We start from the raw sequence: 44,726 nt of genomic DNA on the forward strand, positions 1-44,726 counted from the left end.
TTGGTCTTGGGATTTTTCAGGTCGATTTCTTCGTGGGCAACGTTCAGGTCACCGCAGAGGATGACTGGCTTTTTCTCATTGAGTCCGGCCAGGTAGGCCCGGAAATCGTCTTCCCACTTCATGCGGTAATTGAGGCGGGCCAGTTCGCTCTGACTGTTGGGGGTATAGCAGGTGACGAAGTAGAACGTGTCGAATTCGAGGGTGATGAGCCGCCCTTCATGGTCATGTTCGTCCATGCCCATGCCGTAGTGGACCGACAGGGGATGGAGGCGGCTGAAGACGGCCGTACCGCTGTAGCCCTTGCGGTCGGCGTAATTCCAGTACTGTTCATACCCGGGCAGGTCCATGTCTATCTGGCCGGCCTGCAGCTTCGTTTCCTGCAGGGCGAAGATATCGGCGTCGAGCTGGTAGAATACATCCATAAATCCTTTTTTCATGACAGCGCGCAGACCGTTTACATTCCAGGAAATACATTTCATGAGATTTTGTCCTTTCTTTGCAATGAAGCTATAATATTTGTTCATTCTTTGTTATAATGGATTCATACAGTAAACAATAGGGTATTATCTATTATATGACGTTATTGTATAGAAATTTATAGGGATTGTCAAAATTAAGGAATCAGGTGATTGGTATGGCAGTACATGAATTAGCAGGTACGAAAGTCAGAAAAGAAGATTACATCGATTTGAAGGCAATTGCTGATGCCTACGCCCACATTATTCCGGATGTAGCGAATCCGGAATGCCAGGTGCGGTTTGGGACATCCGGTCACCGGGGGCAGGCCGGAAACGGCAGCTTCACGGCTGCTCATGTTGCCGCTATTACCCAGGCGGTATGCAATCTGCGGAAGACCTTTGGTGCCGATGGACCGCTGTTTGTCGGGGAAGATACGCATTATCTTTCTAAGCTTGCCTTTGAAACGGTACTGGGTGTACTGGCAGCTAATGACGTAGCTGCTTATATCGACAGTGAAGACGATTTTGTGCCGACGCCATCTGTTTCCCGTGCTATTTTACGGTATAACAAAGGGCGCCGGGACCATCTGGCAGACGGCATTATTATTACGCCATCCCACAATCCTCCGGAACACGGCGGCATCAAATACAATCCCACGAGCGGCGGACCGGCGCCTTCGGATATTACGAAAGCCATCGAAACGGAAGCCAACCGCCTGCTGGCAGGGAAGAACTGCGAAGTACGGCAGATTCCCTATGAACAGGCACGGGAAAGTTCCCTGGTGACGGGCTATGATTACAAAGGCCTGTACGTATCGGAATTATCATCTATCATTGATTTTGAAGCAATCAAAGGTGCCCATCTTCATATTCTTGTCAACGCACTGGGCGGGTCCGGGATGAATTACTGGCATGCTATTGCTGAACAGTATAGCCTTGATATGGATTTCGTCAACGATACGTATGATCCCCAGTTTACCTTCATGAATTACGACCATGACGGCAAGGTCCGCATGGACTGCTCTTCAGCCTATGTCATGTCATCCGTGACAAAGCAGAGCGGGGACTATGATCTCATCTTGGCCAACGATCCCGATTACGACCGTTTTGGCATTGTTTCCGGCAGTCAGGGGATGATTACGGCCAATGCCTATCTGACCGTAGCGTCCCACTATCTCATGACTCACCGTCAGTTTGACGGACTGGGGATTGCCAAGACTGTAGTGACGACAGACCTTCTGGCCCGTTCGGCTGCCTCCCTGGGCGTGCCGCTCTATGAAGTCCCCGTAGGATTTAAGTATTTTGGTTCCCTCTACAGTGATGGGAAGATTGCCTTTTCCGGTGAAGAAAGTGCCGGTGGTTCCTTTATCGCCAAAGACCGCAGCCTGTGGACGACCGACAAGGACGGCATGATCATGTGCCTCCTGGCAGCAGAAATCAGGGCCGTGACGGGTAAGCTGCCCCTTGCCTATTATGATGAGTTATGCCAGAAGCTGGGCCGGCCGTATGCCATGCGCAGTGATGCGCCGGCAACGCTTGCCGAAAAGGCCAAGATCAGCAGTCTCACCGAAGCCGATGTAGCCGAAAAGACGCTCTGCGGCAGTCCAATTACCGCCGTATTATCACATTCCCCCTATGGAAATTATGCCATAGGCGGCGTCAAAATCTGCAGTCCCGATGGCTGGATTGCGGCACGGCCATCCGGTACGGAAGACATGTACAAACTGTACGCCGAAAGTTTCGTATCTGAAGACCATGCGCGGAACCTGTTGGACGAAGGACGGGCGCTTATCAGCCGGGCATTAAAAAAATAATCAATAGTAATTTATCGCAGATTTATGCTATAATAGGGAAGAATGATCAAGAGGGGCATTCTATCTTGTCTCCGCATATAGAAAAGGAGTGGGCATCAGAATGAAAGTTGTCATTACAGTAGTCGGTGTAGACCGCACCGGCATCATTGCCGCTGTCAGCCAGATTATGGCAGAACATCAGGTAAATATTCTCACTATCAATCAGGTAATCCTCGACGGTATTTTCAATATGGCCATGATTGTAGATATGGATCAGGCGTCGGTGGATCTGGGTACGCTGCAGCAGCTGCTGAAGGAAAAAGGCGATACCCTGGGGGTAGAAATCCGGGCGCAGAATATGGAAATCTTTAACGCGATGCACCGTGTAGGATAGGAGGAAGAGAGAATGCTGACTATCCATGACGTGTTAGAAACAAATCAGATGATTCAGAAGCATAACCTGGACGTCCGCACCATTACGATGGGCATTAGTCTCCTCGACTGCTGCAGCAGTGACGGCAGGACACTCTGCAAAAATATTTATGATAAAGTGACCCGCTATGGGGAACATCTAGTACAGACCGGGGAAGATATTGCCAGAGAATTTGGCGTGCCCATCATCAACAAGCGTGTTTCCGTTACTCCCATCGCTCTGGTAGCCGGATGCAGTGATCTCGATAATTACGTCGAAATCGCCCGTACCCTGGATAAAGCGGCCAAGACGATCGGCATCGATTTTATCGGCGGATTCTCCGCTCTGGTAGAACGTGGCTATGCTGAAGGAGATAAGAAGCTCATCGCTTCTATCCCGGAAGCACTGGCCTGCACCGATCTTGTCTGCAGTTCTGTTGCCGTTGGCTCGACTAAGGCCGGCATTAATATGGATGCCGTCGCTGAAATGGGCCGGGTATTCAAGGAACTGGGGGAACTGACCAAAGATCAGGATGCTCTGGGCTGTGCCAAATTAGTCGTCTTTTCCAATGCCGTAGAAGATAATCCGTTCATGGCTGGCGCCTTTCATGGTGTTACCCAGGGTGACAGCTGTGTCAGCGTCGGCGTCAGCGGCCCTGGCGTCGTCAAACGGGCTTTGGAAAACGTCAAGGGCGAGCCTTTCGATGTCGTAGCGGAAACCATCAAGAAGACTGCATTCAAGATTACCCGTGTCGGTCAACTCGTAGCTCAGGAAGCATCGCGCCGGCTCCACGTTCCCTTTGGTATCATCGACTTGTCACTGGCACCGACGCCGGCCGTTGGTGATAGTGTGGCGGCAATCCTGGAAGAAATGGGACTGGAAAGCTGTGGTGCCTGTGGTACGACGGCAGCTCTGGCTCTCCTCAACGACGCCGTCAAGAAAGGCGGTCTTATGGCATCAAGCCGTGTCGGTGGCCTGTCGGGTGCATTCATTCCTGTCAGTGAAGATAAAGGCATGCTGGAAGCCGTAGGCCGGGGCAGCCTGAGTTTGGAAAAACTGGAAGCCATGACCTGTGTATGCTCCGTCGGTCTGGATATGATTGCCATTCCCGGCAGCACGACGGCTTCTACTATTTCGGCACTCATTGCCGATGAAGCTGCCATCGGTATGATTAACAACAAGACGACGGCCGTTCGTGTCATCCCTGTACCGGGCAAAGATGTGGGCGATACGGTCGAATTCGGCGGCCTTTTAGGTCATTGTCCTATTATTGATATTAATAAATATAAGTCTGATGCGTTTATTGCCCGTGGCGGCCGCATTCCGGCCCCGATGCGCAGCCTGACGAACTGACGGGCGGCATCGAGAATCCCTTTGAAAGTAGGCGTGTGTTGTGCTTGTATATTTTGTACCCTTTTTTATAGCATTGATTGTAGCGTATGCCCTGACGCCAAGCGTCAAGAAACTGGCTATCAAAGTGGGTGCTGTTGACAGACCCAATGCGAGGAAAGTTCATACTCATGTCATTCCCCGTCTGGGCGGTCTGGCTATTTATATCGGTTTTCTGGCCGGCGTCCTGTATTCCATGCCCATGAATCATGAAATGCTGGGATTATTGTTGGGATGTACGGCCATCGTCTGTGTCGGTATCTGGGATGATATCTGCAACATTCCGGCAAAAGTCAAACTGGTCGGACAGATTTTGTCGGCGGCGATTCCCGTCGTCTTTGGCATCCAGATTGAATGGCTGACCAATCCGTTTGGCGATTTAATCATCCTGCCGGAAGTCGTTGCCATTCCCCTGACCATATTCTGGATCATTGGTTTTACTAATACAGTCAACCTCATCGACGGCCTTGACGGCCTGGCTGCCGGCGTGTCCTTTATTGCGTCCATTTCGATGTTTCTCATGGCTGTCAGTATGAACCAGTACCTGCCGGCTATGATTATTATTTCTATGGCCGGGGCAGCTCTGGGGTTTTTGCAGTATAATTTCAATCCTGCCAAGATTTTTATGGGAGATACGGGTAGTATGCTCCTGGGGTATACCATGGCTGTAACGGCCGTGCTGGGACTGGTGAAGACGGCTGCGACGATTGCCCTGGTCGTACCGGTCATCGCCCTGGGCCTGCCTATCCTGGATACACTGTTTGCCATCATCCGCCGCAAGATGAGCGGCGTGCCTATTTTTACACCGGACAAGGGTCATCTCCATCACCGTCTGCTGGCACTGGGGATGTCCCAGAAGCAGGCCGTGCTCATCATGTATTGTGTCAGTATCGTATTGGGAATTGTGGCTATTTTTGTAGCTAATGTCAATTACAAAACCGGTATTTTGACCGTGGTAGTGGTTCTGGCGGTGATTATATATTCAGCAAAACGAATAGGAATACTGCATAAAACGACAAATTCTACTCATAAAGATTGATTTATGAGTAGAATTTGTTTAGTTCAAGGAGGTTTTTATATGCTTAAGGTAATGACTGTATTCGGAACGCGTCCGGAGGCCATCAAAATGGCGCCGGTCGTCCTGGAACTCAAAAAACATCCGGATCAGATTCAGACGGTCGTGGCCGTTACGGCCCAGCACCGGCAGATGCTGGATCAGGTACTGGATTTGTTCCAGATCCGTCCGGATTACGATCTGGATATTATGAGTCAGGGACAGACACTGTATGACATAACGACTCGTTCCCTGCAAGGGCTGAAGTCCGTTATGGAAGTGGAAAAACCGGATTTGGTTTTGGTACATGGTGACACGACGACGACTTTTGCCGGAGCACTGGCTGCGTATTATCAGCAGATTCCCGTAGGTCATGTCGAAGCCGGTCTGCGTACAGGAAATATTTATTCACCATTTCCGGAAGAAATGAACCGTAAGCTCACCGGAGCCATTGCGGCCATTCATTTTTCACCGACCATGACCGCCCGGGGTAATCTGCTGCGGGAAGGAATCGACAAAGATGCCATTTTTGTTACCGGCAATACAGTCATTGACGCCCTCATGACAACCGTCGATGAAGGATATGATTTTGAAGACGAAGAATTACAGTCGGTTGATTTCCAGAATCACCGTATTATTCTTCTTACGACGCATCGCCGTGAAAATCTTGGCGAACCCATGCGGCATATTTATAAAGCACTACGCCAGATCATTGAAGAAATCCCTGATACGGAAATCGTCTTCCCCGTTCACCGCAATCCGCTGGTGCGCAAGGTCGTAGAAGAAGAACTGTCCGGCGTAGATCGTATCCATCTCATCGAGCCGATGGAATACGAACCCTTTGCCAATCTGATGCATCACAGCTGTCTCGTACTGACCGATTCCGGCGGTATCCAGGAAGAAGCGCCGTCTTTGGGCAAGCCTGTCCTGGTCCTGCGCAATACGACAGAACGGCCGGAAGCAGTGGAAGCCGGTACGGTCCGCCTCATTGGAACTGACAGGGACCGCGTCTATGAAGAAACGAAACGGCTCCTTACGGATAAAGCGGCCTATGATGCCATGAGTAATGCTGTTAATCCCTATGGGGACGGACAAGCGTCGCGCCGCATTGTACAGGCTATCCTGTATACCTTTGGAAATAGTACTGAAAAACCAAATGAATTTACATTGTAACTTTACATACTTTTGCAGTAATTTTTATAAAACAGATTTTTTTTTAGTTTTATGACTAATATCTAAAAATTTATTGATTTTATGTAAGCCCCGTGATACAATAACTGTATTGCGGGACATGAATCCTATGCATGAAATATTGTAATGCAATGTATGCCGGGGTAAAGACTATGCAGAAAAAAGGCGAAAAGGAACCGGTGCGACTCCGGGATATCCTGGTCAGTGCCGCGTCTATGGGGCTGACACTCTGCGTCAGCCTGTGCATCGGCATTGCCTGCGGGTACTGGGTGGATACACAGCTGGGAACGATTCCCTGGGGGCTGCTCCTGGGAGGTATTCTCGGCGCAGTCAGTGGCTTCTGGTCTATTTTTAAAAAAGCCGTGCGCTTTATGAATGATCATCCGTCCCGTTAGAAAGAGAATAGGGCAGAGGACTCTTATGGAAGAATTTACGCGATATGTAAAAGTGACACTGCTCAGACTGCTGAGCCTGGCTCTAATGGTTACAGGACTGCTCCTTCTTTTGGGAAAAGCAGAATACCTCAGTGGCTGGCTGATCGGCTGTGCCATCAATGGCGTGTACTTTCTCATGTTGTGCAGCCGCTCTTTCCGGGCCATGAAGATGGACCCTGCTAAGGCATTCACCGTTCTCCGCGGTGGCGCGCTGATGCGCATACTTACCATCGTTCTGATACTTATTGTGGTGCTGCAGTTTCCCTCTGTCCGCATATGGGCAGTCGTTGCGGGCATCCTGACGTATCGGGTTCTCATATACTTCGAAGCGGCGTATCACGCCTGTATCCGAAGACATCTTTAAGGAAAGGAGGCGCTTATCATGGAGCTGCATACGGGTCATCATTTGATTTATCAACTGTTTGGCATGAATGTCAATATGGATACGCTGTACATGACCTGGCTCACGGCGGCTATCGTCATCATTATTACGCTGGCTGCGACGCGGGGCCGGTCACTGGTTCCTTCCGGTATCCAGAATGCAGTTGAAATTGTCGTTGAGGCACTCCTGGCACAGTTTAAGGAAACACTGGGGCCAAAGTGGGGACAGGTCGTATCAGTCCTTCTGACTATGTTCCTGTTTATCCTCGTCGGCAATGAATTAGGGCTGCTGCCCAGTCCGCACATCCTGACGTCGCCGACGAATGATCTCAATACGACGCTGGGCCTGGCCCTGGTATCATCTTTTATGGTACATTTTGTTGCTCTGCGCAACCAAGGTCTGAAAAAACACGTCAAACATTATTTTCAACCGTTCGCTGTATTTTTTGTCATCAACCTGCTGGAAGAATTTACAAAGCCTATTACGCTGGCCTTCCGTCTATTCGGCAATATCCTTGCCGGGGAAATCCTGATGGAAGTGCTGTACAAACTGGTCCCCGTCGGGGTACCTATCATCTGGTTGATATTCAGTCTGGTCATCGGCCTGATTCAGGCCTTTATCTTCACTATACTGACCACATCGTATCTGGCAGATTCCCTTAGAGAAGAGTAAGTGAAGACAAGTAACTCATACATCAAGGAGGATTATAATTATGGAATTAGTATTAGCATTATCCGCAATGGGCGCAGCTATTGGTATTGGTCTGGCAGCAATGGGTGCTGCTATCGGTGATGGTCACGCTGCATCGAAGATGCTCGAAGGTCTGGCACGTCAGCCGGAAATGGGTGGCAAGCTTCTGGTCAACTTCCTGATTTCTGTAGGTCTGATCGAATCTATGCCTATTATTGCAGCTGTTATCGCTATCGTGCTCGTATTTGCCAACCCTCTGGCAGGCTAAACTGTACCGGCACAGTTCGGTAAAAGGAGGAGAAAGTTTTGGTAGATATTAATTTTACACTGGTAATCCAGTTCATCAACTTCTTTGTCCTCGTCGCTATTTTAGCCAAGTTTGCATACAAGCCCATTTTAAAAGTGCTTGAAGACCGCAAGAACAAGATTGCTTCTGACCTTAGCAGTGCCGAAGAAGCCCGGCTTTCAGCGGAAAAACTGAAAGCCGATTATGAAGCACAGTTGCAGAAAGCCCATGCGGAAGCCCAGGCCATTGTGGACAAGGCTGTAAAACAAGCCGACAAGGAAGCGCAGGCTCAGCTCGATGCTATCCGTTCCCAGATTGCACGGGAAAAGGAAATCGCTCAGGCTGAAATTGCCAATGAACGGGAAGCAGCTATTCGCGAAATGAGAAATGAAGTAGTGACGCTGTCTATGGCTGTGGCAGAAAAACTGCTGAAAAAGAACATGGATACGGATATGAATCAAAAACTGGTAGCAGAATGCCTGAAGCAGTTTGACGGGCAGCATCCGGCAGGTAAGAAATCATGATTCCTGAAGCCGTGTACAGCAAATACAGCCAGGCTATGTTTGACATAGCAAAGGAACAGCACAAGATGGACGTGTACGGTGATGAACTGAAAGCCGTCCGCGATACGATACAGCTAAATCCGGAGCTGAAAAAGTTCATCCATCATCCGCTGGTTCCGCCCCAGTCGAAGAAAGAAACACTCCACGCTATTTTTGCTGATGACGTGTCCCCTGTTGTCCTGCAGTTTCTCTACGTCATGATAGACCGGCGCAGGGAAGCGGCCATCATCGCAGCTATCGACGGGTTTATCGATTTGGCCCGTGCGGCTCAGAATATCGAAGTTGCGAAGATCCGCCTCGTAAAACCGCTGTCAGCAGAAGAGGAAAAACAATTGGTCGCATCTCTGGAAAAGATGACTGGCAAACATATCGAACCGCTGTATTATATGGATCCTTCCATTATCGGCGGTATGATTGTCCAGATAGGCGACCGGCTAATAGACGGCAGCCTGAAGCGGCAGCTTACAGATATGCAGCATTCCCTGCTTCAGTCTGACGTAATGAATGAGGTGACGGACGAAAAATGAAAATGAAGCCAGAAGAAATAACGGCTATAATCAAAAAACAAATCGAAGACTACAACGTCGAAATGAACGTCGATGACGTAGGCACCGTCCTGGAAGTCGGGGACGGCATAGCGCATATATACGGTTTGGATAAGTGCATGTCCGGGGAACTCCTGGAATTGCCTCATAATGTGTATGGCCTGGCCATGAACCTGGAAGAAGACAACGTAGGTGCCGTCCTTCTCGGGGATGACGAACTCATTAAAGAAGGCGATACGGTACGCCGGACGGGCAAGGTTATGAGTGTTCCTGTCGGTGATGCCATGATAGGCCGCGTCGTCAATCCCCTGGGAGCTCCTATTGATGGCAAGGGCGCCATCAAGGCGACGGAATACCGCCGCGTCGAAGTCGTTGCTCATGGTATTGCTGAACGTCAGCCGGTCAAGCAGCCGCTCCAGACAGGGTTGAAAGCTATCGACTCTATGGTTCCTATCGGACGGGGCCAGCGTGAATTGATCATCGGTGACCGCGGTACCGGTAAGACGGCCATTGCCATCGATACGATCATCAATCAGAAAGATACAGGCGTCATCTGTGTCTATGTCGCCATCGGACAGAAAGCTTCTACTGTTGCCCGCGTTGTACGGACATTGGAAGAACACGGAGCCATGGCATATACTATCGTCGTTGCCGCTACGGCTTCTGACGGCTCGCCGCTTCAGTACCTGGCACCGTATTCCGGCGTATCCATGGCTGAATACTTCATGCATCAGGGCAAGGACTGCCTCTGTGTATATGATGATTTGTCCAAGCATGCCCAGGCGTATCGAGCCATGAGTCTGCTGCTCCGTCGTCCGCCAGGACGTGAAGCTTATCCGGGCGATGTATTTTACTTACATTCCCGTCTGCTCGAACGAGCTGCCAAATTGTCTGATGAACTGGGTGGCGGTTCTATTACAGCCCTGCCAATCATTGAAACACTGGCAGGCGACTTATCCGCTTATATCCCGACCAACGTCATTTCAATCACCGACGGCCAGATTTTCCTGGAAACGGAATTATTCAACTCCGGTGTACGGCCTGCTATCAACGTCGGCCTCTCCGTATCCCGTGTCGGCGGGTCTGCTCAGATCAAGGCCATGAAGAAAATTGCCGGCACACTCCGTCTGAGCCTGGCACAGTACCGCGAACTGGCAGCTTTTGCCCAGTTTGGATCGGACCTCGATAAGAGCACCAAAGCCCAGATTGACGCCGGTGAACGGACGATGCAGATGCTGATCCAGCCACAGTATCAGCCGATGCCCGTCGAAGACCAGGTCATTCAGATTTATGCAGCCGTCAAAGGATATCTCATGCCTGTAGAAGTAGAAGATGTGCAGGCATTTGAAGACCAGCTCATCAAATTCATGCATGCCAACTATCCCGAAGTCGGTGCAGATATCAAAAAGACAAAAGAACTCGGTGCAGATAATGAAAAAGTTCTCAAAAAGGCAATTGTGGAATTTACCAAGCAGTTCGGTACGAGCCATAAGCTGATTAAAGAGGAGGAATAGTCTATGCCGAGTGCACGCGAAATAAACCGTCGGATTAAATCCGTAACGAATACGCAGCAGATTACAAAGGCTATGAAGATGGTATCCTCCGTTCGTCTGCGCCGTGCACAGGAACGCGCTCTGGCAACTGCTCCTTTTACTGAAAAAATGGAAGGGATGCTGCAGCGTCTGTCGGCAGCTATACCGGGAGAAAATAATCCGTTATTTATCCAGCGTGATGTAAAGCGTACGTGCTACATCATCATCGGCTCCGATAAAGGCCTGGCAGGAGCTTTCAATTCCAACATCAATAAGGAAATGGTAAGCCTACTGAAAGACAAGCCCCGCTCTGCGTCATATCTCATCGTGACGGGACGCAAGCCGGTGGATTATCTGAAGCATCTTCGCATTACGCCCGATTATAAACGGACGGGCTTTTCTGACAAGCCGAATTTCGGCCATGCCCAGAATCTGGCGCGGAAAGCGACGGAAGAGTTCCTCGCCGGTAACGTTGATGAAGTGTACCTGGTGTATACGAAGTTCAAGTCTGCCCTGTCACAGGTCGTGACACAGACGAAGCTGCTGCCCATCGAACCTTCCGTATCGGAAAAAAGCGGTCCTTCGGAAGAATACCTCTTTGCCCCCGATGCTGGTCAGGTTTTATCGACTCTGCTGCCGCAGTATATCGATATGGTCATTTATAATGGCCTCCTGCAGTCTGCAGCCAGCGAATTGGGAGCACGTATGACGGCCATGACCGGTGCGACCGATAATGCCGGTGAATTGATTGAAAAACTGACCGTTCATTATAATAAAGTCCGTCAGGCCGGTATTACCAACGAACTGACGGAAATCGTCAGCGGTGCCAATGCACTGCAGTAAGGACGAAGGAAAATCTAAATAAGGAGGAGAGCCTCTTCATGAGCAATACAATTGGGAAAGTAATTCAGGTCATCGGCCCTGTCGTTGACGTCCGCTTTGCGAGCGAAGAAGACCTGCCGGCTATATATAACGCCATCCATATTACCGGCGGTACGGGCGATCAGGCGATTGACCTGGTAGCAGAAGTCATGCAGCATCTGGGCGACGATGTTGTCCGCTGTGTAGCCATGAGCTCCACAGATGGTCTGGTGCGTGGCATGAAAGCAGAAAATACAGGCGGCCCGATCAAGGTACCTGTCGGAGAAGGCGTGCTGGGCCGGATTTTCAATGTCCTGGGCCAGACAGTCGATAAAGTAGATAAGAAGGTTGAAGCTGACGATTACTGGCCTATCCACCGCCCGGTACCAAAATTTGAAGACCAGGCTACGGGTACGGAAATTTTTGAAACAGGGATCAAAGTCGTTGACCTCATCTGCCCCTATGCCAAAGGCGGCAAAATTGGCCTCTTCGGCGGTGCCGGCGTCGGCAAGACCGTCCTCATCATGGAACTGATCCACAATGTAGCTACCGGCCACGGCGGCTATTCTGTATTCACCGGCGTTGGTGAACGGACTCGTGAAGGCAACGACTTGTGGAATGAAATGAAGGAATCGGGCGTCATCGATAAGACGGCGCTGGTATACGGCCAGATGAATGAACCGCCAGGAGCCCGTATGCGTGTTGGCCTGACGGGACTTACGATGGCGGAATATTTCCGCGATAAGGAACACAAAGATGTACTGCTCTTTATTGATAACATTTTCCGTTTCATCCAGGCCGGTTCGGAAGTATCGGCTCTGTTAGGCCGGATTCCTTCGGCTGTTGGCTATCAGCCGACACTGGCAACCGATGTCGGTGCCCTGCAGGAACGGATTACATCGACGAAGAACGGATCTATTACGTCTGTACAGGCCGTATACGTTCCTGCCGATGATTTGACAGACCCGGCTCCGGCAGCTACTTTTGCCCATCTGGATGCGACGACCGTCCTGTCCCGCCAGATTGCCGAACTCGGTATTTATCCTGCCGTGGATCCCCTGGATTCGACATCCCGTATCCTCGACCCCCACGTATTAGGGGAAGACCATTACAATACGGCCCGTGCCGTACAGGCTATCCTGCAGAAATACAACGATCTGCAGGACATCATCGCTATCCTGGGTATCGACGAACTGTCAGAAGAAGATAAGCTGACCGTAGCCCGTGCCCGTAAAATCCAGCGTTTCCTGAGCCAGCCTTTTGCCGTTGCCGAACAGTTTACAGGACAGCCGGGCCGGTATGTTCCGCTGAAGGAAACAATTGAAGGGTTCAAGGAAATCCTGTCGGGCAAATGCGATGATATGCCGGAACAGGCCTTCTATATGGTCGGTAACATCGAAGAAGCATATGAAAAAGCCAAAACTCTGAAAGGAGAATAAGGCATGGCAGAAACAGGCAAAACAATCCACCTGGAAATTATCACGCCTGATGCTGCTGTCCTGAACACGGATGTCAGTTTTGTTCTCGTCCGTGCCCTCGATGGCGACCTGGGTATCATGCCCGGTCATGCTCCGCTCATTGCTTCTTTGCGTATCTGGCCGCTGGTTTACGAAAAAGATGGCAAGCGTAATTGTGTCTGCGTTGCTTCCGGTTTCCTGGAAGTCAATGGCAATACCATAACGGTCATTACACCGGCGGCAGAACTGCCGGCAGCTATTGATCTGGACCGGGCAGAACGATCCCGGGCCAGAGCGGAAAAACGCCTGCAGGAAAAGAAAGAAAACCTCGATGAAGCCAGAGCGCAAGCTTCTTTGAAACGAGCGCTGCTGCGTATCGACGTGGCTCATAAATATGGTGGAAAATAAGACAAAGGGGACTGCCGCAGGTGCGACAGCCCCTTTTCAAATTTTCATGATAAAAAAGAAAGGGATGGCTTGAATCTCATGATTACGATCCGTACTGCCACGCTTCAGGACCTGGACGCCGTAACTGCTGTAGAAGCAGCATGTTTTCCTCCGGCTGAAGCGGCATCGAAAGATGAATTTTACGACCGCCTGACCTATTATGCCAATCATTTCTGGCTCCTCTTTGAAGGAGATACGCTCATATCTTTTGTCGATGGCATGGTCACCGATGACAAAGACCTGACCGACGACATGTACGCCCGGGCCGCACTGCACAATGAACAGGGGGCATGGCAGATGATCTTTGGTGTCAATACTATGCCTTCGTATCGTAAAAAGGGCTATGCCGGACGGCTTCTCCAGGCTGCAATTGCCGATGCCCGCCGTCAGAAAAGACGCGGCTTAGTTCTGACCTGCAAAGACCGGCTCATCTCTTATTATGGAGAATTTGGATTTCTCGATGAAGGGGTGACCAGCAAATCGGTCCATGGCGGGGCCATTTGGCATCAGATGCGTCTGACCTTTTGAGGATGATTCCTGTTGCGCCATGCACGGTATTTTTGATCATCTGCCATAGCGGGCAGACAGTTTTCTTACAATAGAGGTTGAACCTGCAGAGATTATAGTGTATCATGGATAACTGAATATACATAGGTTTATAATCATGCAGAATCTATACGATACTATGATACACAGAGAGTTGGGATATAGGGATGTTAGAATTTCCAATTAAACGAACGATTGTCATTGACGATAAGAAAAAGAAAGGCCGGGGCCGTAAAAAAAAGGGCAGCGATGAAAAAATGGTCATAAAGGGTACGGTCCATCTGCCGGAAAAGCAGCCTTTGAAGAAAATGGATCCCCTGCCTAAAAATGCCAAAAACCTGGTTATCGTGGAATCACCGGCCAAGGCGAAGACAATTGAACGCTTCCTGGGAAGTGACTACAAAGTCATGGCCAGCCGGGGCCATCTTCGCGACCTGCCACGCAATCAGTTCGGTGTTAATATTGAAGATAATTTTACGCCGACCTATACCAATATGTTCGATAAGCGTAAACTCATCGAAGACCTGCAGAATGAATACGTCCGCTCCAAAACCGTTTATCTGGCAACTGACCCGGACCGAGAAGGGGAGGCTATTTCCTGGCATCTGGCTCACTTGCTCGATATGGACCCCCAGACTTCGTGTCGTGTCATGTTCCATGAAATCACCAAGAAAGCTGTTCTGGCAGGAATGGAACATCCTCAGCCCATCGACCTGAAAAAAGTGGATGCCCAGCAGGCACGGCGCGTCCTCGACCGCATCGTAGGGTATAAGCTGAGCCCGCTCCTCTGGAAAAAGGTCTGTAAGGGACTCAGTGCCGGCCGTGTCCAGTCTGTAGCCGTACGGCTTATCTGCGAACGGGAAGAAGAAATCAAGGCCTTCGTACCAGAAGAATATTGGACTGTAGAAGGCACATACAAAACAGAAGACGGGCTGGAACTCCATACAGAACTGGCAAAGATTGACGGGAAAAAGGCGGCCATAGAAACGGGGGACCAGGCAGCTGCCATCGCTTCTGCCCTGCAATGGGAAAAAGGGAAAGCTGACGGTCATGAACCGGACCGTATTGAAAAGGTAGAGAAACGGAAACGCAAACGTCAGCCTCAGCCGCCGTTTACGACGTCTACGATGCAGCAGGAATGTGTCAGCAAGCTCAATTTCGGTGCCAAGAAGACGATGATGCTGGCCCAGCAGCTTTATGAAGGCCTCGATATCGGCGAACACGGTCATGTGGGGCTCATTACCTACATGCGTACCGATTCTGTCCGTATTAATGATGATATGGTGCAGAATGCCCGTGATTTTATTACGGCAACCTATGGGAAAGAGTATATTCCGGCTAAACCACATGTTTACAAAGCCAAACAGTCCAGCCAGGATGCTCACGAAGCTATCCGGCCGACGTCGCTGGAACTGACGCCGGACAAAGTAGCGCCGTATCTGTCGCGGGACCAGCTGCGCCTGTATACTCTTGTCTGGAACCGTTTCCTGGCCAGTCAGATGGCTCCTGTAGAAACGGAACATATGACTATCGTCATCATGAGCGGATCTTATGAACTGCGGGCTGCTGGGTATACCGTCCTGTTCAAAGGATTTACGGAACTGTATGAAGATGCAAAGAAAGATAAGACTCTATCGGTGCTGCCGGCTATTGAGGCGGGTACGATAGTACATAATCAGACCATTGATACGATTCAGCATTTTACTCAGCCGCCTGCCCGCTATACCGAAGCCAGCCTGATTAAAACGCTGGAAGAAAAAGGTATCGGCCGTCCGAGTACGTATGCGCCGATTATGGATACCATCCAGAACCGCAATTATGTCGAAAAGAAGGATAAACAGTTCGTTCCGACTGAGTTGGGCGTCATTATCGTCGATCTGTTGAAAAAATTCTTTGAACGGATTATCAACGTCAGCTTCACGGCTCACATGGAAGAAGAACTGGATGCCATCGAACAGGGAAAGGACACCTATGTCCACGTTTTGAAAGAATTTTATGATGTCTTTGAACCGGAAATGGAAGCGGCCGAAGAAGGAATGGAAAAAGTCACCATTGCCGGACAGGATTCAGGTGAAGTATGTGAACTTTGCGGAGCTCCTATGGTGTATAAATTCGGCAGATTTGGCAAATTCCTGGCCTGTTCTAATTTCCCTGAATGTCACAATACAAAGGCTATCGTCGATGATCTGGGCATTACCTGCCCCAAGTGCGGCAAGGGGACGCTCATCCGGCGCAAGTCCAAGAGGGGCCGCGTCTTTTATGGATGCAGCCAGTATCCGGAATGTGATTTTGTCTTATGGAACCAGCCGGTAGACAAACGCTGCAAGCTTTGTGGCAGCATCATGACTATCAAACATTATAAAAAAGGTCCGGATAAGCTCTTTTGCAGTAATCCGGAATGTGAAAATCATAAAAAGGGTGAAGAAGTGAATGAAGAATAGTGTACTCGTCATCGGCGCCGGCCTGGCCGGTTCGGAAGCGGCTTGGCAGTTGGTACAGCGGGGCATCCCCGTCGAACTGGTGGAAATGCGTCCGGTCAAACCGTCTCCGGCCCATCATACGGCCCTCTTTGCTGAGCTGGTCTGCAGTAACTCTCTGCGGGCTGCCAATATTGAAAATGCCGTCGGTCTCCTGAAAGAAGAAATGCGCTGTCTTGGGTCGCTCATCATGGAAGCGGCTGATACACACCGCGTACCGGCCGGGGGAGCACTGGCAGTAGACCGGGTCCCTTTCAGTCAGTATATTACCGATCATCTCCAGAATCATCCCCTGGTTACGGTCCGTCATGAAGAAGTTTCCCACCTTCCCGATGATCAGATATGCATCATCGCCACGGGGCCGCTGACCAGCCCGGCTATGACCGAGACCATCCGCCAGATGACGGGAGAAGAATATTTTCATTTTCACGATGCTGCAGCGCCTATCGTGACGGTAGAGTCGCTGGACATGACTAAAGTATACCGGGCTGCCCGTTATGGCAAGGGCGGTGCCGATTATCTGAACTGTCCGTTTACGAAAGAAGAATACGAAGCGTTCTGGCAGGCCCTGACGACGGCAGAATGTGCCGAACTTCACGATTTTGAAAAAAATGATGCCGTGTTTGAAGGATGCATGCCTGTAGAAGTCATGGCTGCTCGTGGCATTGATACCCTGCGGTTCGGTCCTATGAAGCCCGTTGGCCTTGAAATTCCCGGCACAGGGGAACTTCCCTATGCGGTCGTACAGCTTCGTCAGGATAATGGCAGTGCAACTTTGTATAATATTGTCGGCTTCCAGACACATCTCAAATTCCCGGAACAAAAGAGGGTATTTTCCATGATTCCCGGCCTGGAATCGGCAGAATTTGTCCGCTATGGTGTCATGCACCGCAATTCCTATATCAATTCTCCGGAACTCCTCGACGCGACCCTCCAGTACCGGAAAAACAAACACGTGTTTTTCGCCGGCCAGCTGACTGGTGTCGAAGGGTATCTGGAATCGGCATCGATGGGGCTCCTGGCAGGAATCAACGCCGCCCGGCTGCTGCAGGGAAAATCCTGCCTGACCTTTTCCAAGCGTACGGCTATAGGCGGCCTGAGCCAGTATATTTCATCGCCTCATGACAATTTCCAGCCCATGAATATTAATTTTGGTATCATGGAACCGCTGGGAATTAAAAAACGGATGAAAAAGAAGGAAAAGAATGGCCTTCTGGCTAAACGGGCACTGGAAGAAATTGATGCAATGAAGGAGAGTATTTGACATGACAACAGAATTTCATGCTACGACTATATGCGCCGTCCAGCGGGACGGCAAAACGGCCATTGCCGGTGACGGACAGGTCACTATGGGCAATTCGGTCATCATGAAGGGGACGGCCCAGAAGGTCCGCCGCCTGTATCATGGTAAAATCGTCAGTGGGTTTGCCGGATCCGTAGCCGATGCCTTTACCCTGTTTGACCGCTTTGAAGATAAACTAAATGAACATAACGGCAACCTGGTGCGTAGTGCCGTCGAACTAGCCAAGGACTGGCGGTCTGACAAGATACTGCACAAGCTGGAAGCCCTGCTCCTCGTGGCAGACAGCCAGCGCATCCTGCTCATTTCCGGCAACGGTGAAGTCATCGAACCCGATGATGGCGTACTGGCAATCGGCTCGGGCGGTAACTATGCCCTGGCATCGGCCCGCGCCCTGCTGCAGAATACGGACCTGTCTGCCCGGGATATTGCAGAAAAATCTCTTCATATAGCAGCAGATATCTGCGTTTACACCAATCATAATGTAATCGTAGAAGAAATATAAACGTAGGAAAGAGGTATAGCATGAACGAAATCGAATTGACGCCAAAGCAGATTGTCGCTGAACTGAATAAATACATCGTTGGCCAGGGTGAAGCCAAGAAATCCGTCGCCATTGCCCTGCGCAACCGTTGGCGCCGCAAAAGGCTGAGCGAGGATATGCAGAATGAAATCATTCCCAAGAATATCCTGCTCATCGGGCCGACCGGCGTAGGCAAAACGGAAATCGCCCGCCGCCTGGCCCGCCTGGTAGGGGCTCCGTTTATTAAAGTCGAAGCGACGAAGTATACAGAAGTAGGCTATGTAGGCCGGGACGTGGAACAGATTATCCGCGACCTCGTTACCAATGCTATCCGTATGGTACAGGAACAGGAAAGCCAGCGTTATGAACAGAAAGCCGAAGAAGAAGCCAATAAGCGCATTTTACAGGTCCTGTGGCCGAAGAAGAAAAGTGTGACCGAAAAGGTCCCCAACCCGATGGATGTCTTCTTTTCCTCCGACGATGAAGGGGAAGAAAAAGATGTGCCCAAACAGCTGGAAGAACCTATGTCTGGCCGCCGTCAGCAGATGTTCGATGATATCTGCCAGCACAAGATGGATGACCGGGAAATCGAAGTGGAAGTAGCCGAACAGGAACGGACTATCCAGGGTATCCTGACAGGCAATTCGACGGAAGAACTAACGAATAATTTCCAGGAAATGCTGGGTAGTATCCTGCCGAAGAAGAAAAAGAAGAAAAAAATGACCATTGCCAAGGCACGGGAAGTTTTCAAGGAAGAAGAACTGGAAAAATGTCTGGATATGGATGTCATCGTCGATAAAGCTATCGAAGCGACAGAAGAAGCTGGTATCGTATTCATCGATGAATTCGATAAGATTGCAGAAAAAGGCCGTTCCAACGGTCCGGACGTATCGCGCGAAGGCGTACAGCGGGATATTCTGCCTATCGTCGAAGGGGCTACGGTCAACACGAAATACGGTCCGGTCAAGACGGATCATATCCTGTTTATTGCCGCCGGGGCCTTTCACGTGTCCAAGCCGAGCGACCTTATCCCTGAATTGCAGGGCCGGTTCCCTATCCGCGTCGAACTGCAGTCGCTTACAGTCGATGATTTCCGCCGCATTTTGACGGAACCGAATCAATCTCTGGTCAAACAGTATACGGCACTTTTGGCAACTGATGGCGTGACTCTCGAATTTACAGATGACGGTATCAATGCCATTGCCGAATATGCCCATCGTGTCAATCAGGAAACGGAAAATATCGGCGCCCGCCGCCTCCATACGATTCTGGAAAAAATTCTGGAAAACGTTGCATACGAAGCGCCGGATATCGAAACGAAGCATATCATCGTCAATAAAGACTTCGTAGCGGATAAACTGAACGATGTCGTACAAAATGTTGATCTGAGCCATTACATCCTCTAATAACAGGATAAGGCCCGGTTGAGACCACACATAGTATAAACAAATCAAAACCTGCCTGAGGTTGTATCTCCGGCAGGTTTTCTTTATAATAATGGTGTATGTCTTACACTTTAGAGGTGGTGAATCGATTTGACACAATATATTATGCTCCAGGGGACGAGTTCCCACGTAGGCAAAAGTATCCTGACGACGGCGTTATGCCGTATTTTTTACCGCATGGGACGGCAGGTCGTCCCCTTTAAGGCACAGAATATGGCACTCAATTCATACGTGACCCGTCAGGGACTGGAAATGGGGCGGGCCCAGGTAGCCCAGGCTGAAGCTGCCGGACTGGAACCCTCGGTCGATATGAATCCGGTCCTGTTGAAACCGACGGGAAACAGCTGTTCCCAGGTCATCATCGATGGTCTGCCAATTGGGAATATGTCTGCCCGGGACTATCATAAAGGGTATTCACTCCGTGCTTTTTCCGCTGTTACAGCGGCTCTGGAGCAGCTGAAACAGCAGTATGACACGATTGTCATTGAAGGAGCGGGCAGCCCGGCCGAAGTCAATCTCCGGGACCATGATATCGTCAATATGCGCGTTGCAAAGTATCTCCGGGCACCGGTCCTGCTCGTGGCCGATATCGACCGTGGCGGATCTCTGGCAGCACTGGTAGGTACGCTGGAACTGCTTGAACCGGAGGAACGGGACCTGGTCAAGGGGCTGATTATTAATAAATTCCGGGGAGATATATCCCTGTTTACGCCGGCCGTGGATTTTCTGGAACAAAAGACGGGAAAACCGGTCCTGGGCGTCATACCCTATATAGAGCAGTTGGGAATCGATGAGGAAGACTCGGTTTCTCTCGATGACAAACCACGCGTTCCCCAGACAGGAGATGTACAGATAGCTGTCATCCAGACGCCGAAAATTTCTAATTTCACTGATTTTGACAGCCTGGCGGAAGAACCGGATGTATCGCTGTACTACGTCCGTACGGTAGAGGAGCTGGGAAATCCCGATGTCATCATACTGCCGGGCAGTAAGAATACGACCGAAGATTTGCGCTGGCTCCGGGCATCGGGACTGGCCGGTTGTTTATCCTTGCAGGTGAAAAAGGGGACGCCCGTCATTGGCATTTGCGGAGGATATCAGATGCTGGGACAGTCTATTTATGACCCGCATCATACAGAATCAGATTTTCCGGAAATAGCCGGCCTGGGATTGCTGCCGGTTACGACGACTTTTGCCGACTGGAAACAGACCTATCAGGTACAGGCCCTGTGCCGTCCCTTTTCTTTCATGGGAGAAACACTGCAGGCCGGAAGACTTGGGGGATACGAAATTCACATGGGTCAGACTGACGTGGCGCCCGGTGCTGTCGAACCGTTTGTCGTCTGCCAGCGTTCGGGCAGGGATTGCTCACTTACGGTGGGGACGGCCCGGGAAGATGGTCTTGTCTTTGGTACGTATATTCACGGTCTCTTTGACAATGACCCGTTCCGCCGGGATATGATTAATATCCTGCGCCGTCACAAAGGGCTTGCGCCTCTTCCGGTACAGCGCAATTACCGGGCGGAAAAAGAACGCAGTTATGACCGTCTGGCGGCGGTGACGGCACAGCATCTCGATATGGATACAATATTACGGATAATGAGAGATAGTGGCTTATGATGACATGTTTGGCAGCATTTATAATCGATACACTGATTGGTGATCCCCGTACGCGTCTCCACCCGGTGGCCCTCATAGGAAAACTCATCGGCTGGCTGGACCATCTCTTTTATTCCAGACAGGCCAGACCGCTTATGCAGATGACGGCTGGCATGGTTGTTGTCCTTCTGGTTCTCCTCGTGGTGTTTAATGTGTTGTACATCCTGTACTGGGGACTCGATATTTTGGGAAACGTCTATGTCACGACAGGCGTAGAAGCACTGCTCCTGAGCTTTACTATCTGTCCACGCAGTCTGGCCAGTGCGGCAGGGGAAATTTATACCTTCCTCGCTCATCATCATCTCGGTGCTGCCCGGGAAAAGGTTAGTTGGATCGTAGGACGCGATACAGACCAGCTCGATGAAGGAGAAATTGTGCGGGCGACGGTAGAAACGGTGGCAGAAAATACGACGGACGGAATTATTTCCCCGCTATTTTTCTATGCCCTTGGCGGTCTGCCCCTGGCGCTGCTTTACCGGACCGTCAATACGATGGATTCCATGCTGGGGTATAAGAATGAAAAATATCTCTATTTTGGCCGGGTGGCAGCTCGGTTGGATGATGTATGCAATTTTATTCCGGCGCGGATTACGGGCCTGTTATTTGTCATGGCAGCCTTCCTCCTGCGACTGGATTATAGAAATGCCTGGCGCATGATGCGCCGCGATGCCGCAAAGCATCCCAGTCCCAATGGCGGCTATGCCGAAGCTTCTGTTGCAGGGGCGCTGGACATCCGTCTTGGCGGGTATAATTCCTATTTCGGCAAGATGACCTTCCGGGCCTACATGGGAGATGCGCGACAGCCGCTCAAAGCCCGTCATATCCGCGGGGCAGTGCAACTCATGTATACCGTAACAGTGATGGGAGCAGCCCTTGCCATTTTGTGCTGGGCAGGGAGGGGGCTATGGTGATACGCGTCCGTGTTCCCGGATCCTGTGGGGAACTGGTACAGGGCGTCTGTCATGGGACGCCCTTCCTTCTGACCTGTCCGGTTCCGATTTTCAGCACTGCTGTTGTATCTGACGAACCGGGCTTTTCACGGCTCCCGCCAAAGGCAGCACAAGCCGTGAATCTTACGTTATCATATTTGCACTGTTCGTCCTTTCCCTATCATCTGCAACTTGTTTCGTCCATTCCTCGGGGAAAAGGTATGGCCTCGAGCAGTGCCGATGTAGCAGCAGTGATACAGGCCGTGGCCTGTGCCTGTGGCAGGACACTGAGTGAGCAGGACGTAGGCCATCTGGCGGCTCGTGTAGATCCGACAGACGGCGTTTTTGCCCGGGGACTTTCGCTGATTCAATACCGTCGTGGCAATATCATCCGGTCGTATGGACCGGTCCCGCCCATGAACGTTGCCATACTGGATACGGGTGGCACGGTAGATACGCAGACCTTTCACCACCAGTGGGATAAAACCATGCCGTACCATACAGCTCCGGCTGTGGCTGCGCTCTCCCTTCTCGACAAGGAGCCGACGGAAGAGCAGATTGGAGAGGCGGCGACGATGAGTGCCCTGGCTCATCAGAATATATTGCCAAAACCAGCCCTGCCCCAGCTGATACAGGCTTGCCGGGAAATGGGTGCTTTAGGCGTTAACGCGGCTCACAGCGGTACAGTGTGTGGCGTATTATTTCCTTCCTTCATGCCTGTTTCTGAAGTGAAGCAGTGCATGACCGAATTGACAGCCCGCTTCCCTGATTATACCTTACTAGATGTGGTGCCCCTTATCAGTGGTACTATGGACATAGAGAAAGAAGAGTGACTGTATGATCCGTCCCTTTGAACACGGAGGAAATATATACCGCCATGCAGGCGGCAGGCCTGTACTGGATTTCAGTGCCAATATCAACCCTTTGGGTCTGGCTGAAGGCGTCCGCAATGCCATATCGTCCCATCTGGACGATGTCATTCACTATCCGGATCCTGATTGCACGGCCCTGCGGGAAGCTCTGTCCCGGTTTTATCATCTCCCTGTGGAAACTATCGTTCCTGGAAATGGGGCAGCGGAACTGCTATACTTGTATTTTCATCATTTCCACTTCCGGCGCGTCTGTATTCCCGTTCCGGCTTTCAGTGAATACGAACGGGCTGCCCGGTCTGCCGGGGCAGAGATTGTATATGCTTATCTGGAAGCAGATAAAGCGTTTCAGCCTGATCTGACTGCTATAGCAAGTCAGGTCAAAGATGCTGATTGCATTGTCCTCGGCAATCCCAATAACCCTACGGGAAATCTCATCAGACGGCAGAAATTGATTTCCTTTCTCGAACGGGCGGTACAACGAGGGCAGTTTGTCATTGTCGATGAATCTTTTCTTGATTTCCTCGACGATGGTCCGGATTTCACTGTGGCAGACTTTGCCAGCCAGTCCGGTCAGGTTTTTGTCATCCATTCACTGACGAAATTTTATGCTCTGCCCGGTCTGCGGCTGGGGTTCGGCATCGCACCCGAAGCAGTTATACAGGGATTAATGGAGCAGACGGATGTGTGGCACGTCAATACGTTGGCTCAGACTGCCGGTATAGAAGCCCTTGCAGAAACGGCATATCAAAAAGCATCACGGACACTGGTAAGAGAAGAAAGAGACTGGATGAGCCGGATGTTGTCCTGCATTCCCGGAGTGACAATATGTCAGCCGTCGGTCAATTTCATTTTATGCCATATCAGACAGACGGGCCTGACAGCGACGGTACTGGCCGGACACATGCAGGAGCAGGGCATCCTCATCCGTGACTGCAGCAACTATCCGGGGCTGGATTCCTACTACATCCGCCTGGCTGTCCGCAGCAGGGAAGAGAATGAGTATGTCGTAGAGACAATAAAAGCATGCTTAAAAAATAAAAGTTAATTATTTTAAGAATAACAATAAGAAATCTGGCAATATTATCATATTAACATATCGTTTCAGACATTATAAAGGAAAAATTTCACATTTAAATTAAATGAAGATTAAAGCAAAGTTAAAATAAGGTTAAATATGCAAATTTGCTACTTATAAGGGTAGATAACTTTAAAAATTTATGGTAGAATGAGACAAACAATAAATGAAGCAGAGCTTCTGGTATGTTGTTATTATTCTATATTATCTGTTCTTATAAGTAAGGAGGTTTGACGTATGGGAGGAAAAAAGGGCAATAGAACGATTGCAATTGGCTTAATGTTATTCGCCTTATGGTTTGGTGCCGGTAACCTTATTTTCCCTGCATCCATGGGTCAGGCAGCAGGTACGAACGTCTGGTACGCTGTTGCTGGTTTTGTTATTACCGGTGTAGGCTTGCCGCTTTTGGGTGTACTGGCTATGGGTTATTCGGGCTGCAGCAACCTGCAGGAATTGATGAATCGTGTAGATAAAAGATATGCTATTTTCTTCACGGTCATTTCCTATCTGGCTATTGGTCCTGCCTTTGCTATCCCCAGAACGGGGACGGTTTCCTATGAAATTGCCGTCCGCCCGCTTCTCGATGGCGGCGGTTCCCAGCCAATCATGTGGGCATTCCTGGTGTTATTCTTTGTATTTTCCTGGTGGCTTTCCATCAACCCAGCTAAACTGGTTGACCGCATCGGCAAGGTCCTGACACCGGCTCTGCTGCTCACCATTCTGGCTCTGATTGTAAAATCCCTGATTACGCCTATGGGTGTTCCCCAGCCGCCACTGCCGGCTTATGCTACGGCAACTACTGCACTGGCACAGGGTGCTATCGATGGTTACAATACGCTGGATGCCATCGCAGCCTTCGTATTTGCCATCCTGGTCATCGAATTCGTCAAAGAAGACGGTGCTACGACGAAAGAAGAAATTACCCATGAAGTATTCAAAGCCGGCGGCCTGGCCGTATCGCTGCTCGCTTTCGTCTACGTCTTCGTCGCCTATCTCGGTGCCCAGTCCGTACAGGCCATTTCCATGCAGGAAACGGGCGCTCCTGTTCTTTCTATGAGTGCTCAGATTCTCTTCGGCTATGGCGGCGCTCTGCTGCTGGCAGTCATCGTACTCCTGGCCTGTCTTTCCACTTCTATCGGTCTGATTACGTCTTGTGCAGCGTACTTCCATCAGCTCATCGGCAAGACGAGCTATAAGAATTACGTTACCATTTTTACCATTGCATCCTTTGCAGTTGCAACTGCCGGCCTGAAGACCATCATCGTCGCCGCTATCCCGGTCCTGATGTTCGTATATCCTCTGGTCGTTGCCAACATTATTCTTACCTTTACACATAACCTGTTCGGCGGCCGCCGCTGTGTATGGGTCTGCTCGACAATCTTCACTTTTGTACCGGCTCTCGTAACGGGCCTGCAGACAGCTAAGATTCCGCTGGGACCGATTGATGCCATCTTCAAGGGATTGCCTCTCCATTCCCTCGGTATGGACTGGATTCCGTTCCTCGTAGCCGGATTCATCGTCGGTCTGATTTACAAGGCAGTCGTTCCCGACAAAAAAGCTGAAACAGAAGAAGCGTAAAAACGCATATAGAATGTAATGTAAGAAAACCGGAGCTGTCATGGTGAGACGGCTCCGGTTTTTCTAATTATTTTTTTGTGGAAAATTCATATCAACTATGCTATAGTAGTATTATAAAACACAACGAAAAACGTTTGTTTACCCTGCAGGCAGGGCGGAAATCCTGCTTACAAATATATCATTGGAGGAGTGTGTACGATATGAAAAAAATTACCGCTTTTTATCTGACAGGCTGCCCGTATTGTGCTAATGCCAAAAAGGCACTGAAAGATCTGATTGCAGAAAACCCGGAATATGGGAAAGTAGAAATAGATTGGATTGAAGAAACCCAGCATCCGGACCTGGTGGCTGGTCATCAGTATTATTACGATCCCAGCATGTTCGACGGCTTCCATAAATTATATGAAGCCCAGCCGGGAGAAAGCTTTGAAGAAACAAAAGCCAACGTCCGGCGCGTTCTGGACTATGCATTGAAATATTAACGGAAATAGTAATAGAAATGGGCTCATCACATGATGATGGGCCTTTTATCGTCCAACGATTTCGTCATCCTGACGTCTTTTGGTATTGGAGCAGGGAGCAGGCGGATTACGTATCATATATTTTAGTTGTTGCTCTTTACAATACAACGAAAGTATGATAAGATGTAGCCGTTCGGACAACAACAAATGAAAAAAAGGTGATCCTGTTGAAATTTTCCAGCCGTATGACCGTGGCCATCCATATCCTGCTGTATCTGGAAGAATATGAAAAAGAAGAGAAAGTAACATCTGAAGTCCTTGCCGATACGACCGGTGTGAATGCAGTCAATATACGCAAGACGCTACAGCTCCTGAAGAAAGCCGGGTTTATCGAGATTCGCAGAGGGACTGGCGGTGCCTGCCTTAAAAAAGCTCCTGGAGATATCACGGTGAGGGATATCTTTGGAGCCGTAGAGGATTCTACAGAAGACCTGTTCCATATGCACGAACATCCGAATACGAACTGTCCTGTCGGAAAGTCAATCAAAGGAGTACTAGACCGGCATCTTGATGCATGGAAGCAGCTGTTGTTGCAGCAGATGCAGGAAGTCACGTTAGAAGAGTTGTTTTTAGAGATGCAGGATGAAATGAAGAAACATGAATGAGGAGGAACTTTTATGAAGATGAAAAAAATGAAGAAAATGATGACCCTGATACTGGGGCTGAGCCTGGTTACAGCTATGTCCGCCGGTCCTGCCTTTGCTGCGGATAAGATGCCGGCGTTTAAAAATAACAAGCAGATGGTCGAATATTTCTGGAATCAAGTATTCAATAAGCACAATACTTCTGTCATCGACAGCATGACAGCTCCAAACTATATCCAGCATAGCCCGGGTTTTGCTGATGGACGCCAGGCTTTCGAAGATGGTATTCAGGGATTCCTTAAGGAATTTCCAGAAAGTAAAGCAGTCATCAAGCATATCGGTGCTGATGGAGACCTCGTGTTCATCCATAACCATATTACGCTGAATGCTTCGGACCGGGGGCAGGCGGCAGTCGATATTTTCCGTGTCAAAGATGGAAAAATCGTAGAGCACTGGGACGTTATCCAGGATATTCCGGAAAAAGCAGAAAATAACAATACTATGTTCTGATTGAATCTGCCGGGAGCATGAAAAAAACTGGCATGGGACATGTAGAGTATGTTCTATGCCAGTTTTCCTTATTTTGAAGTTTTTTAATTTGTTTTCTTTACATTATCCCCGTAGATAGTTTTCCAATCATTTTTCATGGAAATGGTATTCCAGCCATTTTCGTCGGATGTCTTCTTATCCCGTTCTGCCCGTTCAGGACGACCGTATTCACGTTGCGTATCGTCGCAGAGAACATTGAAGACTTCTGCTTTATAGGGATTATCCTTTAAGGTATAGCGGAACATAGAATAATCGCCGCTGCTGTTGCCAAAGGCCAGGACCGGCTGGATTCCGATTTCCCGGACGATGGAGGATACTTTATTCATCTTTTCATTTACCCGGTCCAGCGTACCGTACTGAATGGTATCTTCGTATGTCATCTGGTAGGAACCGCCGTCTGTATTTCCCTGATGACTGGCGACAATCTGTGGATCCGAACCGATGATCTGATCAGGACGGATATGGATGACATCGCGGGTCAGTGCGCGGACGAGGGGACGGTCCGAAGCAGAGACGATGTAACACGTAAAGTCATTGGACTGCAAATAGGAGATGACTTCTACCATAGGCATATAAAAGGCTTCGCCATAGGTCAGGTTGGTCAGGCCGATGACCGGCTTTTTCATGAATCCCTGCGCATAGGTGTCCAGGGACTGCGGCGTCATTCCGGCTAGTCCGGCATATAGTTTATTGTACAAATTATTGTCGATTTCCGGTGGAACGGGCTTGCGCTGGGAAATGGCATCCCAATAGTCCTGGGCAAATTTTTTATCTTCTGCCGATACCTGACAGTTCGGATCGTGAAGGACCCGGTCAGCATAAAATACACCATCTGTGTAGGACGGCGTCCGTTCACCTAACAGAGTCCCATCCATATCGAAGACGGCCAGGCGGTGTTCTACGGGAATGAAATGAGGACTCTTCGGATTGGTTACATCCTTTACATATGATACCAGTTTTTCCTTAGCGGCGGAATCGCGGTTCCAGTACTGGAAGTTTCCTGCTTTATTGACGTGGATGGCTGCCAGCTCAGCCCGGCTGGCCCCTTCAATCGTTCCCGTCATGGTGAAACTGGTCAGCATAGCTGTGATGGCTAAAATGGATGCAAAGTGTTTCCTCTTCACAATGATCACCTCATGATTATAGAATTTGTGCTTATTATAACACGAGAAATCATGACAAACAACCAGGACAGATAAAATAAGTACTGTCCCATTTTGTTTACGTTTTCATACCATGACTTGAAATAGCATGAACACGATAAGGAAGGTGAATTTCTTGGACAAGACGATATATTCTATTGACGGTAGAGACTGTCTCTTGTATTCGACAGGCAAGCCGGCATATATGCTGGTCCAGCCTGTCGATGACCACGACCGGGAAGTGCTGGATGAGCAGGTTACAGCTATTGCCGAAGCCTCTCAATTGCCCTTCGTATTTGTGGCATTTCCTGTGGTGGACTGGAACGGGGAATTATCTCCCTGGGATAGTCCGGCTGTTTTTGGACCGGATGACTTCGGGCACGGCGCGGCGGGAACTCTGTATTTTGTAGAAAATGAACTTCTGCCAGCTGTCCGAACACAATTTCACTTGTCTGACGAAGTGCCTGTCATATTAGGGGGCTATTCTCTGGCAGCTCTCTTTTCTTTGTGGAGTGGCTGGCAGACCGATATCTTTTCAGCTGTTGCTGCCGCTTCCCCCTCCGTCTGGTTCCCTGGCTGGTTGGACTATGCCAGGCAGCAGCAGCCAATGACGAAAGCCGTATATCTGAGTCTGGGTGATAGAGAAGAACGGACGCGAAATCCCATCATGGCGACGGTAGGAGGCTGTATCCGTCAGCAGTATGCGCATCTGGAAACGATGCCCCATATCCAAACCACGTTAGAATGGAACAAAGGAAATCATTTCCAGCATACGGGTCAGCGTTGTGCTAAGGCTTTTGCCTGGTGTATGTCGGCATTGGCGAAGGAGACAGACGGCGCCAGCAGCACCAGAGGATAGCCAGCCAGACAGGCATGATGAGGACGGCTGTGAGCATGTCCGGCATCTGGGTCATCATGAGTACGATGAAGCAGAGGAAGGCAAGGCAGAAATAGTCTGCTGCCGGGTACCAGAGAGACGGAAATTTCGTCGTCCTGCCCATTTTCTGGCGGTAGGCCTTGAATTTCAAGTGCGTCACGATGATGGTGACCCAGTTGATGATAGTAGCGCCGACTGTAAGGGACAGGAAGTACATGAAAATTTTTCCCGGGAAGAAATAGGTTACGGCGACGACGAACAAGGTAAGGCCCGAGCACAGGCAGAGCGTGTGGACTGGTACACCCCGGGCCGACAGCTTCCTGAACCATTGCGGGGCATGACCTTCTTCTGCCAGTCCATAGGCGATGCGGGAATTGCCGTAAATTGCCGAGTTATAGACGGAAATGGCCGCCGCCAGGACAACGAAATTGAGGAGATTCGCCGCAGACGGAAAGCCCACATTGGTGAAAATCTGGACGAAAGGGCTGTTCTGCGTGCCAATCTGATTCCACGGCCAGAGGCTCATGATGACGACCATCGTACCGATGTAGAAGATGAGAATGCGCCAGATAATCTGATTGATTGCCTTGGGCAGGGAGCGTTCGGGATTTTCTGCTTCTCCTGCGGTGATACCGATTAATTCGACGCCTCCAAAAGAAAAGATGACCGTTACCATAGCCAGACAGAACCCCCAGATTCCGTTTGGCAAAATGCCTCCATAGGCCCAAAGATTACTGAAATCCTGCGGAAATGGCCGGCTGTCCTGAGCAATAAGCCAGGCCCCGAGAAAAATCATGCCTATGATAGCGGCTACCTTGATGAAGGACATCCAGAACTCCGTTTCACCGTAAGCGCGGACATTGACCAGGTTGAGGCAGGTAATGGCGATGAGGCAGACAAGAGCTGTGATCCACTGGGGCAGGTCCGGGAGCCAGTAATGGACATAAATGCCGACAGCTGTCAATTCAGCCATGCTGATGATGACGTAAGAAAACCAATAGTTCCAGCCCAGCATAAAACCCGGAAAAGAGCCCCAATACTTGTTGGCATAGTAACTGAAGGAACCGGATACGGGTTCTTCTACAGCCATTTCGCCTAACATGCGCATGATGAGGAAAATGACGATGCCACAGATGAGATAGGCTGCGATGATGGATGGGCCGCCCAGGGAAATCGTCGATGCCGACCCATAAAATAAACCGGTGCCAATAGCGCCGCCAAGAGCAATCATCTGAAGATGACGATTCTTCAGGCCGCGCTGCATTTGAGATTCTTTTTTCATATATATGACCTCCTGACTAAAAAAAACGACCGCACGAAAGATTACACCCAAGGTGGTGTACCCCTTCATGTGGTCGTTTGACGATGACATTCTGCTTATTAGTATAGAACAAAAATGTGGTTTGTCAATCGAGCAGATTTTGTACGGGCAGAGGCCTGTCTTCCCGTCAGGTGGTCAGATAGTGTATACTAAGTAAAGAATAACTGATAAGGAGGTATATCTGATGAGTGTAGAATTTGAAGGGAAGAAGGCGTGCATCGCGCCGGAAGGGGTATTCATCATCGGAACATATGATGAAAAGGGTGTACCCAATGCCATGAATGCGGCCTGGGGTTCCCAGTCGGATTACGGTGAAATCACGCTCTTTCTGGCAAAGCACAAGACGACGGACAACATCAAGCACACCAAGGCCTTTACGGTAGCCTTCGCAACGAAAGATACGGTGGACATTGCCGATTACTTTGGCGTAGAAACGGGCAACAAGGTGAATAAGATAGAAAAAGCAGGCTGCCACGTCCACAAGAGCCTTCATGTCAATGCCCCGATTATCGAAGAATTTCCGGTCACACTTGAATGTGAATGCACCAGCTATGATGACAACACAGGCATTCTCGTAGGCAGAATCGTAGCCCAGCAGGCTGATGAATCGGTTCTGACTGACGGCAAAATCGATTACGACAAACTGCAGCCCATCATCTTTGACATTTCCACCATGACCTATCGCCTGATTGGCCCCGTCGTAGGCCAGGCCTTTCATGATGGATTGAAAATAAAAAGATAAGGCCTTCAGACAACATCAAAAAGGGGGCTGTAACATAATAGCCTCATCTAAAAAAATGGACTCAGTTATCTGAGCCCATTTTTTAAGCAAAAGAGGCCCCAAAGGGCCTCTTTGCTGGTATAATTATTACAAGCGAGTGGAAAAAGGGATAGCTAAGCTAAAGGAAAAACGGCGGCAAATTCAGGAACAGATGCTGGCTTTCACTTCCCAGTCGGAAATGCTGCTTCATCGTATGAAACAAAATGAAACGACGCATACGGAAATCGTGAAACGGCAAAGGGAAGACCTGAAGGCCTGTCAGATGAAATTAGAAAAGTTGCTGGAGGAATGATATCAGCATTATCTGCCCGGATTGTAAGTCTTTAGTGATTGCTGGATGCCCTGTATGAGAGCATTGATGATTTCGTTGGATGGCTGTGCATGGAGCTGTACATAACCAATCTGAGCCTGTACGGTGAGACCTGACAAGGGAATGGCGGTGATGGCCGATGGCATGACTGCCGGGATGAGGCAGCCCGTGCCGATGTTCAGGCAGTCCGTACTGGCCAGAAGGTTGTTGGTCGTCCCCCGGTCGTATGAATAGATGATTTTGTCATGATCTTTCAATGTGACCAGTTCTTCGTCGGCGTATCTCGTAGCTGCGGATTGGGCATACTGAATCAGTGGATAAGGTCGTATATCGTCCAGTGTCACCGTCTGGTGCTGGGCCAGGGGATGATGGATATTCATGAATACGTGAGGGATGACAGGGCATAATACGTGGAATGACAGGCCCCATTTGTCCAGTACCTGATGGATGTAGTGGCTATTTTCTTCAGTGATAGCAACGATACTGAAGGCACTTTTTTTTAAGTATACGTCTTCCAGTGCCGTAATGGTTTCCGTTTCTTTCAGGGAAATGGTGTAGCGTTCCTGTTGAAAAGTATGGAGAAAATGGATGAAGGCATCGATGACAAAAGCATAATGTTGGCAGGATATCTGCAGGTGGAGCCGTGTCACATCGTTTTTTATGAGATAATGGTTGCGCAGTTCGTCGGCATCGGCAAGGACTTTATCGGCCAGTTGTAAAAATTCGATGCCTTCTGCCGTCAGGCTCACCCCACGGCGGGATCGGTCAAAGAGCGTAATGCCAAATTCCTTTTCCAGGTCCCGTATGGCTTCGGACAGACTGGGCTGGGATATGTACAGACGGACGGCTGCCTGATTCATAGAACGGCAGCGGGCGATTTCTTTTACGTATAATAACTGTTGTAGACGCATAGTGCACCTCATTACATAATAGATAATACCTATTACTGATGAAATAATTTTTATTAGTAAAGTAACTCGTTTTATGATACTATAACCGCATAGGCAGGTCAATGAATGTATGATGGACAGACTGAATAGATACTTAAAAATATGTGGTACTGTCACATCGGTTTTATCTATATAGTGCCTGATGAGGGGGAATAGTCATGAGTACAAGTCATCTTACAACCAAGTTGTGCCGGGCGGGGGAACATGAACTGGCCAAAGAAATAGCGGAATCGGTATCGGTTCCCAAAGTCATTCCTATTTACATGAGCAGTGTCTTTAGTTTTGACGATGTGCCTACGCTGGACAGTGTCTATGAAGGTAAAAAATCCGGTTATGTGTACAGCCGCATGGCAAATCCGGGCCTTGATGCGGCTCAGGATGTGCTGCGGGCTGCCGAAGGATCCGATGGGGCTATCGTTTTCAGTGCCGGTATGGCTGCCATCATTACGACTATCATGAGCAATGTGAAAAGTGGCGATCATATCGTATCGTCGCCGGTTCTGTATGGCGGTGTCTACGATTATTTTGCCAATGAACTGCCACGGTGGGGTGTAACCGTTGATTTTGTCGATTTTGATACGGAAGATATTGAAGCTCATATCAAACCGAATACGAAGCTCGTCTATACGGAAACGATAGCCAACCCGCTCATGGAAGTTACGGATATCCGCAAAGCGGCAGCTGCTGCTCATGCGCACGGATGCAAACTCGTCGTAGATAATACCTTTGCTACACCGGTCGTCTGCCGGCCGCTGGAACTGGGTGCCGATATCGTCGTCTACAGTGCCACCAAGTACCTGGGCGGTCATAGTGATTTCACAGGCGGTGCCGTCTGTGCCGGTGCGGCGGATATTGCCAATATCCAGAAATATGCTACGTTGTACGGTGACCTCCTGAGCCCATTTGACTCGTTCCTCCTGACGCGCAGTATGCGCACTCTGGAGCTGCGTGTCCGCCAGCATAGTGAAAATGCACTGAAAGTGGCGCAATTCCTGGAACAGCATCCCAAGGTGGAAAAAGTATATTATGCAGGTCTTGAAAGTTCTCCCTATCATGACCGGGCTGTCTCCCAGTTTACCGATGGCATGTGCGGCGGTATGGTCAGTGCCGACATTGCCGGCGGTGCTAAAGGAGCAGAAGATTTTATTGCTGCCTGCCAGTACATCAAATTTGTACCGAGCCTGGCCAGCTTCTCGACGACCCTGTCCTATCCGGTCAAGACAAGCCACAGGGCCTATCCGCCGGAAGAACTGAAAAAATGTGGCATCTCGGCCAGCATGATCCGGTTCTCCATCGGTATAGAACACGCTGACGACATCATTGCTGACATGGATCAGGCGCTCAGCAAAATCTGATATATGTAAGGTAAAGAAAACGCCTCAGAAAGTGACATGGCTTTCTGAGGCGTTTTTATATTCTATGCGTTTTTTGTACGTTTCTTATAATACCATGATGTCTATCTGGAAGAATCATGAATAATAAATATAAATAATATAAATAAAAAAATAATATTAAATAAAAAATAATCGATAAAACTGTAACAAAATAACACTTTATGGTATAATACTTGATCAGAATGCCGTGAAGTATGATGATTCCAACAAGTCAAAAATCACGCTGGGCGGTGAAGGTGGCACGACTATCACCAATGTAAAGAGTGCTCTCGATGGTGCCAAAGATGAAAAAGGTAAAGATGCTACGATTGCTACAGCAACCGGCGATGCTCTGAAGAATGCAGCTAACCTTGGTGATTTGCAGAAGGTCTATAATGACATCAATACAAAAGCTGAAAATGCCAGTGCTTCCCATACGGCTCTGACCGTAGAAGGTGGTACGTCAGCTGGTACAAAAGATGAAAAGACGAAAGAAGACGTCTATGCTGGCAAGAACATCCTGCTCCATGAATCCGCGGATGAAAATGGCAAGGTTACGTATGATTTGAAGCTGGCTAAGGACATCAGTATCGGCAAGCCGGGCAAAGACGGCGAAGATGGTAAGATTGGCATCGACGGCAGGGATGGCCATATCGGCCTGAACGGCTCCGACGGTATCACCGTCCGCGGTCTGGATGGTGAAAATGGTACACCGGGCAAAGATGGTGTCACCATTACCGGCCCGAAAGGTGAAGCTGGTAAAGATGGTGTCGGCCATATCGGCCTGACAGGCCCTGCCGGGACGAACGGCAAGGATGGTGCTTCCATTGATATCACCGTCAAGAACGGCTATGATGGAGCAAATGGTGTCAACGGTAAAAATGGTGTGGATGGAACGAGCCTGACCCGTATCGTTTACACAGATGGTGCCGGTGAATATCAGGTAGCTACCATGGAAGACGGCCTGAAATTCAAGGGTGATGATACGACTGTCATTAACAAGAAGCTCAACAGCACTCTCGATATCATTGGTGGTGCAGACAGCAGGAACTTGACGGAAGGCAACATCGGTGTCAACAGCACGGATAAGGGTCAGCTGAAGGTCCAGCTGGCAAAAGACCTGAAGGGCATCACGTCCATCGGCAATCAGACGACGACTAAGGTTGACGGCAAGGATGTAACCACCGGCGCTAAGATTACTCTTGGTGCTGATGGCACGACTACCATTTCCGGCGGCGATGTTAATGTCAGCGGCAATAAGATTACCCATGTAGGCAGTGGCATTGAAAAAGATGCAAATGGCAAATATACCGTTACAGACCAGAACAAAGGCAATGCCGCCAACATCGGCGATGTTCAGAACATGGTCAATGATGCCAAGACAGAATTGATCAGTGGTGATAATGGTCTGAATAACAAAGCCAATATCGATGCATCCAACATTGGGGCTAATCTGAAAGGTGAAGATGGCAAGACTCCGGCATCTGATGATGAAAAGACTACAAATGAAAATGCCTGGGGCAAGGCTATCGGTACTGGTAAAATTGAAGCCAATAATGGCCAGCTGGTAACGGGTGATACCGTCTATAATGAAGTCCGTCCTAAGGAAGATGGCAACTATGTGAAGACAAATCAGACTACGGGTGCAAATCTGTCGGCTCTCGATAGCAAGATTGGCAAACTGGATGAAACGAAAAAGTACAATTACATTGATTCGAAAGAATCTACCTCTATTTCGGATAATCTGACCAAACTGGATACGCAGGTCAAGAAAAATGCCGATGATATCACGAACATCAATAATTCAATTAGTTCGCTTAATCAGAATGCCGTGAAATATGATGATTCCAGCAAGTCAAAAATCAGCCTGGGCGGTGAAGGCGGTACGACTATTACCAATGTCAAGGATGGCTCTGTTAAAAAAGACAGTACGGATGCTGTCAACGGCGGTCAGCTCTGGCAGGTAGATCAGAAGGTTGATACGAACACGACGAACATCACCAAGAATGCTGGCGACATCACGAATCTGAAGAATCTGTCCAATATCACAGATGCCGGTAAGACGGTCATCAAGAATTTGTCGAAGGATGCCGTGCAGATTAAGGCCGGTACGGCAATTACCGTTGATGGCAAAGTGGATGAAACGACGGGCAACAAGACCTATACAATCTCTGCCAACAATAACGGTAAAGTCGCCAAAGACGATGGCAACCTGATTTCTGGTGATACGCTCTATAAGGAAGTCCATGTCGATAGCGATGGTTCCTATATCAAGAGTAACAATACAGTCGGTCAGAACCTGTCTGCTCTGGATTCGGGCCTCAAGACGACGAGTGACCTCATACACACGAACGCCAAGGGTGACACCATCCAGATTGGTGGCAACAGCACGGCTACGAAGATTGATGTCAGCGGAAAGGATAAGGATGGCAATACTACAGGCCGCGTCATCACAGGAGTCATGACAGATGGCAAAGATCTGACCAGTGCGGCAAATGTCGGCTATGTCAACGGTATTACCAGTGCCAATACACAGCAGATTTACCGCGATATGAACAATGCCTATAGCCGTCTGGATACGAACATCAACAGAGCGGCAGCCGGCAGCAATGCTTTGGCGGCTCTCCATCCGCTCGATTTCGACCCGGCTGATAAAGCCAGCTTCGCCGTCGGTTACGGCCATTACCATAACGCCAATGCAGCCGCTGTCGGTGCCTTCTATCAGCCGAATGCCAATACCATGGTCAACATGGGCATTTCTCTTGGCAATGGCGACCCGGGCTTCAATGCCGGTGTCTCCTTTAAGATTGGCAAAGGCTCCGCATACAACGGCGTCAGCAAGGCTGAAATGGCACAGACAATCCATGATCAGGCTGAAGAAATCTCGGCTATTAAAGCGAACGATGCAGCCAAGGATAAACGAATCGATGCCCTGGAAAAAGAAAACCAGGAAATGAAGAAACAGATTCAGGAAATCCTGTCCCGTCTGAATGGATAAGTAGTACGTGTCTGCATAACGAAAATAGAACAGACAAAAAGAAACCAGCCATAACGCAACACAATTGCGTTATGGCTGGCTTTTTTAGTGGTGGCCTTTATAATCTGAGTTCTCATATGTAATTCAGAAGAGTATAGCAGGGCAAACTGTTTTTTCTATACTGGAAACAATCCTTTATTTTACCGTGTTTTTCAATGTACCGATGGAAGAGATGGAAATTTCTACAGTGTCTCCCGAATGAATGTAGCGGGGCGGTTTGAAGCCGGCGCCGACACCTGATGGTGTACCCGTCGAAATGATATCACCGGGCTGGAGTGTCGTGCCCTGGGATAGGGTGGATATGAGCGACGGAATGGGGAAGATGAATTCTTCTGTCGAGGCATCCTGGCGGACTTCGTCATTGACTTTGGTCACGATAGTAAACGTATCAGGAGCAGCATCGCGAAGCAGGATGCAGGGGCCCATGGGGGCAAAGGTATCGAGGCTTTTACCGTGGAACCACTGGCCGTGATTGCGCTGCAGGTCACGGGCGGTTACATCATTCATGATGGTAAATCCATAGACGTGATTCATGGCTTCGCTGACGGGGATGTCCTTGCCGCTGATGCCGATGATGACGGCCAGTTCTCCTTCATAGTCCAATTCTTTCGTTACCTGCGGATGAGAATCGATGGTATCTTCCGGCCCGATGACGCAGGTCGGGGCTTTGGTGAAAAACTGGGGATATTTTGGCAGGGAATCGAGTTTTTTCTTATGAAATTCTTCGATGTGTTCGGCATAGTTTTCACCGACGCAGAAGATATTTTTCGTAAGCTGCGGCAACGGGGCCAGAATGTGTACCGTGGCCAGCGGTTTGGCTTTCACGGCCTGGGTCTTTTCGTTCTGTTCGAGGGCATCGGCCAGGGCCAGCAGGCCTTCATTTCCCTGCTGGATAAATTCTGCCAATGTTTCCGGAAGAGGGGTAAAGAACGCCTCTTCTAAGGCAATAGCGCTGTATACTCCTGTTTCTTCGGTATCCAGCACGCCCCACTGAACGAATCCCAGGTCTTCAAAAGTAATCAGTTTTTTTATCATCATAGCTATCTTCTCCTTGTCATATTTGTTTTATTATATCATAATTCATTGCGTCATGTATTCTCTGTATCCGTATGTGGACAGCTTTCCTTTAGCAGTCGTAAAAAGACTTCGCATGGTTTGGTGAGAAGCTGGTATTTTTTCCAGACTACGAGACAGGAAAAGGAGACGGCCGGCTTCAGGGGGACAAAGGCCAGATCGGGTGTCTGGAGCTGGAAAAACTCGTTGATGCCGATAGCACTGGTAATACCTGTCCGGATAAGCTGGGCTGCATTGGCGATGAGATCGAAGCGTCCGACAATCTGCAGGTCCTCCGTTGTCACCTGTCCTCCGGACCAGGTACGGACATCAAAGGCAGCCGTTGCTGTCCGTGAAGACGTGAGCAGGGGGATATCCTTCAGGATGTCCGGTGTAATGGCCGGGAGTTTTGCCCAGGGGTTGTCGCTGCGGGTAATGATTCCGACCGTATTGGTTTCAGGCAGACGGAGGTATTCGTATTTTTCCGGATTGAACGGCTCGATGAACAGGGCAAAGTCGATGAGACCATGGACCAGTCGTTCTTCCACCGTATCGGCATTTCCCGTAAAGAGTTCGCACGTGACACCGGGATGCTGACTATGCAGCCTGGCAAAGGCATCAGTCAGGAAATGAATGACCGGAGTCTCCCCGGCACCGATGCGGATACAGCCAGTCAGTTCCAGCTGATCATTGTTGATTTCGGCTTCAGTCTGGCGAACGAGGGACAGGATTTCTTCGGCCCGCTGCCGGAGATGGATTCCTTCCTCTGTCAGGTGGGTATTGCGGTTGGTCCGGATGAAGAGCTGTTTACCTAGCTCCTTTTCCAGGTCGGCCATCTGTCGTGATAGTGTCGGCTGGGTGATGTGCAGCATATTGGCGGCTCCGGTCATGTTTCCTTCTCTGGCGACGGCCAGAAAATAGTGTAATGTCCGCAATTCCATGGCAACACACTCCTTTCTTTTTTGTTTAGTATACGGCAGGTCTGTCCATTTGGCAATGCTTTTTACGTATTTCCGGATATAAAATATAAGTTTTTTACATTTCATACTTTTTTTGGTAAGATAAGAGCATGAAATGAATTGATTCTGGTATTTACAGAAAGGATGAAGAAGACTCATGTTAGGGAATTTCACATACTGCAATCCGACGAAACTCTATTTTGGCAAAGATGCACTGGAAAACCTCCACGGCGAACTGCAGAAATACGGTAAGAAAATCGTCCTGGTCTACGGCGGCGGCTCGATCAAGAAGAACGGGATTTATGACGACGTCGTCAAAATCCTGCAGGACGAAGGCAAAGACGTGGCAGAAATCGCCGGCGTCATGCCGAACCCGACGATCCACAAGCTGCGCGAAGGCATCGATATCGCACGGCAGCACGGCGTGGACTTTATCCTTGCCGTCGGCGGCGGTTCCGTCATCGACTATGCCAAGGCACTGGCGGTCTCCGTACATTGCGGCGAAGACCCGTGGGATACATATTTCATCCGCTTTGAAGAACCGACGTGCAGCATCGTCCCTGTCGGCGATGTCCTGACCATGGTCGGCACGGGCTCTGAAATGAACGCCGGTTCCGTCATTACCTATCCGGAAAAGAAACTGAAGATTGGCCATGTCTTTGCTGACGAAAGCGTCATGCCCCGTTTTTCCATCATGAATCCGGTCTACACCATGACCCTGCCGAAATATCAGATGACTGCTGGCATCTATGACATCTTCAATCACATCTGCGAACAGTATTTTTCCGGTGAAGACGACAATACCAGCGACTATCTGGCCGAAGGCCTCATGCGCAATGTCATCGAAGCCAGCCGCAAAGCCGTCGTCGATCCGACGGATTACGAAGCACGCTCCAATCTGATGTGGGACGCCACCTGGGCTCTGAACACGCTCATCGCCAAGGGGAAATCGACGGACTGGATGGTCCACATGCTGGGCCAGGCCGTCGGCGCCTGCACGAATGCCACGCACGGCATGACGCTCTCTGCCGTGTCCCTGCCGTATTACCGCTTCATCATGAAAAACGGTCTGCCGAAATTCGTCCGCTTCGCCAAAGCCGTATGGAATGTCGATGCCGACGGCATGAGCGATGAAGAAATCGCCGCAGCCGGCCTGGAACGCATGAAGACCTGGATGCAGGAACTCGGCCTCGTGCTCCACATCAAAGAACTCGGTGCGACAGAAGACATGCTCGACGACCTCGTAAACGGCACGCTGATCCTCGACGGCGGCTATCGAGTCCTGACCAAAGACGAAATCAGGGATATCTTCCGGCAGGCCATGTAAGGGAAGGGAACGTGTTTTACGTCTAAAAAAGTCATTGCTGACGGCTATTTCGACTGTCAACTACTCCCGACTAAAGTCGGGAGTAATTGACTTATCGCTTGTTACAATGAAACTGTAAAGAATTAAGGCTTTTGGTTTTCGGAATGAAGGAGCATGACGATGAAGAAGATGCTGATTGTTTATTATAGTTGGAGCAATGGGAATACCGCGAAGATTGCGGCTCAGCTGCAGCGGGTTGCCGGCGCTGACATGGAACGAATTGAAACGCTTCATCCTTATGAAGGCAGATATGACGATGTCGTGGCTCAGGGCCAGCGGGAAGTGAACAGCGGCTTCATGCCGGAAATTAAGGCCCTGCCGTATGATCCGGCGGATTATGACGTCATTGCCGTAGGTACGCCGACTTGGTGGTATACGATGGCGCCGGCGGTCAAGTCTTTTTGGGCGGATCATGATTTCAGCGGCAAGCAGGTCATCCTTTTCCAGACCCACGGCGGCTGGCCCGGCCATACGCTGAAAGATATGGAAAAGGCCTGCCGGGACGCGTCTTTCGGTCCGTCGCTGGCGGTACAGTTCGATTCGACCGGCGGCAGTAAGTTGGTGACAGCTGCACAGGACATCGATGATTGGATTGAGGAAGTAAAAGCCGTTCATCGTAGTTCGTTCGTCGAGGGAGATAGTTTATAGTTTGCAGTTTGTAGTAAAAACATTGCGATGCGCCAGCGAGCCCGAATCGCAAACAATGAACGATGAACGACCTACGATGAACGACGAAAAAGGCCCTTGCCGCGTTATGCGGTGAGGGCCTTTTTCAGCTTCCACTCTGTCTTTTCCCAGAAGCAGGCGTAGTAGGTGACCTGGACGCTGGCGTCTGCGATGGGGACGACGACGCGGTCCGGCGGCGGTCCTTCGCGGCGCAGGCTGAGGTCAGTGACGAAGGAGGGGAGGACGGAGAATTTGACGAGTTCATTGAAAGCTTCGTTTTCCTGAATCAGAAATTTTGTCTCCGGCATGGCTTGCTTCACGATGGGGCCCCAGAACCCCAGGTTCGGCCGCAGGAGCATAGTTTCACCGTTGACGTCCGTTAGGTGCAGCCCTTTCCGACTGGCCAGGGGATGGGCCGGCGGCAGGGTGAAGCAGAGATGTTCCTGGCCGATTTTGACGCAGGTGAGGCCTTTTTCATCGAGAGCATAAGGCAGGACGATGAGCTGGTAGCTCTGGTCGTGCAGCTTTTCTTCGAGTAGGGTCAGATCCCGGATTTCTGAAGCGATAGTCATCTCCGGAAAGGACGCCGAGAGCTGGGGGATGAGACGCCAGAGCGGCGCCGGTGCGCAGGAGCCGATGAGAATCGTATGCCGTGCCCGCTCGTGGGCGACGAGACGTTCTTTCATTTCTTGTGCTTCCTGAACGACTTTGTGCGCATAGGCGACGGCGAGCCGGCCGTTTTCATTGAGAGCGATTTTATTTTTCTGCCGGCTAAAGAGCGGCACGGAGAGCTCGGCTTCCAGGCGCTGCATAGAACGGCTCAGGGCCGGCTGAGACAGGTGGAGTTTCTCGGCCGCTGCCGAAAGAGTGCCGCACTCCGCGACGGTCAGTAATTGTTCCAGTTGATTGAGTTCAAACATCGTATCACCTCTTCTGTCAGTGTAGCACAGAAGAGGTTTTTTTGAAAGATTCAGTATGCGTTTAATTTATACTGCTCTAACGAACCGGAACTGTACTTTACCAGCATCCTGCCGTATGATAAGAGCTGTAAGAAGCAATGAAACAAAAAATGCTCTACGTTTTATTTATAAAGGAGAGACATTCATGAAATCTCGTACCTTAGGAAAAGACTTTACCGTATCGGCTGTCGGCCTTGGCTGCATGGGCATGAGCCACGGCTACGGCAAACCGAGAGATAAAAAAGAAATGACCGAACTGCTCGCACAGGCCGTCGATTTTGGCTACACCTTCTTCGATACGGCCGAAGTCTACGGCACGCCGGACAATCCGCATGCCAACGAAACGCTCCTCGGCGAAGCGCTTAAGCCCTTCCGCAATCGCATCCAGATCGGCACGAAGTTCGGTATCCATTTCGACCTGGACTCGCCGGCGACGAACAAACCCATTGTTACCGATGCCCGTCCGGCGGTCATCCGCCAGTCCGTCGACGCGTCGCTGCAGCGCCTGCAGACGGACCACATCGACATCTACTATCAGCACCGTCAGGACCCGAAAGTTCCTGTTGAAGAAGTCGCCTCCGTCATGGCCGACCTGATCAAAGAAGGGAAAATCCTCCACTGGGGCCTCTCTGAAGTCGACGCCGATACGCTGCGCCGGGCCCACGCCGTCTGCCCGGTCACGGCTGTACAGAACCGCTACTCCATGATGGCCCGCTGGTATGAACCGATGTTCCCGGTCCTGGAAGAACTGAACGTCGGCCTCGTCGCCTTTTCACCGATGGCTAACGGCCTCCTCAGCGGCCGCTATGACAGTCATTCCCACTTCGAAAAGGGAACGGATTACCGCAGCATCATGCCCCAGTTCCAGGAAAAGAATATGGAAAAGAATCAGGAACTCATCCACTGGATCCAGGAACTGGCTCACCAGAAGAATGCCACGCCGGCCCAGATTTCCCTGGCCTGGATGCTTTGCAAAAAGCCCTGGATCGTCCCCATCCCGGGTACGATGAACCTGGGCCGCCTCAAGGAAAACGGCGGCGCCGCCGACATTGTCCTCACGCAGGATGAAGTCCGCCGCATCGATAAAACGTTGGAACAAATCGACATGTCCGACGTTTTTGGCGGTTCGAAAGTAGAAAAATAGATTGGTAAGCACTTAGAAAGGAAGATTCTTATGGAATATACAACTTTAAGCAACGGCGTCAAAGCGCCGCTTCTCGGTCTCGGCAATTTCCAGCTCAGCCTGGCAGATACGGAAAACGCCGTCTATGAAGGCATCCGCTCCGGCGTCCGACTGATCGATACAGCCAACGGCTATCTCAACGAAACGGCTGTCGGTCGGGCCGTAGCCCGGGCTGTCGATGAAGGGCTGGTCAAGAGGGAAGACCTCTTCATCTCGACGAAGCTCTGGCCGACGGTCTATGAAAGTGAAAGCGCTGTCGACGATACGCTAAAACGCCTGCAGCTCGATTACGTCGACCTCCTCTTCATCCATCAGCCGGCCGGCAATTTCCTCGCCGGCTACGAAAAGCTCGAAAAAGCCTATCGCGAAGGTAAGGCCAAATCTCTGGGCATTTCCAATTTCCACGATGCTAAGTTGGAAAAACTCCTGGCAGCGGCAGCCATCAAGCCTCATGTCATCCAGCTGGAAGCCCATCCGTACTACGCCCATCACGCTCAGATGGACCGTCTCAAGGAATACGGCACGAAGCTCATGGGCTGGTATCCCCTGGGCCACGGCGACGCCGGCCTGCAGCGTGAACCGGTCTTCGTGAAATTAGCGGAAAAATACGGCAAGAGCCCAGCACAAATTATCCTCCGCTGGGCTGTCCAGATGGATATCATCACTATCCCGGGCTCGAAGAACCCTGACCATATCCGGGCCAATTTCGATATCTTCGATTTTGCCCTGACGGAAGACGAAATGCAGGAAATCGCCAAATTAGACGGCACGAAGCGCTACTATCACCCCAGTGATTCTCTGGAAGAAAGCTACGCCCAGATGCCCCTTCATTTTCAGGAATAATGGTTGCTTTTAAAAGTCACGCGAGAGGAGATTATATCATGGAATATGTTACCTTAAATAACGGCGTTCCCGCAAGGGACGTACAATCGTTGGCATAGTCATAAGACAGGACAAATTCTAATTGCCACCGACGGCATCGGTTATACGCAGACCTTAGGCGGTGCCGTCCAGGTCATGCATCCCGGCGATGTCGTCTATTGCCCGCCCGGCGTCATTCACTGGCACGGCGCGGCTCCGGGCAGCCATTTTGCCCATATCGCCATCAGCCCCGAAGACAATCACGATGTGACCTGGTATTTCTTCCCGAAGCTGGAATATGAAAAGCTAGGCTTTTAACCTAATCCGCCAGAAGTC

At 50.0% G+C, this 44,726-nt stretch carries 45 protein-coding genes; 38 read left to right on the forward strand and 7 right to left on the reverse strand.

The annotated features are described in order from the left end of the window. On the reverse strand, nt 1-479 hold a 479-nt coding region (locus B4H10_RS03555), incomplete at its 3' end, for an exodeoxyribonuclease III (RefSeq protein ID WP_292018188.1). A gap of 155 nt (nt 480-634) precedes the next feature. On the opposite strand from B4H10_RS03555, the gene B4H10_RS03560 reads away from it, so the two are divergent. The 28 genes from B4H10_RS03560 to B4H10_RS03695 all read left to right on the forward strand — a co-directional run bounded on the left by B4H10_RS03560 (nt 635) and on the right by B4H10_RS03695 (nt 27,513). Then, entirely contained in the window at nt 635-2,272 is a 1,638-nt protein-coding gene (locus tag B4H10_RS03560; protein ID WP_059077222.1) for a phosphoglucomutase, read from the forward strand. Between the two features lie 100 nt (nt 2,273-2,372). Beyond that, nucleotides 2,373-2,645 carry an ACT domain-containing protein gene (locus B4H10_RS03565; RefSeq protein WP_059077223.1) on the forward strand — a complete coding sequence of 91 codons (273 nt, stop codon included), beginning with the start codon at nt 2,373-2,375 and terminating at the stop codon, nt 2,643-2,645. Between the two features lie 12 nt (nt 2,646-2,657). Further along, on the forward strand, nt 2,658-4,016 hold the full coding sequence (locus tag B4H10_RS03570; RefSeq protein ID WP_075582245.1) for a PFL family protein: 1,359 nt from the start codon (nt 2,658-2,660) through the stop codon (nt 4,014-4,016). 40 nt (nt 4,017-4,056) lie between these two features. After that, nucleotides 4,057-5,091, forward strand: a complete 1,035-nt coding sequence (locus B4H10_RS03575; protein ID WP_292018189.1) for a glycosyltransferase family 4 protein — start codon at nt 4,057-4,059, stop codon at nt 5,089-5,091. 39 nt (nt 5,092-5,130) lie between these two features. Continuing rightward, nucleotides 5,131-6,279, forward strand: a complete 1,149-nt coding sequence (gene wecB / locus B4H10_RS03580) for a non-hydrolyzing UDP-N-acetylglucosamine 2-epimerase (RefSeq protein WP_059077226.1) — start codon at nt 5,131-5,133, stop codon at nt 6,277-6,279. Nucleotides 6,280-6,449: 170 nt separating this feature from the next. Next, nucleotides 6,450-6,692 (forward strand): AtpZ/AtpI family protein, encoded by a 243-nt coding sequence (locus B4H10_RS03585; RefSeq protein WP_170087864.1) that lies wholly within the window; start codon nt 6,450-6,452, stop codon nt 6,690-6,692. Nucleotides 6,693-6,717: 25 nt separating this feature from the next. Next, nucleotides 6,718-7,095: an ATP synthase subunit I gene (locus B4H10_RS03590; protein ID WP_059077227.1), complete on the forward strand. Its 378-nt coding sequence runs from the start codon at nt 6,718-6,720 to the stop codon at nt 7,093-7,095. Between the two features lie 18 nt (nt 7,096-7,113). Continuing rightward, a complete protein-coding gene (gene atpB, locus B4H10_RS03595; protein ID WP_075582246.1) occupies nt 7,114-7,785 on the forward strand; it encodes a F0F1 ATP synthase subunit A in 672 nt (223 codons plus the stop codon). A 40-nt stretch (nt 7,786-7,825) separates the two neighbouring features. Continuing rightward, complete coding sequence (gene atpE, locus B4H10_RS03600) at nt 7,826-8,071, forward strand: F0F1 ATP synthase subunit C (RefSeq protein WP_059077229.1); 246 nt, start codon at nt 7,826-7,828, stop codon at nt 8,069-8,071. Nucleotides 8,072-8,109: 38 nt separating this feature from the next. After that, complete coding sequence (gene atpF, locus B4H10_RS03605; protein ID WP_059077230.1) at nt 8,110-8,613, forward strand: F0F1 ATP synthase subunit B; 504 nt, start codon at nt 8,110-8,112, stop codon at nt 8,611-8,613. After that, nucleotides 8,610-9,179, forward strand: a complete 570-nt coding sequence (locus B4H10_RS03610) for a F0F1 ATP synthase subunit delta (RefSeq protein WP_059077231.1) — start codon at nt 8,610-8,612, stop codon at nt 9,177-9,179. Before atpF ends, B4H10_RS03610 begins: the two co-directional genes overlap by 4 nt. Further along, nucleotides 9,176-10,711 carry a F0F1 ATP synthase subunit alpha gene (gene atpA, locus B4H10_RS03615; RefSeq protein WP_292018190.1) on the forward strand — a complete coding sequence of 512 codons (1,536 nt, stop codon included), beginning with the start codon at nt 9,176-9,178 and terminating at the stop codon, nt 10,709-10,711. The genes B4H10_RS03610 and atpA overlap by 4 nt, the downstream gene beginning before the upstream one ends. 3 nt (nt 10,712-10,714) lie before the next feature. Beyond that, entirely contained in the window at nt 10,715-11,572 is an 858-nt protein-coding gene (gene atpG, locus B4H10_RS03620) for an ATP synthase F1 subunit gamma (protein ID WP_113856025.1), read from the forward strand. Nucleotides 11,573-11,610: 38 nt separating this feature from the next. Further along, the gene (atpD, locus tag B4H10_RS03625) at nt 11,611-13,029 is read left to right on the forward strand and encodes a F0F1 ATP synthase subunit beta (RefSeq protein WP_059077234.1); all 1,419 of its coding nucleotides are present in this window, start codon (nt 11,611-11,613) and stop codon (nt 13,027-13,029) included. A 3-nt stretch (nt 13,030-13,032) separates the two neighbouring features. After that, complete coding sequence (locus B4H10_RS03630) at nt 13,033-13,455, forward strand: F0F1 ATP synthase subunit epsilon (protein ID WP_292018191.1); 423 nt, start codon at nt 13,033-13,035, stop codon at nt 13,453-13,455. 78 nt (nt 13,456-13,533) lie between these two features. Next, a complete protein-coding gene (locus B4H10_RS03635) occupies nt 13,534-14,022 on the forward strand; it encodes a GNAT family N-acetyltransferase (RefSeq protein ID WP_083237137.1) in 489 nt (162 codons plus the stop codon). Nucleotides 14,023-14,207: 185 nt separating this feature from the next. Further along, a complete protein-coding gene (topA, locus tag B4H10_RS03640) occupies nt 14,208-16,481 on the forward strand; it encodes a type I DNA topoisomerase (RefSeq protein WP_113856023.1) in 2,274 nt (757 codons plus the stop codon). Then, nucleotides 16,471-17,781, forward strand: coding sequence for a methylenetetrahydrofolate--tRNA-(uracil(54)-C(5))-methyltransferase (FADH(2)-oxidizing) TrmFO (trmFO, locus tag B4H10_RS03645; protein ID WP_059077237.1), 1,311 nt, complete (start codon nt 16,471-16,473; stop codon nt 17,779-17,781). The genes topA and trmFO overlap by 11 nt, the downstream gene beginning before the upstream one ends. Nucleotide 17,782: 1 nt before the next feature. Next, nucleotides 17,783-18,322: an ATP-dependent protease subunit HslV gene (hslV, locus tag B4H10_RS03650; RefSeq protein ID WP_059077238.1), complete on the forward strand. Its 540-nt coding sequence runs from the start codon at nt 17,783-17,785 to the stop codon at nt 18,320-18,322. Nucleotides 18,323-18,342: 20 nt separating this feature from the next. Further along, complete coding sequence (gene hslU / locus B4H10_RS03655; protein ID WP_113856022.1) at nt 18,343-19,746, forward strand: ATP-dependent protease ATPase subunit HslU; 1,404 nt, start codon at nt 18,343-18,345, stop codon at nt 19,744-19,746. 129 nt (nt 19,747-19,875) lie between these two features. Next, nucleotides 19,876-21,405 carry a cobyric acid synthase gene (locus B4H10_RS03660; RefSeq protein WP_292018192.1) on the forward strand — a complete coding sequence of 510 codons (1,530 nt, stop codon included), beginning with the start codon at nt 19,876-19,878 and terminating at the stop codon, nt 21,403-21,405. Continuing rightward, a complete protein-coding gene (gene cbiB / locus B4H10_RS03665) occupies nt 21,405-22,355 on the forward strand; it encodes an adenosylcobinamide-phosphate synthase CbiB (protein ID WP_292018206.1) in 951 nt (316 codons plus the stop codon). Before B4H10_RS03660 ends, cbiB begins: the two co-directional genes overlap by 1 nt. Next, entirely contained in the window at nt 22,349-23,206 is an 858-nt protein-coding gene (locus B4H10_RS03670) for a GHMP kinase (RefSeq protein WP_292018193.1), read from the forward strand. Before cbiB ends, B4H10_RS03670 begins: the two co-directional genes overlap by 7 nt. 4 nt (nt 23,207-23,210) lie before the next feature. Next, on the forward strand, nt 23,211-24,290 hold the full coding sequence (gene cobD, locus B4H10_RS03675) for a threonine-phosphate decarboxylase CobD (RefSeq protein ID WP_150824482.1): 1,080 nt from the start codon (nt 23,211-23,213) through the stop codon (nt 24,288-24,290). A 267-nt stretch (nt 24,291-24,557) separates the two neighbouring features. Further along, nucleotides 24,558-25,898 carry a branched-chain amino acid transport system II carrier protein gene (brnQ, locus tag B4H10_RS03680; RefSeq protein WP_292017851.1) on the forward strand — a complete coding sequence of 447 codons (1,341 nt, stop codon included), beginning with the start codon at nt 24,558-24,560 and terminating at the stop codon, nt 25,896-25,898. Nucleotides 25,899-26,098: 200 nt separating this feature from the next. Then, nucleotides 26,099-26,380, forward strand: coding sequence for a thioredoxin domain-containing protein (locus B4H10_RS03685; protein WP_059077245.1), 282 nt, complete (start codon nt 26,099-26,101; stop codon nt 26,378-26,380). 206 nt (nt 26,381-26,586) lie between these two features. Then, the gene (locus B4H10_RS03690; RefSeq protein ID WP_292018194.1) at nt 26,587-27,024 is read left to right on the forward strand and encodes an Rrf2 family transcriptional regulator; all 438 of its coding nucleotides are present in this window, start codon (nt 26,587-26,589) and stop codon (nt 27,022-27,024) included. 12 nt (nt 27,025-27,036) lie between these two features. After that, complete coding sequence (locus B4H10_RS03695; RefSeq protein WP_292018195.1) at nt 27,037-27,513, forward strand: nuclear transport factor 2 family protein; 477 nt, start codon at nt 27,037-27,039, stop codon at nt 27,511-27,513. An 83-nt stretch (nt 27,514-27,596) separates the two neighbouring features. Here B4H10_RS03695 and B4H10_RS03700 read toward each other — a convergent pair whose 3' ends face one another. After that, on the reverse strand, nt 27,597-28,676 hold the full coding sequence (locus tag B4H10_RS03700) for a haloacid dehalogenase-like hydrolase (protein WP_292018196.1): 1,080 nt from the start codon (nt 28,674-28,676) through the stop codon (nt 27,597-27,599). Nucleotides 28,677-28,830: 154 nt separating this feature from the next. Here B4H10_RS03700 and B4H10_RS03705 point away from each other — a divergent pair, with 154 nt between their 5' ends. Continuing rightward, nucleotides 28,831-29,553, forward strand: a complete 723-nt coding sequence (locus B4H10_RS03705) for an alpha/beta hydrolase-fold protein (protein ID WP_292018197.1) — start codon at nt 28,831-28,833, stop codon at nt 29,551-29,553. Here B4H10_RS03705 and B4H10_RS03710 read toward each other — a convergent pair. Continuing rightward, nucleotides 29,483-30,853: an amino acid permease gene (locus B4H10_RS03710; RefSeq protein WP_292018198.1), complete on the reverse strand. Its 1,371-nt coding sequence runs from the start codon at nt 30,851-30,853 to the stop codon at nt 29,483-29,485. The genes B4H10_RS03705 and B4H10_RS03710 overlap by 71 nt on opposite strands. A gap of 223 nt (nt 30,854-31,076) precedes the next feature. On the opposite strand from B4H10_RS03710, the gene B4H10_RS03715 reads away from it, so the two are divergent. Continuing rightward, nucleotides 31,077-31,634 carry a flavin reductase family protein gene (locus B4H10_RS03715; protein WP_075582259.1) on the forward strand — a complete coding sequence of 186 codons (558 nt, stop codon included), beginning with the start codon at nt 31,077-31,079 and terminating at the stop codon, nt 31,632-31,634. A 136-nt stretch (nt 31,635-31,770) separates the two neighbouring features. After that, nucleotides 31,771-31,965 carry a hypothetical protein gene (locus B4H10_RS03720; protein ID WP_083237138.1) on the forward strand — a complete coding sequence of 65 codons (195 nt, stop codon included), beginning with the start codon at nt 31,771-31,773 and terminating at the stop codon, nt 31,963-31,965. A gap of 8 nt (nt 31,966-31,973) precedes the next feature. Here B4H10_RS03720 and B4H10_RS03725 read toward each other — a convergent pair whose 3' ends face one another. Beyond that, nucleotides 31,974-32,894, reverse strand: a complete 921-nt coding sequence (locus B4H10_RS03725) for a LysR family transcriptional regulator (protein ID WP_059077249.1) — start codon at nt 32,892-32,894, stop codon at nt 31,974-31,976. A gap of 197 nt (nt 32,895-33,091) precedes the next feature. On the opposite strand from B4H10_RS03725, the gene B4H10_RS03730 reads away from it, so the two are divergent. Both B4H10_RS03730 and B4H10_RS03735 read left to right on the forward strand, forming a co-directional pair. Then, nucleotides 33,092-34,288, forward strand: a complete 1,197-nt coding sequence (locus B4H10_RS03730; RefSeq protein WP_070807778.1) for a trans-sulfuration enzyme family protein — start codon at nt 33,092-33,094, stop codon at nt 34,286-34,288. Nucleotides 34,289-34,514: 226 nt separating this feature from the next. Then, nucleotides 34,515-37,304, forward strand: a complete 2,790-nt coding sequence (locus B4H10_RS03735; protein WP_292018199.1) for a YadA-like family protein — start codon at nt 34,515-34,517, stop codon at nt 37,302-37,304. A 174-nt stretch (nt 37,305-37,478) separates the two neighbouring features. Here B4H10_RS03735 and B4H10_RS03740 read toward each other — a convergent pair whose 3' ends face one another. Continuing rightward, nucleotides 37,479-38,381: a fumarylacetoacetate hydrolase family protein gene (locus tag B4H10_RS03740; protein ID WP_292018200.1), complete on the reverse strand. Its 903-nt coding sequence runs from the start codon at nt 38,379-38,381 to the stop codon at nt 37,479-37,481. A 50-nt stretch (nt 38,382-38,431) separates the two neighbouring features. Continuing rightward, nucleotides 38,432-39,337, reverse strand: coding sequence for a LysR family transcriptional regulator (locus B4H10_RS03745; protein ID WP_075582264.1), 906 nt, complete (start codon nt 39,335-39,337; stop codon nt 38,432-38,434). A 175-nt stretch (nt 39,338-39,512) separates the two neighbouring features. Between B4H10_RS03745 and B4H10_RS03750 the strand changes: the two genes are divergently transcribed. Together B4H10_RS03750 and B4H10_RS03755 are read left to right on the forward strand one after the other, a co-directional pair. Then, the gene (locus B4H10_RS03750) at nt 39,513-40,682 is read left to right on the forward strand and encodes an iron-containing alcohol dehydrogenase (RefSeq protein WP_292018201.1); all 1,170 of its coding nucleotides are present in this window, start codon (nt 39,513-39,515) and stop codon (nt 40,680-40,682) included. 159 nt (nt 40,683-40,841) lie between these two features. Beyond that, a complete protein-coding gene (locus tag B4H10_RS03755) occupies nt 40,842-41,369 on the forward strand; it encodes a flavodoxin (protein ID WP_292018202.1) in 528 nt (175 codons plus the stop codon). 104 nt (nt 41,370-41,473) lie between these two features. Here B4H10_RS03755 and B4H10_RS03760 read toward each other — a convergent pair whose 3' ends face one another. Further along, nucleotides 41,474-42,307: a LysR family transcriptional regulator gene (locus B4H10_RS03760; RefSeq protein ID WP_292018203.1), complete on the reverse strand. Its 834-nt coding sequence runs from the start codon at nt 42,305-42,307 to the stop codon at nt 41,474-41,476. A gap of 184 nt (nt 42,308-42,491) precedes the next feature. Between B4H10_RS03760 and B4H10_RS03765 the strand changes: the two genes are divergently transcribed. Genes B4H10_RS03765 through B4H10_RS03775 form a run of 3 tightly spaced genes read left to right on the forward strand, consistent with a single transcriptional unit; the run spans nt 42,492 to nt 44,708 of the window. Next, nucleotides 42,492-43,490 (forward strand): aldo/keto reductase, encoded by a 999-nt coding sequence (locus B4H10_RS03765; protein WP_292018204.1) that lies wholly within the window; start codon nt 42,492-42,494, stop codon nt 43,488-43,490. A gap of 30 nt (nt 43,491-43,520) precedes the next feature. Continuing rightward, on the forward strand, nt 43,521-44,372 hold the full coding sequence (locus B4H10_RS03770) for an aldo/keto reductase (protein ID WP_292018205.1): 852 nt from the start codon (nt 43,521-43,523) through the stop codon (nt 44,370-44,372). Between the two features lie 57 nt (nt 44,373-44,429). After that, nucleotides 44,430-44,708, forward strand: coding sequence for a cupin domain-containing protein (locus B4H10_RS03775; RefSeq protein ID WP_170088118.1), 279 nt, complete (start codon nt 44,430-44,432; stop codon nt 44,706-44,708). The last annotated feature ends 18 nt before the right edge of the window (nt 44,709-44,726 follow it).

Source organism: Megasphaera sp. UBA4382, from assembly GCF_002391155.1.
Lineage (GTDB): Bacteria > Bacillota > Negativicutes > Veillonellales > Megasphaeraceae > Megasphaera > Megasphaera hexanoica.

Bases quoted from the DNA above. Each gene is read 5' to 3' on its own strand.
- B4H10_RS03725 (WP_059077249.1), bottom strand. From the start codon at position 32,894: ATGCGTCTACAACAGTTATTATACGTAAAAGAAATCGCCCGCTGCCGT.
- B4H10_RS03670 (WP_292018193.1), top strand. From the start codon at position 22,349: ATGGTGATACGCGTCCGTGTTCCCGGATCCTGTGGGGAACTGGTACAG.
- topA (WP_113856023.1), top strand. From the start codon at position 14,208: ATGTTAGAATTTCCAATTAAACGAACGATTGTCATTGACGATAAGAAA.
- B4H10_RS03560 (WP_059077222.1), top strand. From the start codon at position 635: ATGGCAGTACATGAATTAGCAGGTACGAAAGTCAGAAAAGAAGATTAC.
- wecB (WP_059077226.1), top strand. From the start codon at position 5,131: ATGCTTAAGGTAATGACTGTATTCGGAACGCGTCCGGAGGCCATCAAA.
- atpE (WP_059077229.1), top strand. From the start codon at position 7,826: ATGGAATTAGTATTAGCATTATCCGCAATGGGCGCAGCTATTGGTATT.
- hslV (WP_059077238.1), top strand. From the start codon at position 17,783: ATGACAACAGAATTTCATGCTACGACTATATGCGCCGTCCAGCGGGAC.
- trmFO (WP_059077237.1), top strand. From the start codon at position 16,471: ATGAAGAATAGTGTACTCGTCATCGGCGCCGGCCTGGCCGGTTCGGAA.
- brnQ (WP_292017851.1), top strand. From the start codon at position 24,558: ATGGGAGGAAAAAAGGGCAATAGAACGATTGCAATTGGCTTAATGTTA.
- cobD (WP_150824482.1), top strand. From the start codon at position 23,211: ATGATCCGTCCCTTTGAACACGGAGGAAATATATACCGCCATGCAGGC.
- B4H10_RS03730 (WP_070807778.1), top strand. From the start codon at position 33,092: ATGAGTACAAGTCATCTTACAACCAAGTTGTGCCGGGCGGGGGAACAT.
- B4H10_RS03710 (WP_292018198.1), bottom strand. From the start codon at position 30,853: ATGAAAAAAGAATCTCAAATGCAGCGCGGCCTGAAGAATCGTCATCTT.
- B4H10_RS03695 (WP_292018195.1), top strand. From the start codon at position 27,037: ATGAAGATGAAAAAAATGAAGAAAATGATGACCCTGATACTGGGGCTG.
- B4H10_RS03740 (WP_292018200.1), bottom strand. From the start codon at position 38,381: ATGATGATAAAAAAACTGATTACTTTTGAAGACCTGGGATTCGTTCAG.
- B4H10_RS03585 (WP_170087864.1), top strand. From the start codon at position 6,450: ATGCAGAAAAAAGGCGAAAAGGAACCGGTGCGACTCCGGGATATCCTG.
- B4H10_RS03760 (WP_292018203.1), bottom strand. From the start codon at position 42,307: ATGTTTGAACTCAATCAACTGGAACAATTACTGACCGTCGCGGAGTGC.
- hslU (WP_113856022.1), top strand. From the start codon at position 18,343: ATGAACGAAATCGAATTGACGCCAAAGCAGATTGTCGCTGAACTGAAT.
- atpB (WP_075582246.1), top strand. From the start codon at position 7,114: ATGGAGCTGCATACGGGTCATCATTTGATTTATCAACTGTTTGGCATG.
- B4H10_RS03565 (WP_059077223.1), top strand. From the start codon at position 2,373: ATGAAAGTTGTCATTACAGTAGTCGGTGTAGACCGCACCGGCATCATT.
- atpG (WP_113856025.1), top strand. From the start codon at position 10,715: ATGCCGAGTGCACGCGAAATAAACCGTCGGATTAAATCCGTAACGAAT.
- B4H10_RS03715 (WP_075582259.1), top strand. From the start codon at position 31,077: ATGAGTGTAGAATTTGAAGGGAAGAAGGCGTGCATCGCGCCGGAAGGG.
- B4H10_RS03630 (WP_292018191.1), top strand. From the start codon at position 13,033: ATGGCAGAAACAGGCAAAACAATCCACCTGGAAATTATCACGCCTGAT.
- atpA (WP_292018190.1), top strand. From the start codon at position 9,176: ATGAAAATGAAGCCAGAAGAAATAACGGCTATAATCAAAAAACAAATC.
- B4H10_RS03770 (WP_292018205.1), top strand. From the start codon at position 43,521: ATGGAATATACAACTTTAAGCAACGGCGTCAAAGCGCCGCTTCTCGGT.
- B4H10_RS03610 (WP_059077231.1), top strand. From the start codon at position 8,610: ATGATTCCTGAAGCCGTGTACAGCAAATACAGCCAGGCTATGTTTGAC.
- B4H10_RS03750 (WP_292018201.1), top strand. From the start codon at position 39,513: ATGTTAGGGAATTTCACATACTGCAATCCGACGAAACTCTATTTTGGC.
- B4H10_RS03570 (WP_075582245.1), top strand. From the start codon at position 2,658: ATGCTGACTATCCATGACGTGTTAGAAACAAATCAGATGATTCAGAAG.
- B4H10_RS03685 (WP_059077245.1), top strand. From the start codon at position 26,099: ATGAAAAAAATTACCGCTTTTTATCTGACAGGCTGCCCGTATTGTGCT.
- atpD (WP_059077234.1), top strand. From the start codon at position 11,611: ATGAGCAATACAATTGGGAAAGTAATTCAGGTCATCGGCCCTGTCGTT.
- B4H10_RS03765 (WP_292018204.1), top strand. From the start codon at position 42,492: ATGAAATCTCGTACCTTAGGAAAAGACTTTACCGTATCGGCTGTCGGC.
- B4H10_RS03745 (WP_075582264.1), bottom strand. From the start codon at position 39,337: ATGGAATTGCGGACATTACACTATTTTCTGGCCGTCGCCAGAGAAGGA.
- cbiB (WP_292018206.1), top strand. From the start codon at position 21,405: ATGACATGTTTGGCAGCATTTATAATCGATACACTGATTGGTGATCCC.
- B4H10_RS03635 (WP_083237137.1), top strand. From the start codon at position 13,534: ATGATTACGATCCGTACTGCCACGCTTCAGGACCTGGACGCCGTAACT.
- B4H10_RS03755 (WP_292018202.1), top strand. From the start codon at position 40,842: ATGAAGAAGATGCTGATTGTTTATTATAGTTGGAGCAATGGGAATACC.
- B4H10_RS03590 (WP_059077227.1), top strand. From the start codon at position 6,718: ATGGAAGAATTTACGCGATATGTAAAAGTGACACTGCTCAGACTGCTG.